Below are 56,750 nucleotides of genomic sequence, written 5' to 3' on the forward strand. Positions count from 1 at the left end.
GGCGGACGATGGTCAGCGGGATCGACTGGCCGCCGGCCTGGATGGTCTTCTCCGACACGCTCACGCCGGACAGATCGACCTTGACCGAGGCCTGGGCACCGACCAGTACGGCGCGGGCATCTTTGGGGCTGAGGGTTTCCAGCGGCTTGCCGCCGCCGGCTTCCAGGGCCTGGAGGAAGGCCTGGGTGTTGTGTTCCACGCCGGGGCTGCCGGCGGCGAAGGCCTGGCCGGCGGCCAGGGTGATCAGTGCACTGAGCAAGGCGATACGGGGCATGGCGATAGTCCTTTTAGTCGACCAGGGTAAGGGTGACGTCGATGTTGTTGCGGGTGGCGTTGGAATAGGGGCAAACGATGTGCGCGCGCTGGATCAGCTCCTGTGCCGCCTCGCGGGCCAGGCCCGGCAGGCTGATGCGCAGCTCCACCTCAATGGCGAAGCCGGTGGGCACGGCGCCGATGCCGACCACGCCCTCGATGGAGGCGTCGGCCGGCACGCTGAGCTTGTCGCGCATGCCGACGAACTTCAGGGCGCCGAGGAAGCACGCGGAGTAACCGGCGGCGAACAGCTGCTCGGGGTTGCTGCCTTCACCGCCGGCGCCGCCCAGTTCCTTGGGCGTGGTCAGGGCGACGTCGAGGATGCCGTCGGAGGACACGGCGCGGCCGTCACGGCCGCCGTAGGCTTCGGCGTAGGCGCGGTAGAGGACTTTTTCGATGGACATGGCGATGCTCCCTGGACGAGGCCGGGCCGCTCGGGCCCCGGCGCGCCGCGGTCAGTGGCCTTCGGAGGCGTTGAACATGGTCTTGGCGTAGATCAGGCCGAGGCCGTAGGCGCCGCCGTTGGCGATGGCGGTCTTCACGGTCTGGTCGTAGGTCTCGCCGCGGGCCCAGTCGCGCTGCAGCTCGAGCAGGTACTGCAGGGAGGTCATCGGTCGTGCGCCGAGCTGGATCATGCGCTGCATGGCCATCTCATGAGCTTCGTCGGAGACGTCGCCGCAGGCGTCGGCGATGACGTAGACCTCGAAGCCCTGGTCGATTGCCGACAGGGCCGGGCCGACGATGCACACCGAGGTCCACAGGCCGGCGAGGACGATCTTGTTCTTGCCGAGCTTGTTCACTTCCACGGCGATGCGCGCGTCTTCCCAGGTGTTCATGGTGGTGCGGTCGATCACCTGCTGCTCCGGGAACACCGACTTGATCTCGTCGAAGATCGGCCCGGAGAAGCTCTTCTCGGCGACGGTGGTGAGGATGGTGGCGACGCCGAATTCCTTGGCGGCCTTGGCCACCAGAGCAGCGTTGTTGCGCAGGGTGACGGCGTCGATCGACTTGGTGGCGAAGGCCATCTGCGACTGGTGGTCGATCATGATCAGGGTGTGGTCGAGCGGGTTGAGCAGGGTCTTGCCGGGTGCGGCGGAGGCGGTGGCCATGGGGTGATGCTCCGGAGAGGGACGAAAGGAGCATCGAGTGTCATGCCGGGCGCCGCTGCGCTCTTGCCTGGACGTGCCGGTTTTGCACCGACGTGCGCAAAAGAAGACGCCCCGCTGGGCGGGGCGTTGGCTCAGGAGGCGACCGGAGAGAGCCAGGCCGGCCGCTGGCGGTCGCGCTGGTAGGTGGAGGAGGCCAGCACCTGCACCACGAAGTCTTCCAGGCGTTGTGGCGACAGGCCGCCTAGAACTTCGCTCTGCAACAGGATCTGCACCGGCGAGGGCACCTGGCGGGTCAGCGTGGCGATCTCTTCCACCGCGTTGAAGCCGCCGCGGCCGCCCTGGGTGCAGACCACGGAGATGCGCTGGCGCGACAGATCGTGGTCGCCGAGGAAGCTGCGCAGCGGCGCGGCCAGGCCCTTCATCCATACCGGGGTGAGCAGCACGATGTGCTCGAAGTCTTCTAGCGGCGGGCCCTCATAGCGGTAGTCGGGGCGGGTGCGCAGCCAGGCGTCGAACATGCAGCGCCAGTCGCCGCTGGCCCCGGCCCGTGGGCGGATGTCCTGAATCAGGCCCAGGGGCCAGCCGGTGAGCTGAGCCAGCTCGTCGGCGACCAGGCGGGTGTTGCCGGTACGCGAGTAGCACACCAGAAGAATGTCGTTCATGGCGACCTCCATCGCTCGGTCCGGGATTGTCCCGGCGTTGATTCCAGCCTACGCACCAGCTCCGGGCGAGCCTTGATCCGCATCAAGGAAGTGGCGGGGGCAGGTCTTCCTCGGCCAGCGTCTCGGCATCGACTTCCTCCAGCGGGCCCTGGGCCGTCAGCGCCACGCGCTGGCGGTGTTCGGCCACCGACACGGACCAACCCAGCTCGGTGGCGACGCGCCGGCGCAGGCAGTCGGCGGCGTCCGGCTCGCCGTGGACGATGTAGGTGTGTTTTGGCGGGCGACGGAAGCTGCCGAGCCACTGCAGGATCTCGTCGGCGTCGGCATGGGCCGAGAGGTTCTCCAGGGCCGCCACTTCGGCACGGATCGGCACGTCGACCCCATGTATGCGCACCGTCTCCGCGCCGCCAGCTATCAGTGCGCCACGCGTGCCGCCGGCCTGGAAGCCAGACAGCAGGATGGTGTTGTGCGGGTCCGGCGCCAGTGCGTGGAGGTGGTGAAGAATCCGTCCGCCCGTGGCCATGCCGCTGCCGGCGATGATCACCGCCGGGTTGCGCTGGTTTTCCAGGCGCTTCGACTCGGCCACACTGCGCACGTACTCGGCCACCTGGCACATACCGTGGCAGTCCTCGCGCGACAGCCGGTGCTGGTCGCCGAAGCGCTGGTACAGGGCGGTCACGTCGTTGGCCATGGGGCTGTTGAGGTAGACGGGCAGATCGGGTATCAGGCCGGTCTTCTTCATCCGGTACAGGTGGTACAGCAGCAGTTGGGCGCGGCCGACGGCGAAGGAGGGCACCATGACAATACCGCGGCGCAGAACCGTGCGGTTGATGATGTCGGCCAGTACCTGCTCGGTGTCCTGCTGTGGGTGGCGGCGGTTGCCGTAGGTGGACTCCAGCAGCAGGTAGTCGGCCTGCTCGACAGGCTCGGGGGCGACCATGATTGGGTCGTGCGGTCGGCCCAGGTCGCCGGAACACACCAAGGTCTGGCCGTCGGCGACAATCTCGACGCTGGCCGCGCCGAGTATGTGGCCGGCCGAGCGCAGCTGGACATGCATGCCGTTGACCAGCTCGGCGCTGCGGTGCAACGGCAGTGCGTGTAGCTGTTTGAGCGTGCGCCGGGCGTCGTCCTCGGTGTATAGGGGGCGCGCCGGGTGGTGCTTGGAATAGCCGTGGCGGTTGGCGCACTCGGCTTCTTCCTCCTGCAGACGGCCACTGTCCAGTAGCATGATCGCCAGCAGCTCGCAGGTTGCTTCGGTGGCATAGATGGGCCCACGGTAGCCCTCGCGGATCAGCACCGGCAGGTAGCCGCTATGATCGAGATGGGCGTGGGTGAGCACCACGGCATCCAGGCGACGAGGATTGAACGGTGGACGCTCCCAGTTGCGCAGGCGCAGCTGCTTGTAGCCCTGGAACAGGCCGCAGTCCACCAGCAGGCTCCGGCCCGCATGCTCCACCAGATACTTGCTGCCGGTGACCGTTCCCGCACCGCCGAAGAAGCTCAAGCGCATGGTTCGCCTCGCCCTGTGTCCGGGCCCGCCGGTTCGGCGAGCGCATCGGCATTGCTAAATCTAGTCGCGTGGGCGGTCGGTGTGTTGCTCTGGATCAGTTCGGGCTTCCTTGACATCGATCAAGTATCCCGGCCGGGACGGGGGGATAGTGGGGAAACTGCCATCGCCGGAGATCGGATCATGCTGAAAATGAAAGCCGCCGTGTTCGTCGAAAAGAACCGCATCGTACTGGAGGACAAGCCGATTCCCGATGTTGGGCCCCTCGATGCGCTGCTGCGCATCACCACGACCACCATCTGCGGCACCGATGTGCACATCCTCAAGGGCGAATACCCGGTCGCGCGCGGCCTGACCGTTGGCCATGAGCCGGTCGGGGTGATCGAGAAGCTGGGCTCGGCGGTACGTGGCTTCAGCGAGGGCCAGCGGGTCATCGCGGGTGCCATCACGCCCAGCGGGCATAGCAACGCCTGCCTCTGCGGTTGCGCGGCCCAGGACGGCCCCGACAACCGTCACGGTTTTTCTGCCATCGGCGGCTGGAAGTTCGGCAACACCATCGACGGCTGCCAGGCCGAATACGTACTAGTGCCGGACGCCATGGCCAACCTCAGTCCGGTGCCGGACGCGCTATCGGACGAGCAAGTGCTGATGTGCCCAGACATCATGTCCACCGGTTTCGCCGGGGCGGAGAGCGGCAATATCCAGATCGGCGACACCGTGCTGGTGCTCGCCCTCGGCCCGATCGGCCTGTGCGCGGTAGCCGGCGCGCGGCTGCGCGGTGCCAGTAGGGTGATTGGCGTCGACACTGTGCCGGCACGCATGGCCCTGGCCCGCCAGCTGGGCGCCAGCGAAGTGATCGATTTCCGCGCTGGCGACCCCCTGGAGCAGGTCATGGCGCTGACCGGTGGCCGTGGTGTCGACGTAGCCATCGAGGCGCTGGGGCGCCAGGCCACGTTCGAGGCGGGGCTGCGGGCGCTGCGCCCGGGCGGCACGCTGTCCAGCCTGGGGGTGTATTCGGACGACCTGCGCATCCCGCTGGACGCCTTCTCCGCTGGGCTGGGTGACAAGCGCATCGTCACCAGCCTGTGTCCCGGTGGTAAGGAGCGCATGCGCCGCTTGATCGAGGTAGTCGCCTCTGGGCGGGTTGATCTCAAGCCGCTGGTGACCCACCGCTTTCGTCTGGACGACATCGAGCAGGCCTACGAGCTGTTCGCCAACCAGCGTGACGGGGTGATGAAGGTGGCGATCACGCCATGAACGAAAACGCCCCGCATGGGCGGGGCGTTTGGTCGAACGAGGTGACTTATTCCTTGACCTTCATGTCCAGAGACAGGTCGCGGGCGGCCTTGGTGGCGAGGATGCCCATCAGCTGGCCGATCTCGTCCTGGCGGCTGGCGCTGGCGCCGTTGCCGCCGCCACCCATCATCACGCCGGGGACCGGTGCCTGGGAGGCAGCCTCGGCCCACACCTTGTTGATCTCCACTAGGGCATCCAGCTTCGGCTGCAGCGCACCGTCCGCCTCGATCACGGCCTTGCGCGCGTAGGCTTCGGCGTCGGCGGTGATCTTGGTGGCGTCGGCGGTGATCGCCGCCTTGTCGCGCAGCAGCTCGGCGGTCTGCTTCTCGATCTCGGCGCGGCCCTTCTCACGCTCGGCGTTGATGCGCGCCAGCTGCTTCTCGGTCTCGGCCTGGGTGGTGCGCTCGATCTGGTCGCGCAGGGTCTCCTGGCGGCGGGCCTCCACTTCCTTCTCGCCGCGGGCGGTGACCAGCAGCTTCTCTTCCTCTTCCTTCAGGCGGTTCTGCCGGGCCACGGCCAGCTCGGCCAGGGCCTGCTGGACCTTGACCATGCGCTGCTTGTACTGCGGGTTGGGGTCGACGTTGGTGATGCGCGCCTCGACCACTTCCACGCCGTACTTGCGGAACTGCTGCTGCTTGCGCACCGGGATGCCCTTGCTGTCCATGACCTTCTCGGTGACGAACTGGCTGGCGCTGTTGTCGCCGAAGGTGCCCTGTTCGCTGCCGGCCTGCAGGATCGCGGTCTGGCTCGGCAGGTGGCCGCGCGGGCCGCGCACTTCCTTGCGCTTGATCAGGTACAGGCCGTCGTTGAGCTGGTTCTCGAACTCGGCGGCGAACTCGCTGCGCGCGCCGGCGTAGAAGTCGTCGGCACTCATCAGCGAGGCGGTGGCCTGCAGGGTTTCCTTGATGGCCGGGACCAGGGCGGTCTTGATGAAGTTTTCCGGGTTGCGATATTCCTGGGCGATCTTCAGGAACTGGTCGCCGCTGGGCAGGCGGAAGCGGGCCGAGGACTCGACCTTGGCGTCGACGTTGCCGAGGAACACGATGGGGAAGGCCTCGATGGTGGCGCCGAGGGAGTCGTTGTCGCTGCTGTCATCGATCTCCAGGGCCTCGGTGAGCACCGACTGCACGCTGAGGGCCTTTTTCCACGGGGTGGCGCGGCCGAACCATTTGGTGGCGTAGCCCACGTCGTCGACGATCTTCTCTTCGCCGAAGATGGTCCGCACATGGGTGGCGAAGCCGGCTTCGTTGTAGAAGAACACGCCGTTGAAGCTGACGAAGCCGACGGCGGCCACCAGCACCGGGATGCCGACGTATTTGATGAGGGAGAGTTTGGAGCTTGGGCCGCTGGAGATATCCATGATCTGTCCTTGACTGCGGGAACGGTGCGCGAATGCTGCGCAGCGCCCGCTGGGGCGTCAAGTGGCACTGTGCCGGTATGTGGGCTGGCTCTCGCCGGTCGCTCAGTCGAGGGCGAACGGCGCCTGGTGCAGGCCGCTGGCGTCGACCTGCAGGGCCCAGCCCTGCTTGTCCCAGTCGCCGAGGACGATGCGCCGTGCTGGCTGGCCGTTCACCTCGAGCTCATGCACGGCGGGGCGGTGGGTGTGGCCGTGGATCAGGGTGCGCACGCCGTGCTTGGCCATGATCCGCGGCACTTCGTCCGGAGTCACGTCGATGATCTCGCGGGCCTTCATGCTGGTCTGCGCGCGGCTCTCGTTGCGCAGCTTGCGCGCCAGCTTGTGGCGGGTGGACAGCGGCAGGTTGCGCAGGATGAACAGGCTGAGCGGGTTGCGCAGCAGGCGGCGCAGCTTCATGTAGCCCACGTCCAGGGTGCACAGGCTGTCGCCGTGCATCAGCAGCACCGGCTCGTCGTTGAAGCGCACGATGCTCGGGTCTTTCAGCAGCGTGCAGCCAGCCTCGCGGCAGAAGGCGCGGCCGATCAGGAAATCGCGGTTGCCGTGCATCAGGAAGATGCGCGTACCGGTATTGCTGAGTTCACGCAGGGCGCGGGCGATGCTGTGCTGGAAGGGCGACATGCCGTCGTCGCCGATCCATACCTCGAAGAAGTCGCCGAGGATGTACAGCGCCTCGGCCTGGCCGGCACGTGTCTGCAGGAAATGCAGAAACGCCCGGGTGATGTCCGGGCGTTCCTCTTCCAGGTGCAGATCGGAGATCAGCAGGATCATCGAATCACTCGACGATTTCGGCCTTCTCGATGATCACGTCTTCCACCGGGACGTCCTGGTGGCCGGACTTCATGGTGGTGTCCACGCCCTTGATGGCGTTGACCACGTCCATGCCCTCGGTCACCTGGGCGAATACCGCGTAGCCCCAGCCCTGCATGGTCGGCGCGGTGTGGTCGAGGAAGCCGTTGTCGGCGACGTTGATGAAGAACTGCGCGGAGGCGGAGTGCGGGTCCATGGTGCGGGCCATGGCCACGGTGCCGACCTTGTTGGACAGGCCGTTGTTGGCCTCGTTCTTGATCGGTGCGCGGGTGGATTTCTGCTTCATGCCCGGCTCGAAACCGCCGCCCTGGATCATGAAGTTGCCGATCACGCGGTGGAACACGGTGCCATCGTAGTGGCCGCTCTTCACGTATTCCTTGAAGTTGGCGGTGGTTTCCGGGGCCTTGTCTTCGAACAGTTCCAGGGTGATGACGCCGTGGTTAGTGTGCAGCTTGATCATGGCGATGCGCTCTCGAATTCGGGCAAGACGGGCAGGGCGGCGGCGCGTTCGCGCTAAAAGGCCACGCCTGGTCGCTTTGCGGCTGTCAGGGGGTTGACGGGTTGGGTATCATACGGGCTTTGTCTTGACCGGCCTACCCTGGGGCGAAACCGCCACGGGCCGCGAGCCGCGCACCTCGAAGCTAAGGACATCATGAGCAAGCCCACCGTCGAAAAAGCCGCCAACTTCCTGCGCCCCATCGTTCAGGCCGATCTGGACAGCGGCAAGCACGCCAAGATCATCACCCGCTTCCCGCCGGAGCCCAACGGCTACCTGCACATCGGGCACGCCAAGAGTATCTGCCTGAACTTCGGCCTGGCCCAGGAATTCGGTGGCGAGTGCAACCTGCGTTTCGACGACACCAACCCGGCCAAGGAAGACCAGGAATACATCGACGCGATCAAGAGCGACGTCGAGTGGCTGGGCTTCCAGTGGGCCGGCAAGGAGCGCTACGCCTCCGACTACTTCGACCAGCTGCACGCCTGGGCCGTCGAGCTGATCAAGGCTGGCAAGGCCTTCGTCTGCGACCTCAACGCCGAGGAAATGCGTGAGTACCGCGGCACCCTGACCACTCCCGGCAAGGACAGCCCGTTCCGCGAGCGCTCGGTGGAAGAGAACCTGGACCTGTTCGCCCGCATGAAGGCCGGCGAGTTCCCGGACGGCGCCCGCTCGCTGCGCGCCAAGATCGACATGACCTCGCGCAATATGAACCTGCGCGACCCGATCCTCTACCGCATCCGCCACGCCCATCACCACCAGACCGGTGACAAATGGTGCATCTACCCGAGCTACGACTTCACCCACGGTCAGTCGGACGCCATCGAGGGCATCACCCACTCCATCTGCACCCTGGAGTTCGAAGACCACCGCCCGCTGTACGAGTGGTTCCTCGAGCAACTGCCGGTGCCGGCGCAACCGCGCCAGTACGAATTCGCCCGCCTCAACCTGAACTACACCATCACCAGCAAGCGCAAGCTCAAGCAGCTGGTTGACGAGAAACACGTCAATGGTTGGGACGATCCGCGCATGTCGACCCTGTCCGGCTATCGCCGCCGCGGCTACACCCCGGCCTCGATCCGCACCTTCTGCGACATGATCGGCGTCAACCGCGCTGGCGGGGTGGTCGATATCGGCATGCTGGAGTTCGCCATCCGCGAGGACCTGGACGCCAACGCCGCGCGCGCCATGTGCGTGCTCAAGCCGCTCAAGGTAGTCATCACCAACTACCCGGAGGGCCAGATCGAGAACCTCGAACTGCCGCGCCATCCGAAGCAGGACATGGGCGTGCGCGTGCTGCCGTTCAGCCGCGAGATCTTCATCGACACCAGTGACTTCGAAGAAACCCCGCCGGACGGCTTCAAGCGCCTGATCCCGGGTGGCGAAGTGCGCCTGCGCGGCAGCTACGTGATCCGCGCCGACGAAGCGATCAAGGACGCCGCCGGCAACATCGTCGAGCTGCGCTGCTCCTACGACGAGAACACCCTGGGCAAGAACCCCGAAGGCCGCAAGGTCAAGGGCGTGATCCACTGGGTGCCGGCTGCCGAGAGCGTGGAGTGCGAAGTGCGCCTGTACGACCGCCTGTTCCGCTCCGCCAACCCGGAGAAGGACGAGGAGGGCGGCAGCTTCCTCGACAATATCAACCCGGAGTCCTTGGTCGTTCTGCAGGGCTGCCGAGCCGAGCCGTCGCTGGCCCAGGCCGCGCCGGAAGAGCGTTTCCAGTTCGAGCGCGAAGGCTACTTCGTCGCCGACCTGAAGGACTCGCAGCCCGGCAAGCCGGTGTTCAACCGTACCGTCACCCTGCGCGACACCTGGGGAGCCTGATCCATGGCGTTGTCCATCTACAACACCCTGAGCAAGGTCAAAGAGCCGTTCCAGCCGCTGGAAGGTAACCAGGTGCGCATGTACGTGTGCGGCATGACCGTGTACGACTTCTGCCACATCGGCCACGCCCGCGTGATGGTCGCCTTCGACGTGGTCACCCGCTGGCTGCGCCAGCGCGGCTATGACGTGACCTACGTGCGCAACATCACCGACATCGACGACAAGATCATCAAGCGCGCCCAGGAGAACGGCGAGCCGTTCGAGGCCCTGGTGGATCGCATGATCGCCGCCATGCACGAAGACGAGGCGCGTCTGTCCGTGCTGCGTCCGGACATCGAGCCGCGCGCCACCGGCCATATCGCCGGCATGCACCAGATGATCCAGACCCTGATCGACAAGGGCTACGCCTACGCCCCGGGCAATGGCGACGTGTACTACCGCGTCGGCAAGTTCGTTGGCTACGGCAAGCTGTCGCGCAAGAAGATCGAAGACCTGAAGATCGGTGCACGCATCGAGATCGACGAGATCAAGCAGGACCCGCTGGACTTCGTGCTGTGGAAAGGCGCCAAGCCGGGCGAGCCGAGCTGGGAGTCGCCGTGGGGCAAGGGTCGTCCGGGCTGGCACATCGAGTGCTCGGTGATGTCCACCTGCTGCCTGGGCGAGACCTTCGACATCCACGGCGGCGGCCCGGACTTGGTGTTCCCGCACCACGAGAACGAGATCGCGCAGAGCGAGGCGGCCACCGGCAAGCTCTACGCCAACACCTGGATGCACGCCGGCGCGGTGCGCGTGGACGGCGAGAAGATGTCCAAGTCCTTGGGCAACTTCTTCACCATCCGCGAGGTGCTGGAGAAGTACCACCCGGAAGTGGTGCGCTACCTGCTGGTGTCCAGCCACTACCGCAGCCCGATCAACTACTCCGAAGACAGCCTCAAGGAAGCCAAGGGCGCCCTGGAGCGCTTCTACAACGGCCTCAAGGGCCTGCCGGAAGTGGCAGCTGCCGGTGGCGAAGCCTTCGTCGAGCGCTTCGGCGCGGCGATGGACGACGACTTCAACTCGCCGGAAGCCTGCGCCGTGCTGTTCGAGATGATCCGCGAGGTCAACCGCCTGCGCGAGACTGACGCCCAGGCCGCCGCCGGCCTGGCCGCCCAGCTCAAGCAACTGGCCGGCGTGCTCGGCGTGCTGCAGCTGGAGCCGGATGCCTTCCTCCAGGCCGGTGCCGCCGGCAAGGTCGACGCCGCCGAAGTCGACGCGCTGATCGCCGCACGCCTGCAGGCCCGTGCCGACAAGAACTGGGCCGAGTCCGACCGCATCCGCGACCAGATCACCGCCATGGGCGTGGTGCTGGAAGACGGCAAGGGCGGCACCACCTGGCGCCTGGCCGAGTAAGCGCTGCGCTGCATGAAAAAGGCCGCCCTCGGGCGGCCTTTTTCATGCCTGCGTATCTAGCGTTTGCCGCTGTACCAGATCACCCGGCTGACGCCACGAGTGACGGCCACATAGGCCAGGCGCAGGCTCTCGTCGCGCATGGCCTGGTCGTAGCCGTTGCGGAACAGCCCGCAGTGGGCATACAGCGCGTTGCGCAGCGGATGCGGCTCGGGGCTGCCGCCCTCGTCGAGGATGATCGCCACTTCGCCCTGCAGACCCTTGGCGCGGTGGATGCTGTAGGCACGCACCGGCAGGCTCGGGTCCAGCTGGGCCTGCACCTGCTTCAGCGCATCGTTGCGCCGGCCGAGCAGCAGCACCGGGTTGCGTTCGCGGCTGCCGCGCTGGGCGACATGCGCGCACTGCGCGGCGATTTCCTGCAGCAGCTCGGGCAGCCGGCGCTTGAGGTCGAAGCCCTCGATGCGGCGCAAGCCGTGGTCACCTGGCTGCGCGGCCTTGACCGCCTGGCTGCGCTTGGCTTGCTTGCAGGCAACGTGCTGCAGCAGCGCCTCGGCATCGCGCAGGATTGGTTCGATGCTGCGGAAGTTGGCGGTCAGCATCAGCACCTGGCTCCTGGCCTTGCCGCGGCTGGGAAAGTGGCGGTCGAAGTCGAGGAACAGCTCCGGCGAGCTGCCGCGCCAGCCGTAGATTGACTGCCAGTCGTCGCCGATGGCCATCAGGCTGACCGCCTTGCCGCGACTGGTCAGGGCGCGGTGCACGGCCTGCAGCCAGTGGACGATCTGCGGCGAGATGTCCTGGAACTCGTCGATCAGCAGATGGCGCAGCGGCTCGATGGCCTGCGCCGGCAGCTCCTCGGCGCTGACCAGGCGCTCGCCGAGCTGGCGGAAGGCCGCATCGAAGGTGATGACGTCTTGCGCCTGCAGCAGAGCCTGGAAGCGCGCCCAGAAGCTGGCGAGCGCCTGCAGGAACAGGCGCTCGCGTGGCGCGCAGTCCAGCGTGGCTGCACCAAGGCGATCCGGGCGCAGGCCGAGGCTCTCGGCGAAGCAGCCCTGCTGGTAGAACGCCTCATATAGTGCTGTGGCGCGCAGTTCGCCGGCCAGGCGCAGGCCCTCCTGGGGCGGCTTGCCGACGGCCTCGGGCATGGCCACACCGAGCAGCTCATGCACCTGCTGGCGGAAGGCGGCATCGCTGGCGTAGAGCTCATCGTAAGCCTTGCGCAGCAGGCGCTGTTGCGCGGGTGGCAGGCGTCCGCCGGCCGGTGCGTCCGGTTCCTCCCCGGCGTCGCCGCCGAGCTGCTCGAACCAGGCCGGCGCGCCCAGCAACGTCTTGGCCTGTTGCGCCATGGCCGAGTGGAAGGTACGCACGCACTGGCGCGCCTGTGCCTCGTCGAAGGGCAATCGCCAGAAGGCCAGCAGGCGCAGCAGCTGGCCGCGCAGCTCGGCGCAGGAGGCGTTGGTGAAGGAGATCACCGTAAGGCTGCTGGCGGGAATTTGCAGGTGGCAGAGCATGAACACCACGCGCAGCAGCAGGGTGGTGGACTTGCCCGAGCCGGCGCCGGCGAAGATGCGCGCCAGCGGGGCGCGACAGAGGATCATCGCCCACTGCTCGTCGGACGGTGCGCCGATCAGCCCAGCCGCCACCGCCTCGGCGACGCGTTCGCGCATGGCGGCGATCTGGCTGTCGTCGACCTTCGGGCGGGCGCTGGAATAGATGCCGGTGGGTACCGGGGCAGGGCCATCGCTGGCCTTCTTCTTGCGGCCGCCCGCCTTGGCCTTGCCGCCGCTGGCGGGGCGCTTGGCGCGCGGTTGCGGCTGGCGCAGCCGGGCCGCGGCCTCGCGTTCGGCGCGCAGGTATTCGGTGGTGCGGGGGAAGTAGCGCGCCAAGGCGCTGGAGAACAGCGCCTTGTAGCGTTTGACGGCGGACAGCATGGCAACTCGGAAAGCAGATGCGGCCGGCCATCATACGGGCTTTCCGCCGCGGGCTGGAGCCTGGCAATGGGCCAGCGGATCAGGGTTACTGGGCTTCGAGTATCTCCAGGGCGATGCGCACCCGCTCGGCATTCGGGTAGTTGCGGTTGGCCAGGATCACCAGGCCGGTGGCGCGGGCCGGCAACAGCACCACGTAGGCGCCGAAGCCATTGGTCGAGCCGGTCTTGTTCAGCAGCAGGTCGCCCTCAGCCGGCTGTGGCGTGGCGAAGCGCTCGACGGCATGCGGCTCCAGGGCCATCGGCGTGGAGTTGCCGGCCTGCAGACGCTGCAGAGTGATGGGGTAGGCGTAGCGCTCCCAGCCCAGGCCCTGGGTCATGTCGCCGACCCGGTAATAACCCAGTTGGGTGGTGGCAATGGCCTGGCGCAGCGGTGTCGGCAGCTGCGACGGATCGAGGTTGGCCTCGACGAAGCGCAGCATGTCAGCGGCAGAAGATTTCACCCCGTAGGCCTCGGCGTCCAGCGGGCCCGGCTGCACGCGGATCGCCTTCTCCTCGCGGTAGCCCCAGGCGTAGCGCGCCATCTGGCCCTGCGGCACGCGCACATGGCTCTCCGTCATGCCCAGTTGCGGGAACAGCCGGCGCTCCAGCAACTGGTCGAACGGCTCGCCCAGGCTGGCGGCGGCCAGGTGGCCGAACAGGCCGATGCTGGGGTTGGAATACAGGCGCTGGCTACCGGCGCGGTAGGCGGGTTGCCAGGCGCGGTAGTAGTCGAGCGTCTGCCGCTCGTCGTGCACGGTATCCGGGAATTGCAGCGGCAGTCCGCCGGGCGTGTAGGTGGCCAGGTCGAGCAGGCTGATCTGGTCGAAGGCAGTGCCGCGCAGCGCCGGCAGATGCTTGCTGGCCAGATCGTTCAGGCGCAGCTTGCCTTCGGCCTGGGCATAGGCGCCGAGGGTGGCGGTGAACAGCTTGCTCACCGAGCCCAGTTCGAACAGGGTGTGCTCGTCCACCGCCTGGCCGCTGTCGCGGTCGGCGACGCCGTAGTTGAAGAAGTGCCGCTCGCCCTTGTGCATGATGGCCACGGCCAGGCCAGGAATCCGGTACTGCTCGATGGCTGGTTGCACGGCGGCGTCGACGGTAGCGCGCAGCTCATTTGGCTGCGCCAGGGCTGTGTGGCCGATCAGCAGCAGGGCCAGTGCGGTGGTTTTGAATCGCATGGATAAGTCCTTCAGTTCATCGGCGGCAGCCGGCGCGGCACCGAGGTCTTCTTGACGATGGCGGTGTTGGTCTCGGCATAGGCGTTGATGCGGTCCAGCAACTCGTCGAGCTGCTCCATGGAGCGCACGTGCAGGCGGGCGACGAAGCAGTCCTCGCCAGTGATCTTGTCGCACTCGGTGAACTCGGGGATCGACTGGATCTGCCGCTCCACCTCATGCAGCTTGCCGGGCAGCGGGCGCACGCGAACGATGGCCTGCAGCTGGTAGCCGAAGTGGCGCGGGTCCACCTCCACGGTGTAGCCCTTGATCACCCCGCGCTCCTCCAGGCGGCGCAGGCGCTCGGCGACGCTGGGCGAGGACAGGCCGCTGATCTGCGCCAGCGCCTTGAGCGAGCGGCGCGAGTCTTCCATCAGGGCGTTGAGCAGAAGCTGGTCGATTTCGTCGGTCATGGCGTGCTCATAAGGTTATTTCTGAAAAGTACCTTCGCAATAAAGGCGGTGCTTCAGTTTTGCCTTAGATTAGCCCTGTATCGGTCGGTCGGGGTAGCCGAATAATAGTCGCACCCCAACCGGAGACTCCGACCATGGACAAGACCCTTAAGCGCGGCTCGCTGGAAATGATCGCGGCAATGCTGATTTCCGGCACCATCGGCTGGTTCGTACTGATTTCCGGCCAGTCCGTGATCGACGTGGTGTTCTGGCGCTGCGTGATCGGCGGCGCCATGTTGCTGCTGGTGTGCGCCGCGCTCGGCCTGCTGCGTCGCGAGCTGCTGAGCCGGCGGGTGCTGGTCCTGGCGCTGGTGAGCGGGGTGGCCATCGTCGGCAACTGGCTGCTGCTGTTCGCCTCCTACTCCAAGGCGTCCATCGCCATCAGCACGGCGGTGTACAACGTCCAGCCGTTCATGCTGGTGGGCCTGGCCGCGCTGTTCCTCGGCGAGCGCATCACCCTGGCCAAGCTGGCCTGGCTGAGTGTGGCCTTCCTCGGCATGCTGGCCATCGTCAGCGCTCATGGCGACACCGGCACCTCGGGCGAGAACTACCTGCTGGGCATCGCCCTGGCCCTGGGCGCGGCGCTGCTCTATGCAGTGGCGGCGCTGATCGTCAAACGTCTCTCCGGCACGCCGCCGCACCTGATTGCGCTGATTCAGCTGCTCACCGGCATCCTCATGCTGGCGCCGCTGGCCAGTTATCAACTGCCCGAGCAGCCGCAGGCCTGGGCCAGCCTGGCGGCCCTCGGCATCCTGCATACCGGGGTGATGTACATGCTGCTGTACAGCGCGATCCAGAAGTTGCCGACGGCGCTGACCGGGGCGCTGTCGTTCGTCTACCCGATCGCGGCGATCTTCGTCGACTGGCTGGCCTTCGGTCATCGCCTCAGCCCGCTGCAGTGGCTGGGTGTGGCTGCCATCCTGCTTGCCGCGGCTGGCATGCAGCAGGGCTGGAGCCTGCGTCGGCGGCGTCTGGCCGCGGCCTAGCGATCAGTCGTCGCGGGTCAGCACTTCCAGAAGCTCGATCTCGAACACCAGATTGGAATTCGGCGGGATCAAGCCGACCTGGCGTTCGCCATAGCCCAGGTGCGCCGGCACCCACAGCTTGCGTTTGCCGCCGACCTGCATGCCCATCAGGCCCTGGTCCCAGCCCTGGATCACCCGGCGTGTGCCGATCACGCACTGGAAGGGTTTGCCGCGCGCGTAGGAGGAATCGAATTCAGTGCTGTCCTCCAGCCAGCCGCGGTACTGGGTGGTGATCAGCGCTCCCTTGACGGCAGCCTTGCCGCTGCCGAGTTGCAGGTCTTCGATCTTCAGTTCGCTCATGACGGTCTCGCAGTGCGTCTTCGGGACAGGCCCGGGTTTCGGGAACAGGCTCCACCGCCTTGGGGAGCGCGCGGGGCATTCTAACGACTGCCAGCGGCAGGCGATGAACATCGCTGGGTAACCCGCTGGCACCTGCGGAGACGATAACGTCTTGCTTCAGGTCAAAGGGAGCGCAGCCGACCGAGCCAATACTGCGCTTCTCGGCAGGCGTGCACCGGAGAACGAACGCTTCGGGAAGGCCGGTTAGCAGAAGATCATGTCGCCCGACAAGACTACTTAAGTCGACCTGGCGCGATACTATCCGCGCTTGTCGAGCGGCGCCGGTTATCGCTAGCGTTGCCCTTTGCCGCAAATGGCCGCAGCAGTCGCCTCATGGAAGTGAAGTTGTTATGACGCGTGCGCAACCCTCTCGCCAGCCGGACGCCGGCAGCGACCCCCTGGAGCGCCGCCTGCAGGCGCAGCGCCTGGTGCAGATCGCCAATGTACTGTGCGTGGTCCTGCTGCTGATCGGCGCCCAGACCATGGTCGCCGGCAGCTGGCTGAATGCCGGGTTGGTCGCCGCGGCGCTGGCACTGGTGCTGGTCGGGCGCTGGATCAACCGGCGTGGCAGCGTGGAGCTGTCGGTGGCACTGGTGCTCTGTTCGCTGACCGTGCTGGTCAGCGCCTCGCTGTGGTTCAGCCAGGGCCTGTACAGCGCGGCGGTGCTGGGCTTTCCGGCGATCCTGATCGTGGCCGGCATGGTGGCTTCGCTGCGCCTGTTCGTTGGCCTGCTGCTCAGCATTTTGGCGGTGGTGGCCTTCCTCACCTATGCGTCGCTGAGCGGGCTGCAGAGTTTCGAGCCGCTGCCGCTGGGCATCGGGCGCATGGTCAACGTCAGTTGCATCCTGCTCACCTGCGCGGCGGCGGTGTGGCTGCTGGCCAACGACCTGCGCAAGACCCTGCTGCGCCTGCAGCAGGAGATCCTGCGGGTGAAGGATTCCGAGGCCAGCTTCACCCACCTGGCCCAGCACGACGCCCTGACCAACCTGCCCAACCGCCTGCTCATCCGCGACCGCATGGAGCAGGCCATCGGCCGCGCGCGGCGTGACGATGAGCAGGTGGCGCTGCTGTTCCTCGACCTGGACAACTTCAAGACCATCAACGATTCGCTCGGCCACGCCGCCGGCGACGAGCTGCTGCAGGAGGTGGCGCGCCGCCTGAAGGAAACGGTGCGCGACATCGACACCGTGAGCCGCCAGGGCGGCGACGAGTTCCTCATGGTGTTGGCCGACGTGGCGGACCTGGCGGCGGTGTCTTCGGTGGCCGCGCTGGTGCAGCAGAAACTGGCCCAGCCGTTCGCGCTCAAGGGCATGCAGATCGTCACCTCCATCTCCATCGGCATCTCGCTGTTCCCCGGTGATGGCGACGACTTCGACACCCTGCTCAAGCACGCCGACATGGCCATGTACCAGGCCAAGTCGGCGGGGCGTAACGGCTTCTGTTTCTTCGACGAGCAGATGAACGCCGATACCCACGAGCGCCTGGCCCTGGAGCTGGACCTGCGTCAGGCGCTGAGCCGCGACGAGTTCGTGCTGCACTACCAGCCGATCGTCGACCTGCACGGTGGCCGCCTGCTGGCAGCCGAGGCGTTGTTGCGCTGGCAGCATCCGCAGCGCGGCACCCTCGGTCCGGACCGTTTCATCCGGGTGGCTGAGGAGTCTGGGCTGATCGTCGAGATCGGCGAGTGGGTGCTGGGCGAGGCCTGCCGTCAGGCCATGCTCTGGCAGGCGGCCGGGCTGCCGCGCTTCGCCGTGTCGGTGAACCTGTCGGCGGTGCAGTTCCGCCGCGGCAATCTGGAGGCCATGGTGCGCGCGGCGCTGAACCGCTTCGGCCTGGCGCCTGCCTGCCTGGAGCTGGAACTGACCGAATCGATCCTGCTGCAGGACTCCGCGCAGCTGCGTCGCCTCAAGGAGCTCGGGGTGAAGCTGTCGATCGACGACTTCGGCACCGGCTATTCCAGCCTGTCGTACCTGCAGCGCTTCCAGGTCGACAAGCTGAAGATCGACCAGTCCTTCGTCCGTGGCCTCACCGGCAATGCCCAGAACCAGGCCATCGTCACCGCCATCGTGCAGATGGCCCGCAGCCTGGGCCTGCACACCACCGCCGAGGGCATTGAGGACGAGCCGACCCGCGCTCTGCTGACCGAGCTGGGCTGCGACCAGGGGCAGGGCTTCCTGTTTGCCAAGCCACTGGCGGCGGCGGAGTTCGGCGCCTTCGCGCGTCGCCAGCGGGTGCCGGTCTAGCTCAGACCTTCACGCCCTGTTCGCGTAGGCGCTTGTACAGGGTGTTGCGACTCAGGCCCAGGCTGCGCGCCAGGTGCGAGATGTTGCCGCCGCAGGCCTGGTACTGGCTGGCCAGGTCGGTGGCTTCGGGCAGCGCTTCGCGGGCGGGCGGGGCGTCGGCTTCGGTCTCGAGATCGGCGAAGAAGTCGTCCGGCAGGTGCTCGATGCGGATCGGCTGGTCCTCGGCCATGGCCAGGGCGATCTGCATCACGCTATTCAACTGGCGCAGGTTGCCGGGCCAGGGGTGGCGCTGGAACAGCGCCTGCACTTCGCGGCTGAGGCCGGCCCACTGGCTGGGCTCGCGGTGGTGCTCCCATACCCGCTGGAACAGCGCGGTCTTGTCGGTGCGCTCGCGCAGTGGTGGCAGTTCCAGGTTGAGGCCGCTGATGCGGTAGTAGAGGTCGGCGCGGAACAGGCCGGCGTCCACATCCTGGCGTAGCGGGCGGTTGGTCGCCGAGACCAGGCGGATATCCACCGGGTAGGGCTCGCCGCCGCCCAGGGGTTGCACGCTGCGTTCCTGCAGCACGCGCAGCAGGCGGGCCTGTACGGCGAGCGGCATGTCGCCGACCTCGTCGAGGAACAGGGTGCCTTTGTGCGCCTTGCGGATCAGGCCGATGCTGCCCTTCTGGCTGGCGCCGGTGAAGGCGCCTTTCTCGTAGCCGAACAGCTCGGACTCCACCAGTTCGGCGGGAATCGCCGCGCAGTTCACCGCGATCAGCGGCTGGCCGGCCCGCGAGCTGGCGTTGTGCAGGGCTTTGACGAACACCTCCTTGCCGGCGCCGGTCTCGCCTTGGATGAGGATCGGGATGTCCTTTTCCACCAGGCGCTCGGCCTGGCGTACGGCCTTGTCCACCCGCGGGTCGCCGAGGTTGATGTTGGCCAGGGTGAAGCCTGCCTGTGGCTGGACCTGGGGCGCTTGCGTGCGGAAATCGCGCGGTTGGATGCGCGGCTTGCGCGGGCGCTTGAGCAGGCCGTGGAAGCGGTAGCGGCCGGCGGCGCGCAGGGCAAAGGGCAGGTTCTCCGGCTGGCTGAGCAACTGATGCAGCGGGGTGTCGAACAGGCTCTCGATATTCACCCGCGACAGGCCGACGCCGAGCAGGCTGTCGGCACGGCGATTGGCCGAGACGATCTGCCCGGCCTCGTCGAACACCAGCAGGCCGGCCCACTGGCTGTCCAGGTTGTCCAGGCTGGTGTTGAAGCTGAGCTGGAAGTAATCGTCCTTGAACAGGTTGAGGATCAGCCGGTTCTCCACCGACTGGCTCATCATCTTGACCATGCCCAGGGTGTGGGCGGGTGGCAGGTAGCTGTCGCTGGAGACGTCGAGCACACCGATCATCTGCCGGGCCGCATCGAAGATCGGCGAGGCCGAACCGGTCATGAAACGGTTGGCCTTGAGGTAATGCTCGTCGCGCTGGATATGCACCGCCTGGCCGCAGGCCAGGGCCGTGCCGATGGCGTTGGTGCCGCTGTGGCGCTCCTGCCACAGGGCGCCGGGGACGAAGCCGGCGGCCTGGGCCGGCTCGACGAAGCGGCGGTCACCCCAGGACTGCAGCAGCTGGCCCTGGTTGTCGGCCAGCATGATCAGGCAGTTGGAATTGGCCAGGATGTTTTCGTAGTAGGGCAGCACCTCCTGGTGGGTGGTCTGTACCAGGAAATGCTGGCTCTCCAGCAGGGCCGAGACTTCACCGGGCGCAGCCTGGCCGAAGGCCGGCTGGCTCTGGTGGGTGAGGCCGAAGTCGCGGCAGCGGCTCCAGGAGTCGTGAACGATGGCGTCGTGGCTCGGCGCCGGGGCGGTAGCAGTCATGAGGTTCGCCTGATTCTTGTATTTATCGTCACAGCTTCCGTGCTGGCGCCGCCGTTACTGCAATAGGCGGGCCTGCTCAGGAGGGCACTCGCTGCCTCCTGGCTCCGACCTTCTCCCGCGGGCGGGAGAGGGTGAAGCGTTCGCCCAGTGTTGTTCATTGCTGTTCAAAGTCAAAGGGCGAAGTGTTCAGTTGTTCAAGTTTCGCTGTTCAAAATTGTTCAGTACTGGCCGCGACAGTTTTCGCGTTTCTGCGAATATTCCTTTGCAATCAGCAGCATGGCGAATTTTCGTTTGCGCACATCGGCTCTGGCACGAATGTCGCCTTATGCCAGTGCCGCCGCCGAACAGCAGCTTCGCGGCGACGGGCGAAATAACCATAAGGACACGCCATGTCGTTAACGCTGGAACATGTCTGCCGCGTGGTCGACCAGCAGGTGTACATCGATGATGCCTGCCTGAGCTTCGAGCCGGGCTCCTTCAATGTGCTGGTGGGCCGCACGCTCGCCGGCAAGACCTCGCTGATGCGCCTGATGGCCGGGCTGGACAAGCCCAGCAGCGGCCGCATCCTGATGCACGGCGCCGATGTCACCGGCGTGCCGGTGCGCCAGCGCAACGTGTCGATGGTCTACCAGCAGTTCATCAACTACCCCAACCTGACGGTATACGAGAACATCGCCTCGCCACTGCGCCAGGCCGGCGTAGCCAAGGCGGAGATCGAGCGCAAGGTGCAGGAAACCGCGCAGATGCTGCGCATCGACAAGTTTCTCAAGCGCTACCCGCTGGAGCTCTCCGGCGGCCAACAGCAGCGCACGGCGATGGCACGCGCGCTGGTCAAGGATGCTGACCTGGTGCTGTTCGACGAGCCGCTGGTCAACCTCGACTACAAACTGCGCGAGGAGCTGCGCCAGGAGATGCGCGAGCTGTTCCGCGCCCGTCGCAGCATAGCTATCTATGCCACCACCGAGCCCAACGAGGCACTGGCCCTGGGTGGCACCACCACCATCCTGCATGAGGGGCGGGTGATCCAGAGCGGCAGGACCACCGAGGTCTACCACCGGCCGCAGCAGGTGCTGGCCGCCGAGCTGTTCTCCGAGCCGCCGATCAACCTGATGCACGGGCGCATCAGCGATGGCGAGGTGAGCTTCGAGGACTTCGTGCATTTCCCGCTGACCGCCGAGCTGCGCGGCCTGGCGGAAGGGCAGTACCGCTTCGGCGTGCGTCCCGGGCATATCGGTCTGGTGCCGTCCAACGACGACGACCTGGAGCTGGCGGTGACCGTCGAGCTGGCCGAGATCAGCGGCTCGGAGACCTTCCTCCACGTGCGCAGCGAGCACTTCGCCCTGGTCCTGCACCTGCAGGGTGTGCACGAGTACGACGTTGATGCGCCGATCCGCATCTATATCCCGACCCACAAGCTGTTCGTTTTCGATACCCAGGACCAGCTGGTCCTGGCGCCGATTCGCAGGTCCTGAGGAGCGCACCATGGCCGAGATACGCCTGCAGAACCTGGCTCACAGTTACAGCGCCCAACCGAGCGGGCCGGACGACTATGCCATCCGCGCGATGACCCACGTCTGGGAGCAGGGCGGCGCTTACGCGCTGCTCGGCCCGTCCGGCTGCGGCAAGTCGACCCTGCTCAACATCATCTCCGGGCTGCTCAGCCCTTCCGAGGGGCAGGTGCTGTTCGACATGCGCGAGGTCAACGACCTGCCGCCGCAGGAACGCAACATCGCTCAGGTTTTCCAGTTCCCGGTGGTGTACGACACCATGACGGTGTTCGACAACCTGGCCTTCCCGCTGCGCAACCAGGGCCTGGCAGAATCCCGGGTGACCAGCAAGGTGCACGAGATCGCCGAGGTGCTGGACTTGCACCCGCTGCTGCACAAGAAGGCGCGCAACCTCACCGCCGACGAGAAGCAGAAAGTCTCCATGGGCCGCGGTCTGGTGCGCGATGACGTGTCGGCGATCCTCTTTGACGAGCCGCTGACGGTGATCGACCCGCACCTGAAGTGGAAGCTGCGGCGCAAGCTCAAGCAGATCCACGAGCAGTTCAACATCACCATGGTCTACGTCACCCACGACCAACTGGAGGCCTCGACCTTCGCCGACAAGATCGCGGTGATGTATGGCGGCCAGATCGTCCAGTTCGGCACACCGCGCGAGCTGTTCGAGCGGCCGAAACATACCTTTGTCGGCTTCTTCATCGGTAGCCCGGGGATGAACCTGATCGAGGTCACGCCCTACGCTGGCGGCGTGTGCTTCGGCCAGACCCGCGTGCCGCTGGCACCGGCCCTGAACCAGCAGCTGGCCGGGCTGGGCGGACAGAAGCTGAAGCTGGGCATTCGCCCGGAGTTCGTGCATGTCAGCGACGAGCCCTTCGTCGACGCCCTGCGTGGCGAGGTGCGCCATGTCGAGGACCTGGGCACCTACAAGATCCTCACCCTGGAACTGGACGGCGTGACGCTCAAGGCGCGCCTGCAGGAGGACCTGCCGGTGCCGCAGAAGGTGGCCTATATCGGCTTCCCGTCCCAATGGCTGATGGTCTACGCCGACGACGTGCTGGTGGAGGTGCGGGCATGAACAAGGTGATCAACAACAAGGCCTGGTGGCTGGTGCTGCCGGTATTCCTGCTGGTGGCGTTCAGCGCCATCCTGCCGATGATGACGGTGGTCAACTACTCGGTGCAGGACATCTTCGACGCCAGCACCCGCACCTTCGTCGGTGTCGAGTGGTATCAGCAGGTGCTGCAGGACGAGCGCCTGCACGATTCGCTGCTGCGCCAGTTCATCTTCTCCGCCTGCGTGCTGCTGATCGAGATCCCGCTGGGCATCGCCATCGCCCTGTGCATGCCGACCAAGGGCCGCTGGGCCTCGGCCTGCCTGATCATCATGGCCATTCCACTGCTGATCCCATGGAACGTGATCGGCACCATCTGGCAGATCTTCGGCCGCGCCGACATCGGTCTGCTGGGTTGGACCCTGAGCAAGCTGGGCATCAGCTACAACTACGCGGCCAACACCATGGATGCCTGGGTGACCGTGCTGGTGATGGACGTGTGGCACTGGACCTCGCTGGTGGCACTGCTGTGCTACTCGGGCCTGCGCGCCATTCCTGACGTGTACTACCAAGCCGCACGCATCGACCGCGCCTCGGCCTGGGCGGTGTTCCGCCATATCCAGCTGCCGAAAATGAAGAGCGTGCTGCTGATCGCCGTGATGCTGCGCTTCATGGACAGCTTCATGATCTACACCGAGCCGTTCGTGCTCACCGGCGGCGGGCCAGGCAACGCCACCACCTTCCTCAGCCAGACGCTGACCAAGATGGCGGTGGGCCAGTTCGACCTGGGGCCGGCGGCGGCATTCTCGCTGGTGTACTTCCTGATCATCCTGCTGGTGTCCTGGGCGTTCTACACGGCCATGACCCACAACGACCAGAAGAGCTGAGGAGCCTGCCATGACCATTCGTAAAGCCCTGGCGCTGCTGCTCTACATCCTGTTCCTGCTGGTGCCGATCTACTGGCTGCTGAACATGTCGTTCAAGAGCAACACCGAGATTCTCGGTGGCCTGACCCTGTGGCCGCAGGACTTCACCCTGGCTAACTACAAGGTGATCTTTACCGACCCGAGTTGGTACACCGGCTACCTCAACTCGCTGTACTACGTGTGCCTGAACACTCTGATCTCCCTGCTGGTGGCGCTGCCGGCGGCCTATGCGTTCTCGCGCTACCGCTTCCTCGGCGACAAGCACCTGTTCTTCTGGCTGCTGACCAACCGCATGGCGCCGCCGGCGGTGTTCCTCCTGCCGTTCTTCCAGCTGTACTCGTCCATCGGCCTGTTCGACACCCACATCGCCGTGGCGCTGGCCCACTGCCTGTTCAACGTGCCGCTGGCGGTGTGGATCCTCGAGGGCTTCATGTCGGGGGTGCCGAAGGAGATCGACGAGACGGCCTACATCGACGGCTACAGCTTCCCCAAGTTCTTCGTGAAGATCTTCATCCCGCTGATCGGCCCGGGCATCGGTGTCACGGCGTTCTTCTGCTTCATGTTCTCCTGGGTCGAGCTACTGCTGGCGCGCACCCTCACCTCGGTGAACGCCAAGCCGATCGTGGCGGTGATGACCCGTACGGTGTCGGCCTCCGGCATCGACTGGGGCGTGCTGGCGGCGGCGGGGGTGCTGACTATCCTGCCGGGCATGCTGGTGATCTGGTTCGTCCGTAACCACGTGGCCAAGGGCTTCGCCCTGGGCCGGGTCTGAGGAGAAACGACTATGGAATGGATGGCCTGGACTCCGGTCACGGCGGCCTTCTTCGGCGGCATCGCGCTGCTGCTGGTGGGCATGACGGTATGGGAAATCCGCTCGCCCTGCGTCGAGCGCAGAGGCTTTCTGCCGATCGTCACCACCCGTGGCGACCGGCTGTTCATCGGTTTGCTCGGCAGCGCCTACCTGCACCTGCTGGTAGTGGGCGTGACCGACTGGAGCACCTGGATAGCCTCGGCGCTGTCCGTCGTGTGGTTACTGGTGGTGATGCGTTGGGGCTGACCGGCTGCCTGGCTGGACGGTCGCTTTTCTATTCAAGCAAGGAGGAGTCTATGTTCGACAACAACTACAAGACCCGACATAGCATGGCGCTGGCAGCCCTGCTGACGTTGTCCGGATTGAGCGGCGCGGCCTGGGCGGATGCCTATGAAGAGGCGGCGAAGAAATGGATCGACAGTGAGTTCTCGCCGTCCACCCTGACCAAGGAGCAGCAGCTCGAGGAGCTGAAGTGGTTCATCAAGGCGGCCGAGCCGTTCCGCGGCATGGAGATCAATGTCGCCTCCGAGACCATCGCCACCCATGAGTACGAGTCCAAGGTCCTGGCCAAGGCCTTCAGCGAGATCACCGGGATCAAGCTAACCCACGACCTGATGCAGGAAGGCGACGTGGTGGAGAAGCTGCAGACCCAGATGCAGTCCGGCAAGAACATCTACGACGGCTGGGTCAATGACTCGGACCTGATCGGCACCCACTTCCGCTACGGCAAGGCCGTGGCGATCAGCGACATGATGGCCAATGAAGGCAAGGATTTCACTTCGCCGACCCTGGACCTCAATGACTTCATCGGCATCTCCTTCACCACCGGGCCGGACAAGAAGCTCTACCAGCTGCCCGACCAGCAGTTCGCCAACCTCTACTGGTTCCGCGCCGACTGGTTCGAAAAGCCGGAGCTGAAGGCCAAGTTCAAGGAAATCTACGGCTACGAGCTGGGCGTGCCGGTCAACTGGTCGGCCTATGAGGACATCGCCCAGTTCTTCACCGAGCACGTCAAGGAAATCGACGGCAAGCGTGTCTACGGCCACATGGACTACGGCAAGAAGGACCCGTCGCTGGGCTGGCGCTTCACCGATGCTTGGTTCTCCATGGCCGGTGGCGGCGACAAGGGTCTGCCCAACGGCGTGCCGGTGGACGAGTGGGGCATCCGCGTCGAAGGCTGCCGCCCGGTGGGCTCCAGCGTCGCCCGCGGCGGCGACACCAACGGCCCGGCGGCGGTCTACGCCACCACCAAGTACGTCGACTGGATGCGCCAGTACGCGCCGCCGGAAGCCCAGGGTATGACCTTCTCCGAGGCCGGTCCGGTGCCCGCCCAGGGCAACATCGCCCAGCAGATCTTCTGGTACACCGCCTTCACCGCGGACATGACCAAGCCGGGCCTGGCCGTGGTCAACGAGGACGGCACACCGAAATGGCGCATGGCGCCGTCGCCCAAGGGGCCGTACTGGGAGGAGGGCATGAAGCTCGGCTATCAGGACGCCGGTTCCTGGACCTTCCTCAAGTCCACCCCGGAGAAACAGCGCCTGGCGGCCTGGCTGTACGCGCAGTTCGTTACCGCCAAGACCGTTTCGCTGAAAAAGACCCTGGTCGGCCTGACGCCGATTCGTGAGTCGGACATCAACTCCCAGGCGATGACCGACGCGGCGCCCAAGCTCGGCGGTCTGGTGGAGTTCTACCGCAGCCCGGCCCGGGTGCAGTGGACCCCCACCGGCACCAACGTGCCGGACTACCCGCGCCTGGCCCAGCTGTGGTGGCAGTTCATCGCCGAAGCGGCGAGTGGTGACAAGACCCCGCAGGAGGCTCTGGACGGCCTGGCCGCGGCTCAGGACAGCATGATGGCGCGCATCGAGCGCTCCGGCGTGCAGGGTGACTGCGGTCCGAAACTCAACGAGGAGAAGGACCCGCAATACTGGCTGGATCAGCCGGGCGCGCCCAAGCCGAAGCTGGACAACGAGAAGCCGAAGGGCGAGACCGTGAGCTACGACGAGCTGGTGAAGTCCTGGCAGAAGGCTCAGTAAGATCTGAGCTGGAAACGAAAACGGCGCCCTCGGGCGCCGTTCTTTATTGCGGAGCGACTTACGCGTGCAGGTTGTCTGCGGCGTGCAGGGTGTTCTCCAGCAGGCAGGCGCGAGTCATCGGGCCGACGCCACCCGGTACCGGGGTGATCCAGCCGGCGCGCTCGGCGGCCGCATCGTATTCCACGTCGCCCAGCAGCTTGCCATCGGCCTGGCGGTTGATTCCGACGTCGATGACGATGGCGCCCGGCTTGATCCACTCGCCCTTGACCAGGCCGGTCTTGCCGGCGGCCGCGACCAAGATGTCGGCCTGGGCCACATGGCCTGCCAGATCCTTGGTGAAGCGGTGGGTAACGGTTACGGTGCAGCCGGCCAGCAGCAGCTCGAGGGCCATCGGGCGGCCGACGATATTGGAGGCGCCGACTACCACGGCGTGCTGGCCGTGCAGGTCGACACCAGTGCTTTCCAGCAGGGTCATGATCCCCTTCGGTGTGCAGGAGCGCAGCAGCGGCATGCGCTGGGACAGGCGGCCGACGTTGAACGGGTGGAAACCGTCGACGTCCTTGTCCGGGTTGATGCGTTCGAGCAGCTGCGAGGCGTCCAGATGGGCGGGCAGCGGTAGCTGCACCAGGATGCCGTCGATGGCGTTGTCGCGGTTGAGCTGGTCGATCAGGCTCAGCAGCTCGCCCTGAGTGGTGGTGGCAGGCAGGTCATGGGCCACGGAAACGAAGCCGACTTCCTCGCAATCCTTGCGCTTGTGCGACACATAGACTTGGGACGCAGGGTCGCTGCCGACCAGGATCACGGCCAGGCCCGGAGCGCGCAGGCCCTGCTGGCGACGCTCGGCGACGCGTTTGGCGATGTCCTGGCGGAGGTTGGCGGCGATGGTTTTGCCGTCGATCAGTTTTGCGGTCATGACGCTTGCTTAACCATAGGGGAGGGTGGAAAAAAGGTCGCGCATTCTCGCATGGGCGGCCGGTGGGGCAAAGGCGCATGCGTCGTGCTTTCCTGTAACTCCTTTATCCAGCAGGATTTTTTTCATTTTCGTGTTGACGCCCCGGGATCGCCTCTATAAGATTCGCCCCGCTTGTCGAGCACAGCCAGCCGCTGGGTAAGATGGCAACGACCGGAAGCGGTTGGAGCTGTAGCTTAGAAGTCTGTTCCGCAGATGATTAAGCGCCCGTAGCTCAGCTGGATAGAGCATCCGCCTTCTAAGCGGATGGTCGCAGGTTCGAGTCCTGCCGGGTGCGCCATTGGCGAATCAGGCACAAGCAACGCAATATGGTGGGCGTAGCTCAGTTGGTAGAGCACAGGATTGTGGCTCCTGGTGTCGTGGGTTCGATTCCCATCGTCCACCCCATATTCGAGAAAACGCCAGGCCAAAAGCCTGGCGTTTTCGTTTCAAGTGTTACCACGCGGACGTGGTGAAATTGGTAGACACACCAGATTTAGGTTCTGGCGCCGCAAGGTGTGAGAGTTCGAGTCTCTCCGTCCGCACCATCTTTTCTTTGTAATCCCTCCTTATATATCCCGCCGTTTCTTGCTCGTTTTGTGCAGGTGACTTCTGTTATTCGAGCCACTAGAATGCTTGCCTTTCGATTCTGGGGCCGGAACGCCGGCTTATGTCTGTGCAACGAGGAATATCCATGCAAGTTTCTGTTGAAAGCACCTCCGCTCTTGAGCGCCGCATGACCATCGGCGTGCCTGCCGAGCGCATCGAGACCGAAGTGACCAAGCGTCTGCAACAGACTGCCCGTCGTGCCAAGGTGGCTGGTTTCCGTCCCGGCAAAGTGCCGATGAACGTCATCCGTCAGCGCTATGAAGACTCCGCTCGCCAGGAAGCTCTGGGCGACCTGATCCAGGCCACCTTCTATGAAGCCATCGTCGAGCAGAAGCTGAACCCGGCTGGTGCTCCATCCGTCGAGCCGAAGACCTTCGAGAAGGGCAAGGACCTCGAGTACGTCGCCACTTTCGAAGTGTTCCCGGAAATCAAGCTGGCCGGCTTCGAGGGCATCACTGTCGAGCGCCTACAGGCTGACGTGACCGATGCTGACGTCGACAACATGCTGGAAATCCTGCGCAAGCAAAACACCCGCTTCGAAGCTGTTGAGCGTGCCGCCGAGAATGGCGACCAGCTGAACATCGATTTCGTAGGCAAGATCGACGGCGAAGCCTTCGCTGGTGGTAGCGCCAAGGGCACCCCGCTGGTGCTGGGCTCCGGCCGCATGATTCCGGGCTTCGAAGATGCCCTGGTCGGCGTCAAGGCTGGCGAAGAACGCGTCATCAATCCGACCTTCCCGGCTGACTACCAGAACCTGGATCTGGCCGGCAAGACCGCCGAGTTCACCGTGACCGTCAACAGCGTTTCCGCTCCGCAACTGCCGGAACTGAACGACGACTTCTTCGCTCTGTTCGGCATCAAGGGCGAAGGCCTGGAAGGCTTCCGCGCCGAAGTCCGCAAGAACATGGACCGCGAACTGCGCCAGGCCATCAAGTCCAAGGTGAAGAACCAGGTCATGGAAGGCCTGCTGGCCGCCAACCCGGTCGAAGTGCCTAAGTCCCTGATCGGCAACGAAGTGAACCGTCTGCGCGTGCAGGCCGTTCAGCAGTTCGGTGGCAACATCAAGCCTGACCAACTGCCGGCCGAGCTGTTCGAAGAGCAAGCCAAGCGCCGCGTGGTGCTGGGTCTGATCGTTGCCGAAGTGGTCAAGCAGGGCGAGCTGAAGGCTGACGAAGCCCGCGTTCGCGAGCTGATCGAGGAAATGGCCTCCGCTTATCAGGAGCCGCAGCAGGTTGTGGCCTGGTACTACAAGAACGACCAGCAGCTGAACGAAGTGCGTTCGGTTGTACTGGAAGAACAAGTTGTAGATACTGTCCTGCAGAAGGCCAGCGTGACCGATAAAGCGGTCTCCTACGAAGAAGCGGTCAAGCCGGCGGAAGCCCCGCAAGCAGCCTGATCCCTCGCCTCGTTCGAGCACAACCATAAGCCAGCCTTCGCGCTGGCTTATGCGTCTTTAGAGACATGACTATTAGGGAGAGATCGCTAGACATGTCGCATAACTCTTTCATGAACACCATGCCTGACATCCAAGCCGCCGGCGGCCTTGTGCCGATGGTGATCGAGCAGTCCGCCCGTGGCGAACGCGCCTATGACATCTACTCCCGCCTGCTTAAGGAGCGAGTGATCTTCATGGTCGGCCAGGTCGAGGACTACATGGCCAACCTGGTCGTGGCTCAGCTGCTGTTCCTCGAAGCCGAGAACCCGGACAAAGACATTCACCTGTACATCAACTCGCCGGGCGGTTCGGTGACTGCTGGCATGTCGATCTACGACACCATGCAGTTCATCAAGCCTGACGTGTCCACCATCTGCATCGGCCAGGCCTGCAGCATGGGCGCGTTGCTGCTGGCTGGCGGTGCCGCCGGCAAGCGTTACTGCCTGCCGCACTCGCGCATGATGATTCACCAGCCGCTGGGCGGCTTCCAGGGCCAGGCCTCGGATATCGAGATTCACGCTCGTGAAATTCTCACCATCCGCGAGCGCCTGAATAAGATCCTGGCCGACCACTGCAAGCAGCCGATCGACGTGATCGCCAAGGACACTGACCGTGACAACTTCATGAGCGGTGACGAAGCGGTCAAATATGGCCTCATCGATCAGGTTCTGAACAAGCGTCAGCTGGCTGTCTGATTCGGTGTTTCAGCGCAACGGCCGGGGTATCCGGCCGTCCTGCAGGGTTGAAAATGCCTGCAATTGCCTTCATCTTGTGTTTCATGCCTACCGTATTGGATCGATCGAATGACTGACACCCGCAACGGCGAGGACAACGGCAAGCTGCTCTACTGCTCCTTCTGCGGCAAAAGCCAGCACGAAGTGCGCAAGCTGATCGCCGGTCCCTCCGTCTTTATCTGCGACGAGTGCGTCGACCTGTGCAATGACATCATCCGCGAGGAGGTGCAGGAAGCCCAGGCCGAGAGCAGCGCGCACAAGTTGCCCGCGCCCAAGGAAATCAGCGGCATCCTCGATCAGTACGTGATCGGTCAGGAACGTGCCAAGAAGGTGCTTTCCGTCGCGGTGTACAACCATTACAAGCGTCTGAACCAGCGCGACAAGAAAGATGATGTCGAGCTGGGCAAGAGCAATATCCTGCTGATTGGTCCGACCGGCTCTGGCAAGACGCTGCTGGCCGAGACGCTGGCTCGCCTGCTCAACGTGCCGTTCACCATCGCCGACGCCACCACCCTGACCGAAGCCGGTTATGTGGGTGAGGACGTCGAGAACATCATTCAGAAGCTGCTGCAGAAGTGCGATTACGACGTGGAAAAGGCCCAGATGGGCATCGTCTACATCGACGAAATCGACAAGATTTCGCGCAAGTCGGACAACCCCTCCATCACCCGTGACGTCTCGGGCGAGGGCGTGCAACAAGCGCTGCTGAAGCTGATCGAAGGTACAGTTGCCTCGGTTCCGCCCCAGGGTGGTCGCAAGCACCCGCAGCAGGAGTTCCTGCAGGTCGATACGCGCAACATCCTGTTCATCTGCGGTGGTGCATTCGCTGGTCTGGAGAAGGTAATTCAGGCCCGCTCCACCAAGGGCGGCATCGGCTTCAATGCCGAAGTGCGCAGCCCGGACCTGGGCAAGAAAGTCGGCGAGGCGCTGCGTGAGGTCGAACCCGATGATTTGGTGAAGTTCGGTCTTATTCCGGAATTCGTTGGTCGTCTGCCGGTCATCGCCACCCTCGATGAGCTGGACGAGGCTGCGCTGATGCAGATCCTCACCGAGCCGAAGAACGCCCTGACCAAGCAGTACGCCAAGCTGTTCGAGATGGAAGGCGTGGACCTGGAGTTCCGTGCCGACGCGCTGAAGGCCGTGGCTCATCGTGCGCTGGAGCGCAAGACCGGTGCTCGTGGCCTGCGTTCTATCCTCGAAGGCGTATTGCTCGACACCATGTACGAGATCCCCTCGCAGAGCGATGTCAGCAAGGTGGTGATCGACGAGAGCGTGATCGAAGGCAGTTCCAAGCCGCTGTTGATCTACGAGAACAGCGAGCCGCCGGCCAAGGCTGCGCCGGACGCCTGACGTCTGTAAACCGTTGAAACAAGGGGCCCTGCGGGGCCCTTTGCTTTTCCGCCTTTCTCGCTTGTTTTTTCCCAGGGGCGGCCCCATCTTAGGGTCAAGGGTACTCCCGTCCGATTACGGCCGAATGGCCGCCGTAGAGCTGAAATCATGAAGACAACCATCGAATTGCCTCTCTTGCCGCTGCGTGATGTCGTGGTCTATCCGCACATGGTCATCCCGCTGTTCGTCGGTCGCGAGAAGTCCATCGAGGCCCTGGAGGCCGCCATGGCCGGCGACAAGCAGATCCTCCTGCTGGCGCAGCGCAACCCGGCTGACGATGATCCTGGCGAAGATGCGCTGTACCGCATGGGTACCGTGGCCACCGTGCTGCAGCTGCTCAAGTTGCCGGATGGCACGGTCAAGGTGCTGGTCGAGGGCGAGCAGCGCGGCTCCGTGCAGAAGTTCATCGAAGTGGATGGCCACTGCCGTGCCGAGGTGCAGTTGCTCGACGAAAGCGAAGCAGCCGAGCGCGAGTCGGAAGTCTTCACTCGCAGCCTGCTCAGCCAGTTCGAACAGTACGTGCAGCTGGGCAAGAAAGTGCCGGCCGAGGTGCTGTCGTCGCTGAACAGCATTGATGATCCGGCGCGCCTGGTCGACACCATGGCCGCGCACATGGTGCTGAAGATTGAGCAGAAGCAGGAAATCCTCGAGATCACCAGCCTGGCCGAGCGCGTCGAGCATGTGCTGGCGCTGCTGGATGCCGAAATCGACCTGCTGCAGGTCGAGAAGCGCATCCGTGGCCGGGTCAAGAAGCAGATGGAGCGCAGCCAGCGTGAGTACTACCTAAATGAGCAGATGAAGGCCATTCAGAAGGAGCTGGGCGACATCGACGAAGGCCATAACGAGATCGACGAGCTGAAGAAGCGCATCGATAACGCCGGCCTTACCAAAGAGGCGCTGACCAAGGCCAATGCCGAGCTGAACAAGCTCAAGCAGATGTCGCCGATGTCGGCGGAAGCCACCGTGGTGCGCTCTTACATCGACTGGCTGACCAACGTGCCGTGGAAGGCCGAGAGCAAGGTGCGCCTCGATCTGAGCAAGGCCGAAGACATCCTCGAGGCCGATCACTTCGGTCTGGAGGAAGTGAAGGAACGCATCCTCGAGTATCTCGCCGTGCAGAAGCGGGTGAAGAAGCTCAAGGGGCCGGTGCTGTGCCTGGTCGGTCCGCCCGGCGTGGGCAAGACCTCGCTGGCCGAGTCCATCGCTCGCGCCACCAATCGCAAGTTCGTGCGCATGGCCCTGGGTGGCGTGCGTGACGAAGCCGAGATCCGCGGTCACCGTCGCACCTACATCGGCTCCATGCCTGGTCGTCTGATCCAGAAGCTGACCAAGGTCGGCGTGCGCAACCCGCTGTTCCTGCTCGACGAGATCGACAAGATGGGTAGCGACATGCGTGGCGATCCCGCCTCGGCGCTGCTTGAGGTGCTGGATCCGGAGCAGAACCACAACTTCAACGACCATTACCTGGAGGTCGACTACGACCTTTCGGACGTAATGTTCATCTGCACCGCCAACTCCATGAACATCCCCGGTCCGCTGCTGGACCGCATGGAAGTGATTCGTCTGCCGGGCTACACCGAGGACGAGAAGGTCAATATCGCCATCAAGTACCTGACGCCCAAGCAGGTATTGGCCAATGGCCTGAAGAAGGGCGAGCTGGAGTTCGAGGACGCCGCGATCCGCGACATCATTCGTTACTACACCCGCGAGGCGGGCGTGCGCAGCCTGGAGCGGCAGATTTCCAAGGTCTGCCGCAAGGCGGTCAAGGAGCACGCCAAGGAGAAGCGCATCAAGGTACTGGTGACGCCGGACTCGCTGGAGCACTTCCTTGGTGTGCGCCGCTACCGCCATGGCCTGGCCGAGCAGCAGGACCAAATCGGTCAGGTCACGGGCCTGGCCTGGACCCAGGTCGGTGGCGAATTGCTGACCATCGAAACCGCCGTGGTGCCGGGCAAGGGCCAGCTGATCAAGACCGGCTCGCTGGGCGACGTAATGGCCGAGTCCATGACCGCCGCGCTGACCGTGGTGCGTAGCCGTGCCAAGAGCCTGGGCATTCCCGTGGATTTCCACGAGAAGCGCGACGTGCACATCCATATGCCGGAAGGCGCCACGCCGAAGGATGGTCCCAGTGCCGGTATCGGTCTGTGCACGGCCCTGGTTTCGGCCTTGACGCAGATCCCGGTGCGCGCCGACGTGGCCATGACCGGCGAGATCACCCTGCGTGGTCAGGTGCTGGCCATCGGCGGTCTCAAGGAGAAGTTACTGGCCGCCCACCGGGGTGGAATCAAGACCGTGATCATTCCGGAAGAGAATGTTCGTGATCTCAAGGAAATTCCGGAAAATATTAAGCAAGACCTGACCATTAAGCCGGTTAAATGGATTGACGAGGTCCTGCAAATTGCGCTGCAATACGCCCCGGAGCCCTTGCCCGATGCGGCTCCCGAGATGGTTGCAAAGGATGATACGCGCGAGACTGATTCCAAGGAGCGAATCAGCACGCATTAGGCCGAAGGCTTCCTTGACACTATTTTCGAGCCCTTGTTATAAAGCGGCTCCTATTGTGTCGGCAGGCCCTTCAGCACCCGCTTTGCTTACACCAAACAACTAAGAAACAACTCAACAGAAATAAGGGGACTTAAGAGTGAACAAGTCGGAACTGATTGATGCCATCGCCGCATCCGCTGATATCCCGAAAGCTGTTGCTGGCCGCGCGCTGGACGCAGTGATCGAATCCGTCACTGGCGCTCTGAAGGCTGGTGATTCCGTGGTGCTGGTTGGCTTCGGTACTTTCGCTGTCAAAGAACGCGCTGCCCGTACCGGCCGCAACCCGCAGACTGGCAAGCCGATCAAGATCGCCGCTGCCAAGATCCCTGGCTTCAAAGCTGGTAAAGCTCTGAAAGACGCCGTCAACTAAGCGTCTCTCTGGGCTTTGCCCCGCCGCACCGGGTCAGCCCGGTTCGGTGCGGAGCGGAATCCCATCCGCTCCATCAGTTACGAGAAGGCGCATCCTCGGATGCGCCTTTCTTTTATCCGGATTCAACACCCGCGCTGCATTCGCTGTTCGTTCAGTGCAGCCGTTTCGGGGGAAGCATGCTGCAGAACATCAGGGACAATTCCCAGGGCTGGATCGCCAAGACCATCGTCGGTCTGATCGTCATGTTGATGGCGTTCACCGGCTTCGAGGCCATCCTCCAGTCCACCAGTAACAGCCGCAATGCCGCCGAGGTCAATGGCGAAGAGATCAGCCTGGACAGCCTCAACGCGGCGGTGGAAATGCAGCGTCGGCAGCTAATCCAGCAATTCGGCAAGGATTTCGACGCCTCGCTGCTGGACGACAACCTGCTGCGCAAGGCCGCCCTCGACAATCTGATCGATCGTACCCTGCTGCTGCAGGGCGCCAAGGAAGCCGGCATGGGCTTCTCCGAGACCTCGCTGGATCAACTGATCCTGCAGACCCCGGCCTTCCAGGTCGAGGGCAAATTTGATTCGGCACGCTTCGACCAGATCCTGCAGCAGCAGGGCATGAGTCGCATGCAGTTCCGCGAGCGCCTGCGCCAAGACGTTCTGGTCAGCCAGCTGCAGGCGACCCTGGCCGCCAGCAACTTCGTCACCGACGCCGAGCTGCAGGCCTTCGTGCGTCTGGACAAGCAGACCCGCGACTTCGCCACTCACACCATTGTTGCCGACGCCAAGGCCGTCGAGCTGAAGGATGAGGAGATCAAGGCTTACTACGACGAGCACGCCGACCAGTTCATGAGCACCGAGCAGGTCGTGGTCGAGTACGTCGAGCTGAAGAAGGAGCGCTTCTTCGCCGAGGCCAAGGCCAGCGACGAAGAGCTGCAGGAGCTGTACAAGAAAGAAATCGCCAACCTGGCCGAGCAGCGCCGCGGCGCGCACATCCTGCTGGAAGTAAACGACAAGCTCAGCGACGAGCAGGCCAAGGCCAAGCTCGACGAAGTGGCTGCACGCCTGAAGCAGGGCGAGGACTTCGCCAAACTGGCCAAGGAAATCTCCCAGGACCCGGGCTCCGCCAGCAACGGCGGTGATCTGGGCTTCGCCGGTCCGGGCGTGTATGACCCCGAGTTCGAGAAGGCGCTATACGCGCTGAAGAAGGACGAAGTATCCGCACCTGTGCGCAGCGCATTCGGCTGGCACCTGGTCAAGCTGCTGGACGTTCAGGCACCCGAGGTGCCGAGCTTCGCCAGCCTGAAGGACCAGCTGGAGCGCGACGTCAAAGCGCAGCAGGTCGAGCAGCGCTTCGTCGAAGTGGCCAAGGAACTGGAGGAAGCCAGCTACGAGGCCTCCGATCTTTCCCAGCCTGCGGAAGAGCTGCAGTTGCAGGTGCAGACCAGTGGCGCCTTCGGTCGCGAGGGTGGCGAGGGTATCGCTGCCAACCGTCAGGTGGTGCAGGCTGCCTTCAGTCCGGAAGTGCTGGAAGACGGTCGCAGCAGTAGCGCCATCGAGCTGGATCCGGACACCGTGGTCGTGGTGCGCGTGAAGGAGCACAAGAAGCCGGCGCAGCTGCCGCTGGAAGAAGTCACCGCCGGTATTCGCGACACCCTGGCGCGCAAGAAGGCCGGGGAAGCGGCCAAGGCCAACGGCGAGGCGCTGATGGCCGGGCTGCGCAAGGGCGAGGACGCTGGCAAGGACTGGAAGGTGGTGCAGGCCGCTACCCGCAGCCAGGAAGGCGTCGAGCCGGTTGTGCTGCAGGCGCTGTTCCGCATGGCCAAGCCGGGCGAAGACGGCAAGCCCACCTATGCTGGCGTCAGTCTTAACAACGGCGACTATGTAGTGCTACGTCTCGACGGCGTCGGCCAGGCCAAGGCCGAGCTGAGCGAGGAAGAGAAGGTCAGCTACCGTCGCTTCCTGGCCTCGCGTACCGGCCAGCAGGACTTCGCCGCCTATCGCCAGCAGCTGCAGGCAGAGGCCGATATCGAGCGTTTCTGAGTGACAGGATCTCCCGCCCTCGTGGAGGGAGACGCCCAAGAAAAAGGCCGCTGAAAAGCGGCCTTTTTCGTTTCCGGCTACTGAGGTATCAGTCTTCGATGGCGCCCATCGCGGTGGTGTTGAAGCCGCCGTCGACATAGAGGATCTCGCCACTGATGCCCGAGGCCAGGTCGGAGCAGAGGAAGGCGCCGGCATTGCCGACTTCTTCAATGGTCACGTTGCGGCGCAGCGGGGTCTGCTTCTCGTTGGCGGCGAGCATCTTGCGGAAGCTCTTGATGCCACTGGCGGCCAGGGTGCGGATCGGGCCTGCGGAGATGGCATTGACGCGGGTGCCTTCCGGGCCGAGGCTGCCGGCCAGGTAGCGCACACCGGCCTCCAGGCTGGCCTTGGCCATGCCCATCACGTTGTAGTTAGGCATGGTGCGCTCGGCGCCCAGGTAGGAGAGGGTCAGCACGCTGCCGTTGCGGCCTTGCATCATGCTGCGGCCGGCCTTGGCCAGGGCGACCAGGCTGTAGGCGCTGATGTCGTGAGCGATGCGGAAGCCTTCGCGGGTGGTGACCTCGGTGAAGTCGCCGTCCAGCTGGTCACCGGGGGCGAAGCCGACGGAGTGGACGATGCAGTCCAGGCCATCCCACTTCTTGCTCAGTTCCTCGAAGACCTTGGCGATCTCGTCGTCATTGGCCACGTCGCAGGGGAAGCACAGCTCGGGGTTCGAGCCCCAGCCAGCGGCGAATTCTTCGACGCGGCCCTTGAGCTTGTCGTTCTGGTAGGTGAAGGCGAGCTCGGCGCCCTCGCGGTGCATGGCGGCGGCGATGCCCGAGGCGATCGACAGTTTGCTGGCCACGCCAACGATCAGTACGCGCTTACCGGCGAGAAAACCCATGTGCGTCATTCCTCTTTCAGTTAGTCGGCGGTTGCGGGAGCCATGAACGCGGCCTCCAGCAACTGCTGGGTATAAGGGTGCTGTGGCGCGGCGAATACCTGCTCGGCCGGCCCCTGTTCAACCACCTTGCCCTGCTTGACCACCATCAACTGGTGGCTAAGGGCCCTGACCACCGCCAGATCATGGCTGATGAACAGGTACGTCAGGTTGTACTTGGCCTGCAACGAGCGCAGGAGCTCCACCACCTGGCGCTGTACCGTGCGGTCGAGCGCCGAGGTGGGCTCGTCCAGCAGTATCAGCGCCGGTTTCAACACCAGTGCCCGGGCAATGGCAATCCGCTGCCGTTGCCCGCCGGAAAACTCATGGGGGTAGCGGAACCGGGTTTCCGGGTCCAAGCCCACCTCCTTGAGCGCGTCGATGACGGCTTGTTCCTGCTCCGCCTCGCTGCCCATACCGTGGATGCGCAGGCCCTCGCCGACGATCTGGCTCACGCACATGCGTGGGCTGAGACTGCCGAAGGGGTCCTGGAAGACCACCTGCATTTGCCGTCGCAGCGGCCTTACGGCCTGTTGCGACAACCCATCCAGCGCCTGGCCCTGGAAGCGGATGGCGCCCTGGCTGCTGAGCAGTCGCAGGATCGCCATACCGAGGGTGGACTTGCCGGAACCACTCTCGCCCACGATGCCCAGGGTCTGGCCCTGCAGCAGGCTGAAGTCGATACCGTCCACCGCCTTCACATGGTCCACCGTGCGCCGCAGCAACCCCTTCTTGATCGGGAACCACACGCGCAGGTCGTCCACTTCCAGCAGCGGGGCGCCGGCGGGGTTGTCCGCCGGTGCGCCGCTGGGCTCGGCGCCGAGCAGTTCCCGGGTGTAGGGATGCTGCGGAGCGCGGAACAATTCTTCACACGACGCCTGTTCGACGATGCAACCGCGCTGCATGACACATACGCGGTGGGCAATTCGCCGTACCAGGTTGAGATCGTGGGTGATCAGCAGCAGGGCCATGCCCAGGCGGGCCTGCAATTCCTTGAGCAGATCGAGGATCTTCAGCTGCACGGTGACGTCCAGCGCGGTGGTCGGCTCGTCGGCGATCAGCAGCTCCGGCTCGTTGGCCAGGGCCATGGCGATCATCACCCGCTGGCGCTGGCCGCCGGACAATTCGTGCGGATAGGCCTTGAGGCGCTTGGCCGGCTCGGGAATGCCGACCAGTTCGAGCAGCTCGATGATCCGCGCCTGAGCGGCCTCGCCGGCCAGGCCCTTGTGCCAGGCCAGCACCTCGCCGATCTGCTTGCCGATGCTGTGCAGCGGGTTGAGCGAGGTCATCGGCTCCTGGAACACCATGGCGATACGGTTGCCGCGGATGCCACGCAGCTTGTCCGGGGCCAGCTTGAGCAGGTCCTGGCCGCCGTACTGGATGCTACCGGCCGGATGGCGAGCCAGCGGGTAGGGCAGCAGGCGCAGGATGGAGTGGGCGGTGACCGACTTGCCCGAGCCGCTTTCGCCGACCAGGGCCAGGGTCTCGCCCTTGCGGATGTCGAAGCTGACGCCTTCGATCACCCGCACGGCCTTGTCGCCGGTAACGAACTCGACGGCCAGGTCGCGCACTTCGATGAGGTTGTTCGAATCGGTCATCTCATTTCCTCGGATCGAAGGCATCGCGGGCGGCTTCGCCGATGAACACCAGCAGGCTGAGCATCACGGCCAGCACGGCGAAGGCGCTGATACCCAGCCAGGGTGCCTGCAGGTTGGCCTTACCCTGGGCCACCAGCTCACCCAGAGAGGGCTCGCCGGCCGGCAGGCCGAAGCCGAGGAAGTCCAGCGAGGTCAGGGTGCCGATGGCGCCAGTGAGGATGAAGGGCATGTAGGTCATGGTCGAGACCATGGCGTTGGGCAGGATGTGGTGAAACATGATGCCGCCGTTGCCCATGCCCAGCGCGCGCGCCGCGCGCACATATTCCAGGTTGCGGCCGCGGAGGAACTCGGCGCGCACCACGTCGACCAGGCTCATCCAGGAGAACAGCAGCATGATGCCCAGCAGCCACCAGAAATTCGGCTGCACGAAGCTGGCCAGGATGATCAGCAGGTAGAGCACCGGCAGGCCCGACCAGACTTCCAGGAAACGCTGGCCGGCCAGGTCGACCCAGCCGCCGTAGTAGCCCTGCAGGGCGCCGGCGAAGACACCGATCACCGAGCTGGCCAGGGTCAGCGCCAGGGCGAACAGCACCGACACGCGGAAGCCGTAGATCACCCGCGCCAGCACATCGCGGCCCTGGTCATCGGTGCCCAGCCAGTTCTGCGCCGAGGGCGGCGCGGGCGCCGGCACCTGCAGTTCGTAGTTGATGCTGGAGTAGCTGAAGGGGATCGGCGGCCAGAGCATCCAGCCATCCTTCGCCGCGATCAGTTCCTGGATATAGGGGCTCTTGTAGTTGGCCTGCAGCGGGAATTCGCCGCCGAAGGTGGTTTCCGCATAGCGCTTGACCACCGGGAAGTACCACTCGCCGTCGTAGCGCACCGCCAGCGGCTTGTCGTTGGCGATCAGCTCGGCGCCCAGGCTGAGCACGAACAGGATGAGGAACAGCCACAGCGACCACCAGCCACGCTTATGCGACTTGAACAGTGCGAGGCGGCGTTGATTGAGGGGGGAGAGCGCCATTCTCAGTTCTCCCGGCTTTCGAAGTCGATGCGTGGGTCGATCAGGGTGTACATCAGGTCGCTCACCAGCTTGGCCACCAGGCCGAACAGGGAAAAGATGAACAGGGTTCCGAACACCACCGGGTAGTCACGGTTGACGATGGATTCGAAGCCCAGCAGGCCGAGGCCATCTAGGGAGAAGATCACCTCGATCAGCATCGAGCCGGCGAAGAAGATGCCCAGCACCGCCGCCGGGAAGCCGGCTACCACGATCAGCATGGCGTTGCGGAACACATGGCCGTAGAGCACGCGGCTGTCGGTCAGGCCCTTGGCGCGAGCGGTGGTCACGTACTGCTTGCCGATCTCGTCGAGGAAGCTGTTCTTGGTCAGCAGGGTGAGGGTGGCGAAGTTGCCGATTACCAGTGCCGTAACCGGCAGGGCCAGGTGCCAGAAGTAGTCGAGGATCTTGCCGCCCAGGCTGAGCTCGTCGAAGTTGCCCGAGGTCAGTCCGCGCAAGGGGAACCAGTCCCAGTAGCTGCCGCCGGCGAACAGCACGATCAGCAGGATGGCGAAGAGGAAGGCGGGAATGGCGTAGCCGATGATGATCGCCGAGCTGGTCCAGACATCGAAGGCGCTGCCGTGGCGGGTGGCCTTGGCGATGCCCAGGGGTATGGAGATCAGATAGGTGATCAGCGTGCCCCACAGGCCCAGGGAGATGGAGACGGGCATCTTCTCCAGGATCAGCTCGATCACCGTGGCATCGCGGAAGAAGCTCTCGCCGAAGTCCAGCTGGGCGTAGTTGCTGATCATCAGCCAGAAGCGCTCGGGGGCGGACTTGTCGAAGCCGTACATCTTCTCGATCTCGGCCACCAGCTCCGGGTCCAGCCCCTGGCCGCCGCGGTAGTTGGAGCCGGCCACGGCGACTTCGCCTCCTCCGCCGGAAACCCGTGCGGTGGCACCGCCGGAGGCAGCATCGAAGCCTTCCAGCTTGGCGATCATCTGCTCCACCGGGCCGCCGGGAGCGGCCTGGACGATAATGAAGTTGATCAGCAGGATGCCGAGCAGGGTGGGGATGATCAGCAGCAGGCGACGGAATATATAGGCCAGCATTACTCGGCTTCCTGCGAGGATTCGGTGGCAGGGGCCGACTGCGGGGCGTTGAATGGCTTCTCCTGCCACCAGCTCATCAGCCCATAGTCGTACAGCGGTGTCACGGCCGGGCGGCCGAAACGCTGCCAGTAGGCGACGCGCCAGGTATCCACGTAGTAGTTGGGCACGACGTAATGCCCCCACAGCAGCGCGCGGTCCAGGGCGCGGGCATGGGTGATCAGCGACTCGCGCGAGTCGGAGCGGATCAGTCCCTCCACCAGTTGGTCGATAGCCGGATCACGCAGGCCCATCAGGTTGCGACTGCCGGGGTTGTCGGCGCTGGCGGAGTGCCAGAACTCGCGCTGCTCGTTGCCCGGCGAGCTGGACTGCGGCCAGATCGCCGAGGTCATGTCGAAGTCACGCGAGCGTAGGCGGTTGATGTACTGCGAGGTATCGACCCGGCGGATCTGCAGATCGATGCCCAGCTCGGCCAGGTTACGCTTGAAGGGCAGGATCACCCGCTCCAGGTTGGGCTGGAAATTGAGGAACTCGAAGGCCAACTGCTTGCCGTCCGGGCCGATCATCTTGTCGTTTTCGATGCGGTAGCCTGCCTCGGTCAGCAGCTGGAAGGCACGCCGGCTCTGCTCGCGGATGATGCCGCTGCCATCGCTGACCGGCGGCTTGAACTCCTGGGTGAAGACTTCCGGCGGCAGCTTGTCGCGCAGCGGCTCCAGCAGCTTCAGCTCGGCCTCGGAGGGCAGACCGGTGGCAGCCATCTCGGAGTTTTCGAAGTAACTGTGGGTGCGCTTGTAGGCGCCGTAGAACAGCTGCTTGCTGGCCCACTCGAAGTCGAACAGCTGGGCGATCGCCTCGCGTACCCGGCGGTCCTGGAACATCGGTCGGCGCAGATTGAATACGTAGCCCTGCATGCCGGCCGGGTTGTGGTTGGGGATCGCCTGCATGGCGAACTTGCCGGCGCGCAGGGCCGGGCAGTCGTAGCCGGTGTTCCAGTCCTTCGCCGAGTACTCCAGGTTGACGTCGAATTGGCCGGCCTTGAAGGCCTCCAGGGCCACCTGGGTGTCGCGGTAGTAGTCGATCTGGATGGTGTCGAAGTTGTACAGACCGCGGCTAACCGGCAAGTCCTTGGCCCACCAGTCCTTGACCCGCTCGAAACGCACCGAACTGCCCGGCGAGACCTTGCCGATCTGGTAGGGGCCGCTGCCCAGAGGCGGCTCCAGGCCGCCCTTGCCGAAGTCGCGGGTGGCCCACCAATGCTTGGGCAGCACCTGGATCTGGCCGAGGATCAGCGGCAGCTCGCGGTTGTCCTTGTGCTTGAAGTCGAAGCGCACCTTCAGCTTGTCCTCGGCCACCACCTGCGCCACGTCGGCATAGTAGTGGCGGTACATTGGGTCGCCTTTCTCGAGGAGGATGTTGAAGGTGAAGATCACATCGTCCGCGGTCACCGGTGTACCGTCATGGAAGCGAGCTTTGGGGTTGAGTATGAAGCGCACGTAGCTGTTGTCCGGCGCCTTGTCGATCTTCTCGGCGAGCAGGCCATACTCGGTGAAGGGCTCGTCTGGCGAGTGATAGGTCAAGCTGTCGTAGATCAGACCGACGCCTACCGCGTTGCCCTTGGGGATGAAGGGATTGAAGCTGTCGAATCCGCCAATGTCGCGTTGGCGCAGTAGACCGCCCTTGGGTGCATCCGGATTCACATACTCGAAGTGCTTGAAGTCCGCCGGGTACTTGGGCGGCTCGTCGTAGAGGGTGATGGCGTGGCGCGGTTCGGCCTGGGCCGCGCCGGCAAGCATCAGCAGGGCGGCGCCTAGGGTGCGCAGGGTAGGGCTCATCGAACGGTCTCCGTGGGCTTCAGCCACCAGGCCCGCAGCCCCAGGGTGTAGGGCGGGGTGGTGACGAAGGCGAACCGGTTGCGGTACGCCAGGCGATGGTGATTGATGTACCAGTTGGGAATGCTGTAATGCTGCCAGAGCAGAACCCGGTCCAGGGCCTTGGCGGCGGCCACCTGCTCCTCGCGGGTCTGTGCGGCGAGCAGTTTGTCGAGCAGGGTGTCGACCACTGGGTGGCGCACGCCTGCGTAGTTCTTGCCGCCTTTCACGCTGGCCTGGCTGGAGTGGAAGTACAGCCACTGTTCCAGTCCGGGGCTGAGGCTCTGCGGCAGGGTCATGAGGATCATGTCGTAGTCGAACTGGTCGAGGCGCTGCTTGTACTGGGCGCGGTCCACTGTGCGCAGGTCGGCCTGGATGCCGATGTTGGCCAGGTTCTCGGTGTAGGGCTGGAGGATGCGCTCGAGGTTGGGGTTGACCAGCAGGATCTCGAAGCGCAAGCGCTCGCCCTTGGCGTTGACCAGATGCTGGCCGGAAGGTTTCCAGCCGGCCTCGGCGAGCAGGCCCAGTGCCTTGCGCAGGGTCTCGCGCGGAATGCCGCGGCCGTCGGTGGCGGGCAGGGTGAAAGGCTGGGTGAACAGCTTGGCCGGCAGCTGCTCGCGATAGGGCGACAGCAGCAGCCATTCACCGCCCTCGGGCTTGCCGCTGGCGGCGAACTCGCTGTTGGGGTAGTAGCTCGGGCTGCGCTTGTAGGCGCTGTTGAACAGGGCGCGATTGGTCCACTCGAAATCGAACATCAGGCCCAGGGCCTCGCGCACCTTGCGTGTGGCGAAGATGTCGCGGCGGCTGTTCATGAACAGCGCCTGGGTCTGGGTCGGAATCTGGTGCGGGATCTCGGCGCGGATCACGTCGCCACGGGCGATGGCGGGGAAGCGGTAGGCGTTGGCCCAGTTCTTCGCCTGGTGCTCGATGTAGAAGTCGAACTCGCCGGCCTTGAATGCCTCGAACGCCACGCTGCTGTCGCGGTAGAACTCCACCTCGACTCGATCGAAGTTGTATTTGCCGCGGTTCACCGCCAGCTTCTCGCCCCACCAGTTCTTGACCCGCTCGAACACCAGGCGCCGACCCGGTTCCACCTGGGTGATGCGGTAGGGGCCGCTGCCCAGTGGCACATCGAAGCTGGTGGCCCTGAAATCGCGCTTCTTCCAGTAGTGCTGCGCCAGTACCGGCAACTCGCCCAGACGCAGGATCAGCAGCGGATTGCCGGCGCGCTTGAACACGAAGCGGATGCGGTGGCGGTTGAGGATGTCGACCCGCTTCACTTCCTGCAGCGTGGTGCGGTACTGCGGGTGACCGTCCTTGACCAGGGTGCGGTAGGTGAAGGCGACGTCGAACGCGGTGATCGGCTGACCGTCATGGAAGCGGGCTTCCTCGCGCAGGTTGAACACCACCCAGCTGCGGTCCTCGCTGTACTCGACGCTCTTGGCAATCAGCCCGTAGCTGGAGGCCGGTTCGTCGCCCGAAGGGTCGTAAGCGCCGGTGCCGACCATCAGCGGTTCGTTGAACTCGCTCACCCCGTACTGCAGGAAGTTGGGCGCCGCCGACGGGCTACTGCCCTTGAAACTATAAGGGTTGAGGGTGTCGAACGTGCCATAGGCCATAACTCGCAGCGTGCCGCCCTTGGGCGCGTCGGGGTTGACCCAGTCGAAGTGGGTGAAGCTGGCCGGGTACTTGAGCATGCCGAACTGGGCATAACCATGGCTTTCGTCGATGGTCGCGAAGGCGGGAAAGCTCATGGCCAGGCCGAGAATCAGCGAGAGCAAGGGTCGCATCGGGCGGGGATCCGGTCCATGGGAGGCTTTCTGACCATGGGTTCAGGAACGAGTCGAAACCCGCACCTGGCCATCGTTTGTTTATCTGTCGGGTACAGTAACAGCTTGTATCCGCTGGAAAAAGAGTGCCTTTTTCAGGGCATGTGCCATCAATTTGATTACACTGAAGCAAATTGCAAAGAGGTCGCTGCCTTGGCGGAACGCAGTATCGGGTTACAGGCATGGATAGACCGTTTGAATCAGGCCGAATTGCCTGCTCTCGCCGCCGTGGTGCAGGATCTGCATCGCCTGTCGCAGGCCGACAAGGCTTCGGTGCAGCAGCTGGCCGATGTGCTGCTGCGTGACGCCTCGCTTACTTCCAAAGTGCTGCGGGTCGGTAACAGCGTCTATTACAACCCTTCCCAGGAAAGCATCCGCACCATTTCGCGAGCCATCGTGTTGATCGGCTTCGACAACGTGCGCCTGATCGGCATGTCGGTCAGCCTGATCGACAGTCTGCTCACCCGAGTGCCGCGCGAGCAGCTGCAGATGCTGCTGGCACGCTCGTTCCACGCCGCCGTGCAGGCGCGCAACATCGCCGGCTACGTGCTGACCAAGAACCAGGAAGAAGTATTCATCGCCGCGCTGCTGCACACGGTCGGCGAGCTGGCCTTCTGGGCCTGTGGTGGCGAGCAGGCCGACGAGCTGGCCGAAGCCCTGGAGCAGCCGGGCGTGGAGATGGACGATGTCACGCGCGAGGTGCTCGGCCTTACCTTCCGCCAGCTCACCCAGGGCCTGGTGAAGAGCTGGAACCTGGGCGAGCTGGCCACCTTCGCCCACGGCAGCGGCAACCAGCACGACCCGGCGGTGCGCTCCATCAGCCTCGGCGTGAAGATCAGCGAGGCGGCGCTGGAGGGCTGGGACTCACCAGAGATGGAGAAGCTGGTGGAGCAACTGGCGGAGTTCACCGGGGTCAGCGCTGAGGACGCGCTCAAGCAGGTGCTGGAGAGCGCCCAGGAGGCGGTCGAGGTGGCGGCCACCTTCGGCGCCAGCCAGCTGTGCAAGCTGATTCCCAACACCGATCCGGAACAGATCAAGCTGCAGCAGCAGGAGCGCAAGGCGCGCCTGCTGCAGCCGAACCTGCTGGTGCTGCAGCAGGCGCTGCAGGACCTGGGCATGATGGTCAACCAGAAGGGCGACGTCGGCCTGATCCTCGATACCCTGCTCAAGGGCCTGCACCAGGGCGCGGGTCTGGAGCGGGTGATGCTGACCGTGTTGGCCGATGGACAGACCGCCTTCCGCGCCAAGCGTGCGGTGGGCGAGGGCACCGAGCAGTGGCTGACGGACTTCCAGCTGCCGGCCAAGCAGGCCGAGCAGCCGCATATCTTCAGCTATGCGCTACGCAACCGCGAGGCCCTGTGGATGGGGGTGCCGGCCAGCTACAACCTGGCCGAGTTGGTGACCCTGCCCATGCGTCAGATGCTCGGCCAGGGCATGTTCTTCATCGCTCCGCTACTGGCCGGCACGCGCGAGATCGGCGTGCTGTATGCCGACAGCCGGGTGTCCGGACGAGCGCTCAAGCACGAGCAGTTCGTTGCCTTCCAGCGCTTCACCCAGCTCACCGGGCGCTGCCTGGAGGCGTTGAGCAAGCGCTGACGAAAAGGCCGCCCTGAGGCGGCCTTTTTCATGGAGCAAGACTTCTGTCAGTCGAGATACAGGGTCAGGGTCTGCCCCGGCTTCAGCGCGCGGCTGTCGCTACGCGGGTTCCAGCTCTGCAGATGCTTGACGTTGACATTGAAACGTTGGGCGATCAGGTACATCGAGTCGCCGTTCTTGACCCGGTAATAGGTCACGTTCTGCCGGGCATTGCTCTTCGCAGCAGCCACCGAGTTGCCGGTACCGCCGCTACCGCCGCGGATATCCAGCACCTGGCCCAGGCTCAGCTTGCTGCGGGCATTCAGGCCGTTCCAGCGCTGCAGGTCCTTGAGCGAAACGCCGTGGGCATTGGCGATCTGCCAGAGGTTGTCGCCGCTCTTCACCTTGTAGCGCTGCGGCTGGCTGGCCGGCGCCTTGGCCACCTGCTGCAGGCCTTCCATAGGCTCGCGGCCACCCTGGGCGGGAATGTTGAGAACCTGGCCGACGCGCAGGCTGTTGCTGCGCAGCTGGTTGACGTCCTTCAGGGTGTTCACCGTCAGGTGATAGCGGTTGGCGATGCTGTGCAGATTGTCGCCCGAGCGCACCCGGTATTCCTGCCAGCGCACCACTTCCTGCGGTTTCATCAGTGCCAGGTTGGCATTGAACAGCTCGGCCTTGGCAATCGGCACCAACAGATGCTGCGGGCCGTCCATGGTGATGCCCTTCTTGAAGGCGGGGTTGAGGCTCTCCAACTCGTCCTCTTCCATGTCGACCATGGCCGCCACCCGGGCCAGATCCAGCCCCGGCTTGCTCGCCACCTGCTCGAAGTAGGGCTCGTTGGCGATCGGGTTGAGGCGCACGCCGTAGGCTTCCGGCGACAGCACGATCTGCGACAGGGCCAGCAGCTTGGGCACGTAGTTCTGGGTTTCCTGCGGCAGCGGCAGGTTCCAGTAGTCGGTGGGCAGGCCGAGCTTCTGGTTGCGCTCGATAGCGCGGCTCACCGTGCCTTCGCCGGCGTTGTAGGCGGCCAGGGCCAGCAGCCAGTCGCCGTTGAACATGTCGTGCAGGCGGGTCAGGTAGCTCAGCGCGGCATTGGTCGAGGCGGTGATGTCGCGGCGGCCGTCGTACCAGTTGGTCTGGCGCAGGTTGAAGTGACGGCCGGTGGAGGGAATGAACTGCCAGATGCCTACGGCATGGCTGCGCGAGTAGGCGAGGGGGTTGTAGGCGCTTTCGATCACCGGCAGCAGCGCCAGCTCCATCGGCATGTTGCGCTCTTCCAGACGCTCGACCACGTAGTGGATGTACAGGCTACCGCGCTCGCTGGCGCTTTCCAGGAAGGACGGGTTGCTGACGAACCACAGACGCTGGTTCTCGATGCGCGGGTTGATGCCGATCTCGTCCTGCAGCTTGAAGCCGTCGCGCATGCGCTCCCAGATATCCGTGGGCGCTTGCGGTTCGGCGGGCTCGTTGAGCCATTCCGGCTCCTGCTGCAGGGCAACGGCGCGGTCGGTATCGCTGCCATCGTCGTCGCTCGGCGCCATGTTCTGACAGCCTGCCAGACCCAGGCACAGAAGCACCGCCAGAGCCTTCGCTCGCCGGGTCAGCGCTGCTGAATCAAGGGTTCCGAAAGGTAATAAGAACATCGGTCGGTAGCATCTGTCGGCGCAAAAAAAAGTGGGGGGATTCTAGGAATGCCCCCTGGGGTGGTCAAGTTTTCACCAGCCCTCCGGTCAGTTGTCAGGCCACCTTGAACTGGTCTTTCCAGCTGCGCAGGCAAGCGAACACCTCGTCCGCCGTGCGCTGCTGGGCGCCGTTCCGCTCGTCGATTTTTTCTTTAATGGATGTTTCGTCGCAGCGTAGGAAGGGGTTGGTAGCCTTCTCCAAGGCGATGCTGGAGGGCAGGCTGATACGTCCGCTGGCACGCCAGGCGCTGACCTCGGCGAAGCGCGCTGCCACCGCCGGATTGTGCGGCTCCGCCGCGCGGGCGAAGTGCAGGTTGCTCAGGGTGTATTCGTGGGTGCAGTACACGGCGGTGGCGTCCGGCAGGGCGGCCAGGCGCTGCAGGGAGGCGTTCATCTGCTGCGGCGTACCCTCGAACAGACGGCCGCAGCCGGCGGCGAACAGGGTATCGCCGCAGAACAGCCAGCCTTCCTCGGCCTGGTAGTAGGCGATATGGCCGAGCGTATGGCCGGGCACGGCATATATAAGGAAGCTGCGCCCGAGTACCTCGACCCGCTCGCCATCATCCAACGCCAGATCGCGGGCCGGGATGTTCTCCCGCGCCGGGCCGCTGACCCGGGCTCCGCAGGCTTCCTTGAGCCTGGCCACGCCGCCGATGTGGTCAGGATGGTGATGGGTGACGAGGATATCGGTGAGCTGCCAGTCCGGGTGCGCGGCCAGCCAGTTCAGCACCGGCTGCGCGTCGCCCGGGTCGACCACGGCGCAGCGGCGGGTGGCGGGGGCCTGCAGCAGCCAGATGTAGTTGTCGCTGAAGGCGGGCAGGGCGTCGATCTGAAACATGTGCGGGGTCGCCATTTGGAGAGCAATGGCGCATCTTAATCGGCAACGTCCCGCTTGTGTCATGGAGGTCCCGATGAGCGAACCACCCTTCGCCCAGGCCGATGCCGACTGGCTGCAACTGACCGCCGCCGCCCGCGAGTGGCTGGCCTCGCCGCTGGGCGAGCTGCTGCTGAGCGAAGAGCGTCAGGCGCTGGACGAGGAACTGGCGCGCTACTTCGGTGGCTACCTGGTGCATTACGGCCCGGCCGCGGCCGAGCCGCCCAAGGCGCCGCAGATTCGCTGCAATGTGCGCCTGGGTGCGCCGCTGGCCGGCGTGCACATCGCCTGCGAGGAGCAGGCCTGGCCGCTCGGCGAACACGCCGCCGACGTGGTGGTGCTGCAGCATGGCCTGGACTTCAGCCTGTCGCCCCATGGCCTGCTGCGCGAGGCAGCGCGCAGCGTGCGCCCGGGCGGCTATCTGCTGGTTACCGGGGTCAATCCCTGGAGCACCTGGGACCTGCGTCATTACTTCGCTCGCGATGGTTTTCGCCAGGCCCGCTGCATCTCGCCCGGCCGCCTGGCGGACTGGCTCAGCCTGCTGGGATTCGCGCTGGAGAAACGCCGCTTCGGGTGCTATCGTCCGCCGCTTTCTGCGCCGGCCTGGCAGGCACGGCTGGCCGGGCTGGAACGCTGGGGCGGTCGTCTGCAGGCCCCGGGCGCCGGCTTCTATCTGCTGGTGGCGCGCAAGCTGGTGGTCGGCCTGCGTCCGTTGCGGCCGGTGCAGCGGGCCAGCATGGGCAAGCTGCTGCCGATGCCGGTGGCCAAGGTCAGCCGGCGCGACTCGGATAACTAGAGCATTCAATGAGCGAAGAAGTAGTCGAGATCTATACCGATGGCGCCTGCAAGGGCAATCCCGGCCCGGGTGGCTGGGGGGCGCTGATGATCTACAAGGGCGCGGAGAAGGAGCTGTGGGGCGGCGAGCCCAACACCACCAACAACCGCATGGAGCTGATGGCGGCGATCTGCGCGCTGATCGCTCTGACCCGGCCCTGCTCGGTGCGCCTGGTGACCGACTCGCAATACGTGATGAAAGGCATCCAGGAATGGATGCCGAACTGGAAGAAGCGCGGCTGGAAGACCTCGACCAAGGAGCCGGTGAAGAACGCCGACCTGTGGCAGGCGCTGGACGAGCAGGTCAATCGCCACAAGGTCGAATGGCAGTGGGTGCGCGGGCATACCGGCCATCCGGGCAACGAGAAGGCCGATCAGCTGGCCAACCGCGGTGTGGACGAAGTGAGGGCAATGAAGCATGCGTAGTGTGGTACTGGACACCGAAACCACCGGCATGCCGGTCACCGATGGTCACCGCATCATCGAGATCGGCTGCGTCGAGCTGGAAGGCCGCCGCCTGACCGGCCGACACTTCCATGTCTACCTCAATCCCGATCGCGAGATCGACGAGGGTGCCATCGCGGTCCACGGCATCACCAACGAGTTCGTCGCCGACAAGCCGCGCTTCAAGGACGTGGCCGACGAGTTCTTCGAGTTCATCACCGGCGCCCAGCTGATCATCCACAACGCGGCGTTCGACGTCGGCTTCATCAACAACGAATTCGCCCTGCTCGGACAGAGCGAGCGCAGCGACGTCAGCGACTATTGCTCGATCCTCGACACCCTGCTGATGGCACGCGAGCGCCATCCGGGCCAGCGCAACAACCTCGACGCCCTGTGCAAACGCTATGGCGTCGACAACTCCGGTCGCGACCTGCACGGCGCATTGCTCGACGCCGAGATTCTCGCCGACGTCTACCTGACCATGACCGGTGGCCAGACCCACCTGTCGCTGGCTGGCGAGGGCGGTGATGGCTCCGGTCGCGTGCTGCCCAGCCCGATCCGCCGTCTGGACCCGGGTCGCAACCTGACCCGCGTGTTGCGTGCCAGCGCCGAGGAGCTGGCCGCCCATGCGGCGCGCCTGGCGATCATCGAGAAGTCCGCCGGCGGCCCGTCGCTGTGGGCCAAGATGGACGCGCCGGCCGAGGAGCCTGTGAGCTGAGCGGAACCGGTCGTATGGCCAATGCGACCTTTTCTTACAGCCTTCCGCACTGGGGGTTCCGCCCGTTGGGGCGAACTTCTAACCTGAGGGGATAGGTGCCCGAGAGCACCACCCTCAGGAACCTCCAATGTATAAAGACCTGAACTTCCCCATCCTCATCGTTCACCGCGACATCAAGGCCGATACCGTCGCCGGCGAACGCGTCCGCGCCATTGCCGAAGAGCTGGGCAAGGACGGCTTCACCATCCTGCCCACCGCCAGCTCCGCCGAAGGCCGCATCGTCGCCTCCACCCATCACGGCCTGGCCTGCATCCTGGTGGCCGCCGAGGGGGCGGGGGAGAACCAGCGTCTGCTGCAGGACATGGTCGAGCTGATCCGCGTCGCCCGTGTGCGCGCGCCGCAGCTGCCGATCTTCGCCCTGGGCGAACAGGTCACCATCGAGAACGCGCCGGCCGAGGCCATGGCCGACCTCAACCATCTGCGCGGCATCCTCTATCTGTACGAAGACACCGTATCGTTCCTCGCCCGCCAGGTGGCGCGCGCCGCGCACAACTACCTCGATGGCCTGCTGCCGCCCTTCTTCAAGGCGCTGGTGCAGCACACCGCGCAGTCCAACTATTCCTGGCACACACCTGGCCATGGCGGTGGCGTGGCCTATCGCAAGAGCCCGGTGGGGCAGGCCTTTCACCAGTTCTTCGGCGAGAACACCCTGCGTTCCGACCTCTCGGTGTCGGTGCCCGAGCTGGGCTCGCTGCTCGACCACACCGGCCCGCTGGCCGAGGCCGAGGCACGCGCGGCGCGCAACTTCGGCGCCGACCATACCTTCTTCGTGATCAATGGCACCTCGACGGCGAACAAGATCGTCTGGCACTCCATGGTCGGTCGTGACGACCTGGTGCTGGTGGACCGCAACTGTCACAAGTCGATCCTCCATTCGATCATCATGACCGGCGCCATTCCGCTGTACCTCTGTCCGGAGCGCAACGAGCTGGGCATCATCGGGCCGATTCCGCTTTCCGAGTTCAGCAAGGAATCGATCCAGGCCAAGATCGATGCCAGCCCGCTTGCCCGCGGCCGCGCGCCCAAGGTCAAGCTGGCGGTGGTGACCAACTCCACCTACGACGGCCTCTGCTACAACGCCGAGATGGTCAAGCAGGCCCTGGGCGACTCGGTGGAGGTGCTGCACTTCGACGAGGCCTGGTACGCTTACGCCGCGTTCCATGAGTTCTATGCAGGGCGCTACGGCATGGGCACCCAGTGCGACGAGCATTCGCCGCTGGTGTTCACTACCCATTCCACCCACAAGCTGCTGGCGGCCTTCAGCCAGGCCTCGATGATCCACGTGCAGGACGGCGGCGCGCGCCAGCTGGACCGTGATCGCTTCAACGAGGCGTTCATGATGCACATCTCCACTTCGCCGCAGTACGGCATCATCGCCTCGCTGGACGTGGCCTCGGCGATGATGGAGGGCCCGGCCGGGCGCTCACTGATCCAAGAAACCTTCGACGAGGCGCTGAGCTTCCGTCGCGCCCTGGCCAACCTGCGCCAGAACCTGGAGCAGGACGACTGGTGGTTCAGCATCTGGCAGCCGGATCAGGCGGGCGGCGAGGGCGTGCAGACCACTGACTGGCTGCTGCAACCCAACGCCGACTGGCACGGCTTCGGCGATGTGGCCGAGGACTACGTGCTGCTCGACCCAATCAAGGTCACCCTGGTGATGCCGGGGCTGTCCGCCGACGGCAAGCTTACCGAGGCGGGCATCCCCGCGGCGGTGGTCAGCAAGTTCCTCTGGGAGCGCGGCCTGGTGGTAGAGAAGACCGGCCTGTATTCCTTCCTGGTGCTGTTCTCCATGGGCATCACCAAGGGCAAGTGGAGCACCCTGCTCACCGAGCTGCTGGAGTTCAAGCGCCTGTACGACGCCAACGTGCCGCTGCTCGATGCGCTGCCATCGATTGCCCGCGAGGGCGGGGCACGTTACGCCGGCATGGGGCTGCGTGACCTGTGCGATCAGCTGCATGGCTGCTACCGTGAGAACGCCACGGCCAAGGCGCTCAAACGCATGTACACGGTGTTGCCGCAGGTGACCATCAAGCCCGCCGATGCCTACAACCAGCTGGTTCGTGGCGAGGTCGAGGCGGTGCCTATCGAGCAACTGGAGGGGCGCATCGCCGCGGTGATGCTGGTGCCTTACCCGCCGGGCATTCCGCTGATCATGCCGGGCGAGCGCTTCACCGCCGAGACCCGCTCGATCATCGACTACCTGCAGTTCGCCCGTACCTTCGACAGCCAGTTCCCCGGCTTCGACGCCGACGTGCACGGCCTGCAGCGGGAGGAAGTGGCGGGGCAGGCCTGCTATACAGTGGATTGCATCAAGGAGTAACGCACGGCCTGTAACTTCCCCGAGTGGCGGGCAGGCCGGCCACGCCACCGGGGGAAATCATGGCTGAGGACAAAGGCGCGCGGGGCGAGATGGGTTTCTGGACCTGTACCGCCCTGGTGGTTGGCAACATGGTCGGCTCGGGGGTGTTTCTACTTCCCGCCAGCTTGACGCCCTATGGCGGGCTGAGCCTGATCGGCTGGCTGGTATCGAGTGTTGGTGCGGTGCTGCTGGCCCTGACGTTTTCGCGGCTGGCTCGGGTCAATCCGGCTGCCGGTGGGCCTTATGCCTACACTCGGGACGCCTTCGGCAGCTTCGCCGGCTACCTGTGTGCCTGGATCTATTGGATGGCCGCCTGGATCGGCAACGCCGCCATCTCGGTGACCCTGGTCGGCTACCTGCAGGTGTTCCTGCCGATTCTGCGCGACCCGGTCCTGGCCGTAACCACGGCGGTCGGTGCGATCTGGCTGTGCACCCTGATCAATCTGCGCGGTATCAGGTCCTTCGCCTACACGCAGAACATCCTCACCCTGCTCAAGCTGGTGCCGCTTTTGCTGGTCGGTCTGCTCGGCTGGTTCTTCTTCAATCCCGAGTATCTGCGCATTCCCGAGCCGGCCCAGTTGCCTGGCGGCGGCTACGCGCAGGCCATCGCCACCACGGCGGCGCTGACCCTGTGGTCGTTCATTGGCTTGGAGTCAGCCACCGTACCGGCCGAGCACGTGCGCGATCCGCGCCGCACCATTCCGCGTGCCACGCTGGTCGGCACCCTGGTGGCCGCCACCGTCTACATACTCTCCAACACGGCAGTGCAGGGCATCCTGCCGCCGGAAGTGCTGGCCCGTTCCAGTGCACCCTTCGCCGATGCGGCGCGGGTGATGCTCGGTGATTGGGGCTACTACTTCATCGCCGGCGGTGCGGTGGTTGCCTGCCTGGGTGCGCTCAACGGCTGGGTGTTGTTGCAGGGCCAGATTCCCATGGCGCCTGCCCGTGACGGCCTGTTGCCGGCGATCCTCGGCAGCACCAACAAGAACGGCGTGCCGGCCAACGGTATGCTGATCTCGGGCCTGCTGGTGACTCTGCTGGTGCTGGTGAATGGCCAGGGCGAGCTAGTCGAGGTGTTCAACGTGATCATTCTGCTCGGCACCATGGCCGGCGTGGTGCCCTATGTATTGTGCGCCGCGGCGCTGCTGCACCTGATGGCGGTGCGCCCAACCGACTTCGGCCGTCACGAGAACGGCCGGTTACTGTGGATCGGCTGCAGCGCCTTTCTCTATTCCATCTGGGCGCTGTATGGCACCGGCGAGCGGGCGATCTTCTGGGGCTTCCTGGTGATGATGGTCGGTATCCCGTTCTACACCTGGCGCCAGTGGCGCATCCGGGTGCAGGGAGAGTCCGTCACAACCAATAGCTGACCGCCCACCAGCCCAGGCCACCCATGACCACCGTGTAGGGCAGGGCCATCCACACCATGCGCCCGTAGGACAGCCGGATCAGCGGCGCGATCGACGAGGTGAGCAGGAAAAGGAAGGCCGCCTGACCATTGGGCGTGGCCACGCTGGGCAGATTGGTGCCGGTGTTGACGGCCACCGCCAGCGCCTCGAAATGCTCACGAGTCATGTTGCCGGCGAGGAAGGCCTGCTTGACCTCGGTGATGTAGATGGTGGCGACGAACACGTTGTCGCTGATCGCCGAGAGCAGCCCGTTGGCGATGAACAGCATGCCTGGCTGCTGCTCCGTGGGCAGCGCCAGCACCCATTGGATCAGCGGGGTGAACAGCTGCTGTTGCTGGATCACCGCGACCACGGCGAAGAAGGTCACCAGTAGTGCGGTGAACGGCAGTGCGTCCTGGAAGGCGCGACCGATACGGTGCTCGTCGCTGATACCGGAGAAGGCGGTGATCAGCACTATGACCGCCAGGCCGATCAGGCCGACCTCGGCCACATGCAGGGCCAATCCGATGATCAGCAGCACGGCCGCCAGGCCCTGGACCAGCAGCGCGGCACGCTGTTCTGTGGTGCGTTGGGCATCGCTGGCGCGGGCATGCTCGGCCAGCACCTGGCGTACGGCAGCCGGTAACTGGGCGCCATAGCCGAACCAGCCCAGGCGCTCCAGCAGCACACAGGTGGCCAGGCCGGCGGCCAATACCGGAAGGGATACCGGGGCCACGCGCAGGAAGAAATCGGCGAAGCTCCATCCCATTTCGTGGCCGATCAGCAGGTTCTGCGGCTCACCGACCAGGGTGCACACGCCGCCCAGGGCGGTGCCCACGGCACCATGCATCAGCAGGCTGCGCAGGAAGGCGCGGAACTGCTCCAGGTCCTCGCGGTGCAACTCGATCGCCTCGGCCTCCAGGGATTCCTCGTCCTGAGTGCCGCGGCCTGAAGCGACCCGGTGGTAGACGGAGAAGAAGCCCAGGGTCGCGCTAATGATCACCGCGGTGACGGTCAGGGCGTCGAGGAAGGCCGAGAGGAAGGCCGAGAGCAGGCAGAACAGCAGGGCCAGCAGCGCCTTGGAGCGCACACCGAGCAGCAGACGGGAGAACAGGAACAGCAGCAGATCCTTCATGAAGTAGATGCCGGCGACCATGAACATCAGCAGCAGGATCACCGGGAAGTTGTGCGCCAGTTCCTCGTAGAGAGCCTTCGGCGTGGCCAGGCCGAGCAGGATCGCCTGCAGCACCAGCAGTCCACCGGGCAGCAGCGGGTAGCACTTGAGCGCCATGCCGAGAGTGAAGATGAATTCGCCCACCAGCAGCCAGCCGGTCGCCACCGGACCGGCAGCCCACAACACCAGCGGATTGGCGAGCAGGAAGAAGAGAATGGTCAGCTTGTACCAGGACGGCGAGCTGCCGAGGAAGTTGTGCGCGAGGGCGCCGGCCAAGGATCGCTTCATCGGTGTCTGTCCCCTGAAGAAAAAGGACGAAGATTCCGGGTCAGTTCCAAAAAGATCAAGCGTTTAACGGATATAGTCAGAAATCTTCTTAGCTTTGCTAGCGTGTCCTGCGTCACAGTGGCCAGCATCGACTTTTGTTTCGTGCTTGTTATAGTGGGCCGATTGATTCCAAAACAACATATCTATGCGCGCTGCCGTGCGCCTTGCCCTTGAGGATGATCTGCGTGCCCGAATACAAAGCTTTCCGCGTCGAACTCGTCGACAAGATCGCCCATGTGCAGATCAACCGCCCGGAGAAGGTCAACGCGATGAACGTCGACTTCTGGGAGGAGATCATCGAGATCTTCCGCTGGGTCGATGAAACCGACGAGGCCCGCGTGGTGGTGCTCTCCGGTGCCGGCAAGCACTTCTCCTCGGGCATCGACCTGATGCTGCTGGCCCAGGCCGGCAGTGCCCTGGGCAAGGATGTCGGCCGTAACGCCGAAGCCCTGCGCCGCAAGATCCTGCAGCTGCAAGGCTCGTTCAACGCCGTCGACAACTGCCGCAAGCCGGTGCTGGCGGCCATCCAGGGTTACTGCTTGGGCGGCGCCATCGACCTGATCTCGGCCTGCGACATGCGCTACAGCACCCTGGATGCGCAGTTCTCCATCAAGGAGATCGACATGGGCATGGCTGCAGACGTCGGCACCCTGCAGCGCCTGCCGCGTATCATCGGCGACGGCATGATGCGCGAGCTGGCCTTCACCG

General features: G+C 64.7%; 46 protein-coding genes, 3 tRNA genes and 1 pseudogene (1 of these 50 running past the window's edge). 27 read left to right on the forward strand and 23 right to left on the reverse strand.

Features of this window, described 5'->3' with window-relative positions; genetic code table 11:
* The 5 genes and pseudogenes from IB232_RS22385 to IB232_RS22405 form a co-directional block, all read right to left on the reverse strand.
* Positions 1-274, reverse strand: a pseudogene (locus tag IB232_RS22385) (alpha/beta hydrolase); the annotation flags it as partial.
* Positions 275-287: 13 nt separating this feature from the next.
* Entirely contained in the window at positions 288-716 is a 429-nt protein-coding gene (locus IB232_RS22390) for an organic hydroperoxide resistance protein (protein WP_192400762.1), read from the reverse strand.
* A gap of 51 nt (positions 717-767) precedes the next feature.
* Positions 768-1,421 (reverse strand): hydrolase, encoded by a 654-nt coding sequence (locus IB232_RS22395; protein ID WP_192400763.1) that lies wholly within the window; start codon positions 1,419-1,421, stop codon positions 768-770.
* A 131-nt stretch (positions 1,422-1,552) separates the two neighbouring features.
* The gene (locus tag IB232_RS22400; RefSeq protein ID WP_192400764.1) at positions 1,553-2,083 is read right to left on the reverse strand and encodes a flavodoxin family protein; all 531 of its coding nucleotides are present in this window, start codon (positions 2,081-2,083) and stop codon (positions 1,553-1,555) included.
* A gap of 82 nt (positions 2,084-2,165) precedes the next feature.
* Complete coding sequence (locus IB232_RS22405; RefSeq protein WP_192400765.1) at positions 2,166-3,593, reverse strand: MBL fold metallo-hydrolase RNA specificity domain-containing protein; 1,428 nt, start codon at positions 3,591-3,593, stop codon at positions 2,166-2,168.
* A 180-nt stretch (positions 3,594-3,773) separates the two neighbouring features.
* On the opposite strand from IB232_RS22405, the gene IB232_RS22410 reads away from it, so the two are divergent.
* Positions 3,774-4,847 carry an NAD(P)-dependent alcohol dehydrogenase gene (locus tag IB232_RS22410; protein ID WP_192400766.1) on the forward strand — a complete coding sequence of 358 codons (1,074 nt, stop codon included), beginning with the start codon at positions 3,774-3,776 and terminating at the stop codon, positions 4,845-4,847.
* A 46-nt stretch (positions 4,848-4,893) separates the two neighbouring features.
* Here the strand turns inward: IB232_RS22410 and IB232_RS22415 are convergent, their stop codons facing one another.
* The 3 genes from IB232_RS22415 to IB232_RS22425 all read right to left on the reverse strand — a co-directional run bounded on the left by IB232_RS22415 (position 4,894) and on the right by IB232_RS22425 (position 7,570).
* Positions 4,894-6,246 (reverse strand): SPFH domain-containing protein, encoded by a 1,353-nt coding sequence (locus IB232_RS22415; protein WP_192400767.1) that lies wholly within the window; start codon positions 6,244-6,246, stop codon positions 4,894-4,896.
* A 102-nt stretch (positions 6,247-6,348) separates the two neighbouring features.
* Positions 6,349-7,071, reverse strand: a complete 723-nt coding sequence (gene lpxH, locus IB232_RS22420) for a UDP-2,3-diacylglucosamine diphosphatase (protein WP_192400768.1) — start codon at positions 7,069-7,071, stop codon at positions 6,349-6,351.
* A 4-nt stretch (positions 7,072-7,075) separates the two neighbouring features.
* On the reverse strand, positions 7,076-7,570 hold the full coding sequence (locus IB232_RS22425) for a peptidylprolyl isomerase (protein WP_192400769.1): 495 nt from the start codon (positions 7,568-7,570) through the stop codon (positions 7,076-7,078).
* 192 nt (positions 7,571-7,762) lie between these two features.
* On the opposite strand from IB232_RS22425, the gene IB232_RS22430 reads away from it, so the two are divergent.
* Positions 7,763-9,430 carry a glutamine--tRNA ligase/YqeY domain fusion protein gene (locus tag IB232_RS22430; protein WP_192400770.1) on the forward strand — a complete coding sequence of 556 codons (1,668 nt, stop codon included), beginning with the start codon at positions 7,763-7,765 and terminating at the stop codon, positions 9,428-9,430.
* 3 nt (positions 9,431-9,433) lie between these two features.
* Entirely contained in the window at positions 9,434-10,819 is a 1,386-nt protein-coding gene (gene cysS / locus IB232_RS22435) for a cysteine--tRNA ligase (protein WP_192400771.1), read from the forward strand.
* Between the two features lie 56 nt (positions 10,820-10,875).
* Here the strand turns inward: cysS and IB232_RS22440 are convergent, their stop codons facing one another.
* The 3 genes from IB232_RS22440 to IB232_RS22450 all read right to left on the reverse strand — a co-directional run bounded on the left by IB232_RS22440 (position 10,876) and on the right by IB232_RS22450 (position 14,406).
* The gene (locus IB232_RS22440; protein ID WP_192400772.1) at positions 10,876-12,744 is read right to left on the reverse strand and encodes a UvrD-helicase domain-containing protein; all 1,869 of its coding nucleotides are present in this window, start codon (positions 12,742-12,744) and stop codon (positions 10,876-10,878) included.
* An 85-nt stretch (positions 12,745-12,829) separates the two neighbouring features.
* Positions 12,830-13,957: a class C beta-lactamase gene (ampC, locus tag IB232_RS22445; RefSeq protein ID WP_192400773.1), complete on the reverse strand. Its 1,128-nt coding sequence runs from the start codon at positions 13,955-13,957 to the stop codon at positions 12,830-12,832.
* A gap of 11 nt (positions 13,958-13,968) precedes the next feature.
* Positions 13,969-14,406 carry an Lrp/AsnC family transcriptional regulator gene (locus tag IB232_RS22450; protein WP_192400774.1) on the reverse strand — a complete coding sequence of 146 codons (438 nt, stop codon included), beginning with the start codon at positions 14,404-14,406 and terminating at the stop codon, positions 13,969-13,971.
* Between the two features lie 134 nt (positions 14,407-14,540).
* Between IB232_RS22450 and IB232_RS22455 the strand changes: the two genes are divergently transcribed.
* Positions 14,541-15,431: a DMT family transporter gene (locus IB232_RS22455; protein WP_192400775.1), complete on the forward strand. Its 891-nt coding sequence runs from the start codon at positions 14,541-14,543 to the stop codon at positions 15,429-15,431.
* Between the two features lie 3 nt (positions 15,432-15,434).
* Here the strand turns inward: IB232_RS22455 and IB232_RS22460 are convergent, their stop codons facing one another.
* A complete protein-coding gene (locus IB232_RS22460) occupies positions 15,435-15,770 on the reverse strand; it encodes an FKBP-type peptidyl-prolyl cis-trans isomerase (RefSeq protein WP_192400776.1) in 336 nt (111 codons plus the stop codon).
* Positions 15,771-16,159: 389 nt separating this feature from the next.
* On the opposite strand from IB232_RS22460, the gene IB232_RS22465 reads away from it, so the two are divergent.
* Entirely contained in the window at positions 16,160-18,052 is a 1,893-nt protein-coding gene (locus IB232_RS22465; RefSeq protein ID WP_192400777.1) for a putative bifunctional diguanylate cyclase/phosphodiesterase, read from the forward strand.
* Between the two features lies 1 nt (position 18,053).
* Here IB232_RS22465 and IB232_RS22470 read toward each other — a convergent pair whose 3' ends face one another.
* A complete protein-coding gene (locus IB232_RS22470; protein WP_192400778.1) occupies positions 18,054-19,895 on the reverse strand; it encodes a sigma-54-dependent Fis family transcriptional regulator in 1,842 nt (613 codons plus the stop codon).
* 389 nt (positions 19,896-20,284) lie between these two features.
* Between IB232_RS22470 and IB232_RS22475 the strand changes: the two genes are divergently transcribed.
* The 6 genes from IB232_RS22475 to IB232_RS22500 are packed head-to-tail and all read left to right on the forward strand — an operon-like array spanning position 20,285 to position 26,224.
* Entirely contained in the window at positions 20,285-21,367 is a 1,083-nt protein-coding gene (locus IB232_RS22475; protein ID WP_192400779.1) for an ABC transporter ATP-binding protein, read from the forward strand.
* Positions 21,368-21,377: 10 nt separating this feature from the next.
* A complete protein-coding gene (locus tag IB232_RS22480) occupies positions 21,378-22,475 on the forward strand; it encodes an ABC transporter ATP-binding protein (RefSeq protein WP_192400780.1) in 1,098 nt (365 codons plus the stop codon).
* Entirely contained in the window at positions 22,472-23,338 is an 867-nt protein-coding gene (locus tag IB232_RS22485; RefSeq protein WP_137972662.1) for a carbohydrate ABC transporter permease, read from the forward strand. The genes IB232_RS22480 and IB232_RS22485 overlap by 4 nt, the downstream gene beginning before the upstream one ends.
* A 10-nt stretch (positions 23,339-23,348) precedes the next feature.
* A complete protein-coding gene (locus tag IB232_RS22490) occupies positions 23,349-24,149 on the forward strand; it encodes a carbohydrate ABC transporter permease (protein ID WP_137972663.1) in 801 nt (266 codons plus the stop codon).
* Between the two features lie 12 nt (positions 24,150-24,161).
* Positions 24,162-24,434 (forward strand): DUF2160 domain-containing protein, encoded by a 273-nt coding sequence (locus IB232_RS22495; RefSeq protein WP_061904084.1) that lies wholly within the window; start codon positions 24,162-24,164, stop codon positions 24,432-24,434.
* Positions 24,435-24,484: 50 nt separating this feature from the next.
* Positions 24,485-26,224, forward strand: a complete 1,740-nt coding sequence (locus IB232_RS22500; RefSeq protein ID WP_192400781.1) for an extracellular solute-binding protein — start codon at positions 24,485-24,487, stop codon at positions 26,222-26,224.
* A 58-nt stretch (positions 26,225-26,282) separates the two neighbouring features.
* Here IB232_RS22500 and folD read toward each other — a convergent pair whose 3' ends face one another.
* Positions 26,283-27,137, reverse strand: a complete 855-nt coding sequence (gene folD, locus IB232_RS22505) for a bifunctional methylenetetrahydrofolate dehydrogenase/methenyltetrahydrofolate cyclohydrolase FolD (protein ID WP_192400782.1) — start codon at positions 27,135-27,137, stop codon at positions 26,283-26,285.
* A 260-nt stretch (positions 27,138-27,397) separates the two neighbouring features.
* Here folD and IB232_RS22510 point away from each other — a divergent pair.
* The 9 genes from IB232_RS22510 (at position 27,398) to IB232_RS22550 (ending at position 36,287) form a co-directional block, all read left to right on the forward strand.
* Positions 27,398-27,474 (forward strand) — tRNA-Arg (locus IB232_RS22510).
* Between the two features lie 31 nt (positions 27,475-27,505).
* A tRNA-His gene (locus IB232_RS22515) sits at positions 27,506-27,581 on the forward strand.
* Positions 27,582-27,636: 55 nt separating this feature from the next.
* Positions 27,637-27,721: transfer RNA gene (locus tag IB232_RS22520), tRNA-Leu, on the forward strand.
* A gap of 146 nt (positions 27,722-27,867) precedes the next feature.
* Positions 27,868-29,178, forward strand: coding sequence for a trigger factor (gene tig / locus IB232_RS22525; protein WP_192400783.1), 1,311 nt, complete (start codon positions 27,868-27,870; stop codon positions 29,176-29,178).
* A 92-nt stretch (positions 29,179-29,270) separates the two neighbouring features.
* Complete coding sequence (clpP, locus tag IB232_RS22530; protein ID WP_137972667.1) at positions 29,271-29,912, forward strand: ATP-dependent Clp endopeptidase proteolytic subunit ClpP; 642 nt, start codon at positions 29,271-29,273, stop codon at positions 29,910-29,912.
* Between the two features lie 108 nt (positions 29,913-30,020).
* The gene (gene clpX, locus IB232_RS22535; RefSeq protein WP_043306865.1) at positions 30,021-31,301 is read left to right on the forward strand and encodes an ATP-dependent Clp protease ATP-binding subunit ClpX; all 1,281 of its coding nucleotides are present in this window, start codon (positions 30,021-30,023) and stop codon (positions 31,299-31,301) included.
* A 147-nt stretch (positions 31,302-31,448) separates the two neighbouring features.
* A complete protein-coding gene (gene lon, locus IB232_RS22540) occupies positions 31,449-33,845 on the forward strand; it encodes an endopeptidase La (protein WP_192400784.1) in 2,397 nt (798 codons plus the stop codon).
* 136 nt (positions 33,846-33,981) lie between these two features.
* Positions 33,982-34,254, forward strand: a complete 273-nt coding sequence (gene hupB / locus IB232_RS22545; RefSeq protein WP_003087931.1) for a nucleoid-associated protein HU-beta — start codon at positions 33,982-33,984, stop codon at positions 34,252-34,254.
* A gap of 176 nt (positions 34,255-34,430) precedes the next feature.
* Entirely contained in the window at positions 34,431-36,287 is a 1,857-nt protein-coding gene (locus IB232_RS22550) for a SurA N-terminal domain-containing protein (RefSeq protein ID WP_192400785.1), read from the forward strand.
* Positions 36,288-36,375: 88 nt separating this feature from the next.
* On the opposite strand, the gene fabI is transcribed toward IB232_RS22550, so the two are convergent.
* Genes fabI through IB232_RS22580 form a run of 6 tightly spaced genes read right to left on the reverse strand, consistent with a single transcriptional unit; the run spans position 36,376 to position 44,568 of the window.
* Positions 36,376-37,170 carry an enoyl-ACP reductase FabI gene (gene fabI, locus IB232_RS22555; RefSeq protein WP_192400786.1) on the reverse strand — a complete coding sequence of 265 codons (795 nt, stop codon included), beginning with the start codon at positions 37,168-37,170 and terminating at the stop codon, positions 36,376-36,378.
* A 20-nt stretch (positions 37,171-37,190) separates the two neighbouring features.
* Positions 37,191-38,804 carry an ABC transporter ATP-binding protein gene (locus IB232_RS22560; protein ID WP_192400787.1) on the reverse strand — a complete coding sequence of 538 codons (1,614 nt, stop codon included), beginning with the start codon at positions 38,802-38,804 and terminating at the stop codon, positions 37,191-37,193.
* Between the two features lies 1 nt (position 38,805).
* Positions 38,806-39,825: an ABC transporter permease gene (locus tag IB232_RS22565; protein WP_137972672.1), complete on the reverse strand. Its 1,020-nt coding sequence runs from the start codon at positions 39,823-39,825 to the stop codon at positions 38,806-38,808.
* 2 nt (positions 39,826-39,827) lie between these two features.
* Positions 39,828-40,913 (reverse strand): microcin C ABC transporter permease YejB, encoded by a 1,086-nt coding sequence (locus IB232_RS22570; protein WP_192400788.1) that lies wholly within the window; start codon positions 40,911-40,913, stop codon positions 39,828-39,830.
* The gene (locus IB232_RS22575) at positions 40,913-42,742 is read right to left on the reverse strand and encodes an extracellular solute-binding protein (RefSeq protein ID WP_192400789.1); all 1,830 of its coding nucleotides are present in this window, start codon (positions 42,740-42,742) and stop codon (positions 40,913-40,915) included. The genes IB232_RS22570 and IB232_RS22575 overlap by 1 nt, the downstream gene beginning before the upstream one ends.
* A complete protein-coding gene (locus tag IB232_RS22580) occupies positions 42,739-44,568 on the reverse strand; it encodes an extracellular solute-binding protein (protein ID WP_192400790.1) in 1,830 nt (609 codons plus the stop codon). Before IB232_RS22580 ends, IB232_RS22575 begins: the two co-directional genes overlap by 4 nt.
* A 141-nt stretch (positions 44,569-44,709) precedes the next feature.
* Here IB232_RS22580 and IB232_RS22585 point away from each other — a divergent pair, with 141 nt between their 5' ends.
* Complete coding sequence (locus IB232_RS22585) at positions 44,710-46,203, forward strand: HDOD domain-containing protein (protein ID WP_412547756.1); 1,494 nt, start codon at positions 44,710-44,712, stop codon at positions 46,201-46,203.
* A 47-nt stretch (positions 46,204-46,250) separates the two neighbouring features.
* On the opposite strand, the gene IB232_RS22590 is transcribed toward IB232_RS22585, so the two are convergent.
* Both IB232_RS22590 and gloB read right to left on the reverse strand, forming a co-directional pair.
* The gene (locus IB232_RS22590; protein ID WP_192400792.1) at positions 46,251-47,825 is read right to left on the reverse strand and encodes a LysM peptidoglycan-binding domain-containing protein; all 1,575 of its coding nucleotides are present in this window, start codon (positions 47,823-47,825) and stop codon (positions 46,251-46,253) included.
* A gap of 94 nt (positions 47,826-47,919) precedes the next feature.
* Complete coding sequence (gene gloB, locus IB232_RS22595; RefSeq protein ID WP_192400793.1) at positions 47,920-48,702, reverse strand: hydroxyacylglutathione hydrolase; 783 nt, start codon at positions 48,700-48,702, stop codon at positions 47,920-47,922.
* 73 nt (positions 48,703-48,775) lie between these two features.
* Between gloB and IB232_RS22600 the strand changes: the two genes are divergently transcribed.
* The 5 genes from IB232_RS22600 to IB232_RS22620 all read left to right on the forward strand — a co-directional run bounded on the left by IB232_RS22600 (position 48,776) and on the right by IB232_RS22620 (position 54,523).
* Positions 48,776-49,534: a class I SAM-dependent methyltransferase gene (locus tag IB232_RS22600; RefSeq protein ID WP_192400794.1), complete on the forward strand. Its 759-nt coding sequence runs from the start codon at positions 48,776-48,778 to the stop codon at positions 49,532-49,534.
* An 8-nt stretch (positions 49,535-49,542) separates the two neighbouring features.
* The gene (gene rnhA, locus IB232_RS22605) at positions 49,543-49,998 is read left to right on the forward strand and encodes a ribonuclease HI (RefSeq protein ID WP_192400795.1); all 456 of its coding nucleotides are present in this window, start codon (positions 49,543-49,545) and stop codon (positions 49,996-49,998) included.
* Positions 49,991-50,734, forward strand: coding sequence for a DNA polymerase III subunit epsilon (gene dnaQ / locus IB232_RS22610; protein ID WP_192400796.1), 744 nt, complete (start codon positions 49,991-49,993; stop codon positions 50,732-50,734). Before rnhA ends, dnaQ begins: the two co-directional genes overlap by 8 nt.
* 127 nt (positions 50,735-50,861) lie before the next feature.
* On the forward strand, positions 50,862-53,114 hold the full coding sequence (locus tag IB232_RS22615; protein WP_192400797.1) for an Orn/Lys/Arg decarboxylase N-terminal domain-containing protein: 2,253 nt from the start codon (positions 50,862-50,864) through the stop codon (positions 53,112-53,114).
* 59 nt (positions 53,115-53,173) lie between these two features.
* Complete coding sequence (locus tag IB232_RS22620; RefSeq protein ID WP_192400798.1) at positions 53,174-54,523, forward strand: amino acid permease; 1,350 nt, start codon at positions 53,174-53,176, stop codon at positions 54,521-54,523.
* Here IB232_RS22620 and nhaB read toward each other — a convergent pair.
* Entirely contained in the window at positions 54,507-56,003 is a 1,497-nt protein-coding gene (gene nhaB / locus IB232_RS22625; RefSeq protein ID WP_192400799.1) for a sodium/proton antiporter NhaB, read from the reverse strand. The genes IB232_RS22620 and nhaB overlap by 17 nt on opposite strands.
* A gap of 224 nt (positions 56,004-56,227) precedes the next feature.
* On the opposite strand from nhaB, the gene IB232_RS22630 reads away from it, so the two are divergent.
* Positions 56,228-56,750, forward strand: partial view of a crotonase/enoyl-CoA hydratase family protein gene (locus IB232_RS22630; RefSeq protein WP_192400800.1) — the 5' portion only. The gene runs 290 nt beyond the window's last position; the window shows 523 of its 813 coding nt (coding positions 1-523); it begins with the start codon at positions 56,228-56,230; its stop codon lies beyond the right edge, outside the window.

The organism is Pseudomonas sp. PDM15 (assembly GCF_014851565.1).
Classification (GTDB): Bacteria; Pseudomonadota; Gammaproteobacteria; order Pseudomonadales; family Pseudomonadaceae; genus Aquipseudomonas.

What these genes read in the sequence shown, in the direction of transcription:
- IB232_RS22390 (WP_192400762.1), bottom strand. Translation starts at nt 716, where the DNA reads ATGTCCATCGAAAAAGTCCTCTACCGCGCCTACGCCGAAGCCTACGGC.
- IB232_RS22395 (WP_192400763.1), bottom strand. Translation starts at nt 1,421, where the DNA reads ATGGCCACCGCCTCCGCCGCACCCGGCAAGACCCTGCTCAACCCGCTC.
- IB232_RS22400 (WP_192400764.1), bottom strand. Translation starts at nt 2,083, where the DNA reads ATGAACGACATTCTTCTGGTGTGCTACTCGCGTACCGGCAACACCCGC.
- IB232_RS22405 (WP_192400765.1), bottom strand. Translation starts at nt 3,593, where the DNA reads ATGCGCTTGAGCTTCTTCGGCGGTGCGGGAACGGTCACCGGCAGCAAG.
- IB232_RS22410 (WP_192400766.1), top strand. Translation starts at nt 3,774, where the DNA reads ATGCTGAAAATGAAAGCCGCCGTGTTCGTCGAAAAGAACCGCATCGTA.
- IB232_RS22415 (WP_192400767.1), bottom strand. Translation starts at nt 6,246, where the DNA reads ATGGATATCTCCAGCGGCCCAAGCTCCAAACTCTCCCTCATCAAATAC.
- lpxH (WP_192400768.1), bottom strand. Translation starts at nt 7,071, where the DNA reads ATGATCCTGCTGATCTCCGATCTGCACCTGGAAGAGGAACGCCCGGAC.
- IB232_RS22425 (WP_192400769.1), bottom strand. Translation starts at nt 7,570, where the DNA reads ATGATCAAGCTGCACACTAACCACGGCGTCATCACCCTGGAACTGTTC.
- IB232_RS22430 (WP_192400770.1), top strand. Translation starts at nt 7,763, where the DNA reads ATGAGCAAGCCCACCGTCGAAAAAGCCGCCAACTTCCTGCGCCCCATC.
- cysS (WP_192400771.1), top strand. Translation starts at nt 9,434, where the DNA reads ATGGCGTTGTCCATCTACAACACCCTGAGCAAGGTCAAAGAGCCGTTC.
- IB232_RS22440 (WP_192400772.1), bottom strand. Translation starts at nt 12,744, where the DNA reads ATGCTGTCCGCCGTCAAACGCTACAAGGCGCTGTTCTCCAGCGCCTTG.
- ampC (WP_192400773.1), bottom strand. Translation starts at nt 13,957, where the DNA reads ATGCGATTCAAAACCACCGCACTGGCCCTGCTGCTGATCGGCCACACA.
- IB232_RS22450 (WP_192400774.1), bottom strand. Translation starts at nt 14,406, where the DNA reads ATGACCGACGAAATCGACCAGCTTCTGCTCAACGCCCTGATGGAAGAC.
- IB232_RS22455 (WP_192400775.1), top strand. Translation starts at nt 14,541, where the DNA reads ATGGACAAGACCCTTAAGCGCGGCTCGCTGGAAATGATCGCGGCAATG.
- IB232_RS22460 (WP_192400776.1), bottom strand. Translation starts at nt 15,770, where the DNA reads ATGAGCGAACTGAAGATCGAAGACCTGCAACTCGGCAGCGGCAAGGCT.
- IB232_RS22465 (WP_192400777.1), top strand. Translation starts at nt 16,160, where the DNA reads ATGACGCGTGCGCAACCCTCTCGCCAGCCGGACGCCGGCAGCGACCCC.
- IB232_RS22470 (WP_192400778.1), bottom strand. Translation starts at nt 19,895, where the DNA reads ATGACTGCTACCGCCCCGGCGCCGAGCCACGACGCCATCGTTCACGAC.
- IB232_RS22475 (WP_192400779.1), top strand. Translation starts at nt 20,285, where the DNA reads ATGTCGTTAACGCTGGAACATGTCTGCCGCGTGGTCGACCAGCAGGTG.
- IB232_RS22480 (WP_192400780.1), top strand. Translation starts at nt 21,378, where the DNA reads ATGGCCGAGATACGCCTGCAGAACCTGGCTCACAGTTACAGCGCCCAA.
- IB232_RS22485 (WP_137972662.1), top strand. Translation starts at nt 22,472, where the DNA reads ATGAACAAGGTGATCAACAACAAGGCCTGGTGGCTGGTGCTGCCGGTA.
- IB232_RS22490 (WP_137972663.1), top strand. Translation starts at nt 23,349, where the DNA reads ATGACCATTCGTAAAGCCCTGGCGCTGCTGCTCTACATCCTGTTCCTG.
- IB232_RS22495 (WP_061904084.1), top strand. Translation starts at nt 24,162, where the DNA reads ATGGAATGGATGGCCTGGACTCCGGTCACGGCGGCCTTCTTCGGCGGC.
- IB232_RS22500 (WP_192400781.1), top strand. Translation starts at nt 24,485, where the DNA reads ATGTTCGACAACAACTACAAGACCCGACATAGCATGGCGCTGGCAGCC.
- folD (WP_192400782.1), bottom strand. Translation starts at nt 27,137, where the DNA reads ATGACCGCAAAACTGATCGACGGCAAAACCATCGCCGCCAACCTCCGC.
- tig (WP_192400783.1), top strand. Translation starts at nt 27,868, where the DNA reads ATGCAAGTTTCTGTTGAAAGCACCTCCGCTCTTGAGCGCCGCATGACC.
- clpP (WP_137972667.1), top strand. Translation starts at nt 29,271, where the DNA reads ATGTCGCATAACTCTTTCATGAACACCATGCCTGACATCCAAGCCGCC.
- clpX (WP_043306865.1), top strand. Translation starts at nt 30,021, where the DNA reads ATGACTGACACCCGCAACGGCGAGGACAACGGCAAGCTGCTCTACTGC.
- lon (WP_192400784.1), top strand. Translation starts at nt 31,449, where the DNA reads ATGAAGACAACCATCGAATTGCCTCTCTTGCCGCTGCGTGATGTCGTG.
- IB232_RS22550 (WP_192400785.1), top strand. Translation starts at nt 34,431, where the DNA reads ATGCTGCAGAACATCAGGGACAATTCCCAGGGCTGGATCGCCAAGACC.
- fabI (WP_192400786.1), bottom strand. Translation starts at nt 37,170, where the DNA reads ATGGGTTTTCTCGCCGGTAAGCGCGTACTGATCGTTGGCGTGGCCAGC.
- IB232_RS22560 (WP_192400787.1), bottom strand. Translation starts at nt 38,804, where the DNA reads ATGACCGATTCGAACAACCTCATCGAAGTGCGCGACCTGGCCGTCGAG.
- IB232_RS22565 (WP_137972672.1), bottom strand. Translation starts at nt 39,825, where the DNA reads ATGGCGCTCTCCCCCCTCAATCAACGCCGCCTCGCACTGTTCAAGTCG.
- IB232_RS22570 (WP_192400788.1), bottom strand. Translation starts at nt 40,913, where the DNA reads ATGCTGGCCTATATATTCCGTCGCCTGCTGCTGATCATCCCCACCCTG.
- IB232_RS22575 (WP_192400789.1), bottom strand. Translation starts at nt 42,742, where the DNA reads ATGAGCCCTACCCTGCGCACCCTAGGCGCCGCCCTGCTGATGCTTGCC.
- IB232_RS22580 (WP_192400790.1), bottom strand. Translation starts at nt 44,568, where the DNA reads ATGCGACCCTTGCTCTCGCTGATTCTCGGCCTGGCCATGAGCTTTCCC.
- IB232_RS22585 (WP_412547756.1), top strand. Translation starts at nt 44,710, where the DNA reads ATGTGCCATCAATTTGATTACACTGAAGCAAATTGCAAAGAGGTCGCT.
- IB232_RS22590 (WP_192400792.1), bottom strand. Translation starts at nt 47,825, where the DNA reads ATGTTCTTATTACCTTTCGGAACCCTTGATTCAGCAGCGCTGACCCGG.
- gloB (WP_192400793.1), bottom strand. Translation starts at nt 48,702, where the DNA reads ATGTTTCAGATCGACGCCCTGCCCGCCTTCAGCGACAACTACATCTGG.
- IB232_RS22600 (WP_192400794.1), top strand. Translation starts at nt 48,776, where the DNA reads ATGAGCGAACCACCCTTCGCCCAGGCCGATGCCGACTGGCTGCAACTG.
- rnhA (WP_192400795.1), top strand. Translation starts at nt 49,543, where the DNA reads ATGAGCGAAGAAGTAGTCGAGATCTATACCGATGGCGCCTGCAAGGGC.
- dnaQ (WP_192400796.1), top strand. Translation starts at nt 49,991, where the DNA reads ATGCGTAGTGTGGTACTGGACACCGAAACCACCGGCATGCCGGTCACC.
- IB232_RS22615 (WP_192400797.1), top strand. Translation starts at nt 50,862, where the DNA reads ATGTATAAAGACCTGAACTTCCCCATCCTCATCGTTCACCGCGACATC.
- IB232_RS22620 (WP_192400798.1), top strand. Translation starts at nt 53,174, where the DNA reads ATGGCTGAGGACAAAGGCGCGCGGGGCGAGATGGGTTTCTGGACCTGT.
- nhaB (WP_192400799.1), bottom strand. Translation starts at nt 56,003, where the DNA reads ATGAAGCGATCCTTGGCCGGCGCCCTCGCGCACAACTTCCTCGGCAGC.